Below are 57,671 nucleotides of genomic sequence, written 5' to 3'. Positions count from 1 at the left end.
ATGCGATCGGCAATATGCTGCAGTAATTCACAATTTTCTTTGCTAAATACACTGGCTGAAGTATGTGCCAGGAACAGTATGCCTGGCGTACGATTGCCGAAGGTCATTGGGAGTATCACTGCGGCTTCCAGGCCCCGTTCCGCGATTTTCTCCAGCAAAGCGTCCCGTTGCCACAGGGCCGGATCTTCAGCAAGATGAAGTAAGCGATGCTGGTTCTCACGCAGCGTTTGCATGAGAATCTCGCTGCTGCCAGGCAGATGATATTGCGTGTACTCAGGCTCCGAATCTGAAAAGTGGGTGCACCACACATGGAACTTATCCGCCTGTCGGCTATCACGCAAAACCAGACTCACGGATGTTGTGCCAAAGAAATGATGAATTTCGTTGCCGATGTCGGCGACAAGTTCTTCCAGATCGAGATGGGACAGAACAGAATTGGTGATATCGACCAGCACCCGGTGATGATCGCGCTCTTTCGCCACTGCCTGTAGCGTTACCCGCTGTTTGGTTTGTTCAATCATCGCGGCGAGAACGGGCGTGATGATGCGCGTTAGCCAGTTGAACAGCATGATATCCTGGGGTGAGAACGGGTCGCCAGTGATACAAATGAAACGCAGTTCTATCATCAGGGCATTGTCAGGCTGCACCACATGTCGCGAACAGTCTGCGTAGTCACCTTGCCAGGCTTCTGTTGCCGTCTCGTCGCTTCCGTCATCAAAGCAACGATACCAAATCTCGCTGCCAATAATGTGGAGCTCAATAAGCTGTACAGTACGAAAAGAGGGCGGGAGCGGAATGAAAGCGCGCAACAGAGACGCCTTATCATTCTGCTGAGTCAAAAACTGTAACAGTGCATTGATGAGATTATCTTGCGGTATCTCTTCAGGCGGGGCAGGAGTTGCCTCGTCAAACATAGTCATCAAGAGTCCTTTTTAATGAAGGGACATTCCACGTAACGATGGCGCGTTAGATTGATTATCCTGGCCTTATAATACTATAGCCTATCCCTTCATTTTGTAATGTTATCCTTCTCACGAGATCTTTTTTGCCATCAGATAAATGGCGGGTTCGCGAACAATATCATCCAACAAATGAATAAACTGGATACTCAGCGATTTCCAGGGGGCCGCGCCATCGTCAGCCAGCGTCGCGAAGGCGTGAGTCAGCATGGCGGTGTGCGACGCATCAATCACAATTTCCCCAAAGGTTAAGACGCCAGCCATTTTTCGCCGCGCCTGCTCGTCACTTAACAAGTCAATCCATTCACGGTATTCCTGCAGAGGGCAACGCAGCGCCACATTGAGACAATCAATCACGCCGACATGATGGCCAATCGCCAGTGAGTAATACATAACCTGACGACTTTTCTCTGGCATGGAGACACTGCTGTCGATAAACTTTTTCCGCAGCGTCCAGAAGACGATCTCACCGCTGTTTTCCGTCATATCCCCCCCGAACCGTCAGTAATAATTGATGGACAATATCATTCAGTCGCGGATCGTTCGCTTCCCGGAGCCAGTGTTCAACCTGCTTTCCGGTGGGATCGCGGGTAAGTACCGTGAAAAGCCGATCGCATATTTCCCGTCCCTGACGGTATCCCGCAAGACGTCTGGCTTCGCGTTCTACGGCAACACGCTGTGCGGGAGGAATGTGCGGCCACAGGAGTTGAGGGGATTCGGCGGCGGCCTCCAGATAATCGACCGCATGGATCTTTTGCTGAAGCAGGCCAAGCGCGACCGCAAAACCATGAATCGTGGCGGCAGGCGTCGGAGGGCAGCCCGGAATCCACACATCGATAGGCACGATTGTGTCGCTGCCTCCCCACACGCAATAAAGATCGTGGAAAATACCGCCACCGACGCCGCAGGCACCGTAGGAGAGGCATATCTTATGGTCCGGCGCCGAATGATACGCCCGCAGCGCAGGCATGCGCATGGCGCGCGTTACCGCGCCGGTAAACAGCAGAATATCGGCATGGCGCGGCGACGCGACGACTTTGATCCCAAAGCGTTCGGCATCAAACAGCGGCGTAATGGCTGAGAAAATTTCAATTTCACAGCCGTTGCAACCGCCGCAATCCACCCGATAAACATACGCTGAGCGGCGAATGTCCTGCAGAAGCAGCTGTTTCATTTTCTGCGCCTGGTCATCCAGGGGGATGGGCTGGCTGACATGATGGCGATGCGTTTCAAACGAGGTCGTCATAGTTTTTCCTTAATCGCAAAGGAAATATTTTCACTGCCGCCATGAAATAACGCGGCATGGCGTCGGCATTCCGGGCAAATGCATGCCTGTTGACGCAGCGTTTCCAGAAGGTCCGGGGTATGTTGCTGTTGCGCCAGTAGCTCTACCGCCATCTCAATAGATTTTTCCGCCGCGAAGGGCCGCTGGCAGCGCGTACATTTCTGCAAACGGAAGGTGGCGCGCGTATAGAGATCCGTCTTATTGGTGACGGCGAGCTCAAAGTTTTCCGACAGACGTATTGCCCGGGTAGGGCACACTTCTTCACAGCGCCCACAATAAATGCACCGCCCCAGATAGAGTTGCCAGGTCCGGGTGTTATTTTTATCGTCCGTTTCCATTGTCAGAGCATTGGCCGGACAGGCGGAGGTGCAGGCCGCACAAGCAATACACTGGCGCGGATCCAGCTCAGGCTTTCCGCGAAAACCAGGGCAGACTTCCAGTGGGGCAAAAGGGTATTTCACCGTCGGTTCGCCGGCCCGCATGATTGTTTTCAGTAATTTCAGCATTTTTCTGTCCTTACTTTAGCGGTGAGCGATTTCGCTCCAGGCCATAACGTTCGATCTCTTTATATGGCACGGTCCTGGACTGACGTTTACGAACGTCGACCAGCGTCACACGGTCAGTGCATGAATAGCAGGGATCGAGGCTACCTATAATCAACGGCGCGTCAGAAACCGTGTTTCCGCGTAACATGTAGCGCAGTACCGGCCAGTTGGCATAGGTGGCGGCGCGGCATCGCCAGCGAAACAGTTTCTGATTATCGCCGAGCATACTCCAGTGAACGTCTTCGCCACGCGGCGCTTCAACGTAGCCAAGCGCGAAGGCGTGCGGACGATAGCTGAAGCCTTCTGTGAGCAACGGCGTGTTGGGCAAGTTGTCGAGGGCGAATTCGATCATCGCCATCGAATCAAAGGTCTCTTTGACCCTGACCATCACTCTGGAGAAAACATCGCCGCCAGCGAAGGTGAACAGCGTTTTTGGCAGGTTGCCGTAATCGGCGTAGGGGTGATCGAATCGCAGATCGCGGGAGAAGCCACTGCCGCGAATCAACGGCCCCACGGGGCTGAAATCACGGGCGATCTGCCGGTCAAGGATACCAACCCCCTGCGTGCGCTGCTCAATATTTGGCGTGTCTAATAGCATTTCAACCAGCTCAGTGACTTCCGCGCGCATCTCTCTGACCAGTTGCAGCGTTTTCAGGCGCTGTTCTTTCAGAATATCCCGGCGAATTCCGCCAATCAGGTTAAGTCCGTAGGTTTTGCGTGAACCGGTTAACAGTTCCGCTATGGTCATTGATTTCTCTCGTACGCGGAAAAACTGCATAAAGCCGGTATCAAAGCCGACGAAATGGCAGGAAAGACCAAGATTGAGCAGATGACTATGCAGTCGCTCCACCTCCAGCAGGACGGAGCGAATGGTGTGTGCCCGCTGCGGAACCTCAATACCCAGCGCATTTTCCACAGATGTGGCGTAGGCCACGCTATGCGCAAAGCCACAAATGCCGCATACGCGATCCGACAAAAAGGTTACTTCGTTGTAACCCATGCGCGTTTCAGCAAGTTTCTCCATACCACGATGGACATAGAACAGGCGATAGTCCGCATCGACAATCTGCTCACCATCAACGAACAGCCGAAAATGGCCCGGTTCGTCAGACGTGATATGCAGCGGACCGATGGGAACAATCCGTGCGTCATTGTCGCCATCGTTAATGAAAGAATATGTTTCCGTATCAGTGGTCGGTTCCGGCCGCAGACGATAATCCATCGCATCTTTACGTAGCGGATGCATATCGTCTGGCCAGTCATCCGGTAACACCAGACGGCGTTGATCCGGCAGGCCGACAGGAATCAGACCGTACATGTCGCGAATTTCCCGCTCCCCCCAAACGGCGGCCGGGACGCGCGGTGTGACGGAGGGGAACTCCCGGCTATCGGCATCAACCAGTGCTTTAACCACAATCCAGCACTTTTCTTTTCCTTCAATTGAGAGCGCATAGTACACCGCGTAATGTCCGTTCAGGCTACGCTCGTCGTTGCCAAACAGAACAGGCAACCAACCTTCATGCTGGTAATAGAGATAATGCACCACATCCGGCAGCAGGTTAGTCTTCACGGTAATCGTAACCTGCGTTGGCGTCTGTCGCTCTTCCTCCAGTATGGCGCCGGGAAACTGTGCTTTTACCGCGGCCAGACAGGTTTCGCCGCAGTTTGAAGATAAATTAACGCTGTCCAAATAGTTCACTTTTATTCTCCGGTACTGAGGCGGTCGTGGGATTCATAAAATCTTGCCAGCCGTTTATTTGCACAGGCTGTTCATGCGAGCCTGAAAGGACAATGGCCGAGGCATTTTCCAGAATCTGGCTTACGGGGTGTGGAATATGCGTCCCCATGACCAGCATCATGACCAGCAGAATGGCCATCGGGGCAGTGGTCAGCCAGCCCAGTTCGCCGCGGCTCACGGCTTCCGGCGGGTGGGCAAACAGCACCCGCGCCACCATGCGCACCAGCCCTGCCAGTACCAGCGTCAGCAGCAGCAACAGCAAAATGGTGATGGCGATATGATCGCGGGCGAGGCCCGCCGCGACGGTCATGAATTCACTGAGGAAAATGTTGAACGGCGGCATTCCTCCCAGCGCCAGCGCGCCGCCGCCAAGTAACACGGCGCTAAAGGGCATGATCTTCAGCATACCGCAGACGACATCCAGATTGCGGGTGCCGTACTTCAGCAGTACGTTCCCCGAACCGCAGAACAGAAGGGTTTTCGCCAGACTGTGGTTGAGGGTATGGAGCAGGGCCGCCAGAATGCCCAGCGGACCGCCAATCCCCAGCGCGACGGCAATCAGCCCCATATTTTCCACGCTGGAATAGGCCAGCAGACGTTTCATATCCTGCTGCACGAGGATAAAAAATGCTGCCACGGCGACCGAAAGCAGACCAAATATCAGCAGTAGCTTGCTGGGGAAATCGCTGCCGATGGCATGGCAGATAATGATGTAGTAGCGAATCAGCACCAGTAATGCGCAGTTCAGCAACACCGCTGAGAGCAAGGCGCTGACCGGACTCGGCGCTTCGCTATGGGCATCCGGCAGCCAGGCGTGCATCGGGAACAGCCCGGTTTTGGTACCGAAACCAATCAGAATAAATACAAAAGCCAGCAGCATCAGCGTTGGATTCAGCCGCGTCGCCTCTTTAAGGACTTCCGTCCAGAAAATCGCCTGATTAGGGTCGGGCATAAAACTGGCGGCGTTGGCGTAGACCAGCACCGTGCCAAACAGGCCGAAGGCGACGCCGACCGTACAGATGATAATGTACTTCCATGCCGCTTCGAGCGAGGAACGTTGCCCATAGATACCCACCAGAAACGCCGAACTTAGCGTCGTGGCTTCGATCGCCGCCCACATGACAATCAGATTGTTACTGGTGACCACCAGCAGCATGGTAAATAAAAAGAGATGGAAGAATCCGTAGTAGTCGCAGAGCGTGACCGGTGAGATCTCACCATGCGCGACTTCGTGGCGCATATAGCCAATCGAATAAATACCGGTGAGAAAGCCGATCGCGCCGAGAATCGCCAGAAACAATCCGCTCAGGCTATCAATATGCAGCCACTGGTGTGCGGCGAATATTTCGCCTTCACGTAAAGCTTCATTTACCGTCCATAGCGCCAGAATCAGCAGCAGTGTTATGCCCGCCGCATGCAGGATGGTGACTGTCCCGACAGCGGCATTTCCCATTATCCGGCAGGCAAAGCACAATAACGAGAAAACCAGTGGTACCAGCAACAGTAAGGTGAAGATGACAGAATGACTCATTTCATTATCCCTTAAGCGCAGTCAGGTTGTTCACGTCCAGCGTGCCGTGAACACGCCCTATCTTTCTGGCCAGCAGAACCATCACAATGACGGCGAAAATCGCGTCGGTGGCTATCCCGATCTCCACCAGTTCCGGCGCGCGCCAGGCGAGCAGCGCCAGTACCAGATGGGAACCGTTCTCCATCAGACAGTAGCCAAAGATTTGCCGCAGAATATTGCGCTGGCTGACGATGCACAGAAGGCCTAACAGGAAGTGGCCTAACGCCACCGCCAGCGCGGGTTTGAGATCAACCGCCATCGGTAAATTCACCGGCTGAACGACGAAAGCGCATAGCAGAACGATGAGCGCTGCCAGCAACGCCATAATGGCGGGGCCGAACAATGCAGGTTGCGTATTAATCGTGGTCAATTTGCGCATGGCGAATCCCATAATTAATGGCACCATGACCACTTTGGTGATAAACGCGCCAATGGACCACATGAGTAATTGTTCAGCCGCAAAGACTCTGGATAACGTGACGAAGATAGATACCAGCACCAATGACTGGATGGCATAAAAAACACATGAAAGGCGGTGGCTTTTTACACTGATGACCAACAGCGATGTCAGCATCATCAAGCCCGCCAGATTATTAACAATCATTGTTCCGCTCATCCTTCACCTCCTTACTGAAGCCAGGCTGCGGCGATGACGCTGGATGCAAGCGACATCACAATCAGTACGACCAACACCACGCGCATAGAAAGCGGCAGCGGCGACGCGTGGGCAACCTCGTCGCTCGGCTTGCCTGGCACTACGCGCCCAAACCAGTAAATAAACCAGCCAAAGCTGGCGACAGATTCAATCAAAACCAGAATCATGGCGGGCAACAGTAGCCAGTACTGGTTTGAAAGGGTGAAGCCCGCGGCAAACAGCGGGTATTTACTGAAGAATCCATTGAACGGGGGCACGCCGGTAATCGCCAGCGCAGCGACGCAGAAACCCACGCCAGCCAGCGGCAACGTATGCAAAACGCCGCGTAGACGAGGCAGGAGACGTGTCCCGCAGCTATAGCTGAGGGAACCCGCCACCAGGAAGAACAGACTCTTAGCGAAAGCGTGGTTGACGATATAGGCAACCCCGCCTTCAAATGCGAGACGCGATCCAAAGGTTGCCAGTGAGAGTGCGAGGAAAATATACGCCAGCTGGGTAATTGTCGACCAGGCCAGCAAACGCTTCATGTCTTTCTGGGGGAGATACATCAGGAAACCATAAATAAGGGTTACCAGCGCCATCACCGCGCCGATCCCGCCAATGAGATGCGGGATATTCCCGCCCTCAAGAATGGCTCGCGCGAAGATATAGACCCCGACTTTAACCATCGATGCTGCATGGAGATAGGCGCTGACCGGTGTCGGCGCTTCCATCGCGTCGGGTAACCAGGCCTGCAACGGCAACTGGGCCGATTTCCCCCACGCGGCGAAAAGAATGCCGCCGTATACCAGATAACGGGCATTTCCCTGCAGCTCACTCAATGCGCTTAACGAGAAGGTGCCGGTTTGCAGGAACAGCGTGGCGGCAGCAAGATAGAGCCCAAGAGAGGCGATATGGGTAAGCAGAAGCGCCTTCAGTGCCGAACGTTGCGCTTTCTCGCTCTGATAGTAGCCAATCAACGCCCAGGAGCAGCCGCCGGTGATTTCGAAGAATATCAGCTGACCGAGAATCGTTGACGAGAGTACCAGCCCGGACATAGCGCCGATAAAAATCAGCAGAAACGCATAGTACCGGTTGCCGCCGTCATGCGGATGCTCGCGGTTCTTTTCCGTTAAATAGCCGGTGGAATAGAGGGCGACCAGCAGCCCCAGAAACACGACAACAAACAGGATCAGCGTGCTGAGCCTGTCGATGGTAAGGCCAAAAAGCACGACATCGCCAATACTGGCGAGGGAAATGGTGACAGCCGCTTTCCCTGCCAGATAAAAAACCGCTTCAAGCCACAACATGCTAAGGGTCGCCAGCAAGGCGAACAGCGTGCCCAGTTTCGCGGCCTGGCGCTGGGGCGAGAGCGAAACGACGAGTGCGCCGACGAAAGGCAGCAACAGTGTCGTCAGAGCAAGAGTTTCCATAATATGACGATGCTCCTTACAGACCGGTTAACCAAAAGACATACGACAGTGCGGCAAGGCCGAAGCCGAGCCAGGTCACATGATGCGTCAGTAAAAATCGTCCCCGCGCTAACGAGTTTTCTACGATGGATGCAATCACAAAAATCAGCAGTAGCTTGATGAGCGTGACGACCAGGGAGAGCAGCAGAGAACCGAAAGAGAGGGTTTCAGCGCTGCCAAATGGCAGAAACAGGGTGATAAATAGCGATGCCATCACCACTTGTTTGAGGCCCACTCCCCACTTCACTAACGCTAGTCCGGCACCGGAGTACTCTGTCAGCGGCCCTTCCTGTAGTTCTTGCTCGGCTTCGGCCACGTCAAAGGGAATTTTCCCCATTTCGATAAAACAGGCGAACGCGCAGGACAGTAACGCCAGCATCGTCGCGACAGGCGAAAGCCAGCCTGACGCCAGCGTGGTGCTGATGGCGGCGATATGGGTTGACCCTGCGATTAACGCGACGACCAGTAAAGCGAGGATTAGCATCGGCTCCACCAGAATGCCCAGCGTCAGTTCACGACTGGCGCCGATCCCGGAGAACGGGCTACCGGTGTCCAGGCCGGAAAGAGCAAAGAAGAAGCGGAACAAGGCAAACAAATAGATCAGCGTGATGATGTCACCGCCGCCAGCAAGAGGCGACGCCTGGACAAACAGCGGCAGCGCCATCGTGACAACCAGCATGCTGCTCAACAGCACCCAGGGCATCAGGCGGAACATCAGACCCGAAGAGGCCGGAGCCACCTCCTGGCGTTTTAATAGTTTGTTGAGGTCCCGGTAGTCCTGCCAGATGCCCGGTCCACGACGAGAATGCATTCTGGCGCGGATTTGCCGTGAAATGCCCGTGAATAATGGCGTGATCAACAGCAATATAAGCGCCTGTAACAGGGCAAAAATCACCAGATATCCGTCGGAGAGTTGATGTGTCATAGCGGTTTCCTCAGACGGCAATAGCCAACAGTAGAACAATCAGCGTGGCGACAACGTACAGGCAATAAAGGCGAAAATCGCCGCTTTGCAAGTGCTGTACGCGTTGCGCCAGCCTGTGTGTCGTCTGTACGATCGGGCGAATGATGTATTCATCCCAGAACGGTTCGGTGTGTTGCGCCACATGGGTCATGTGTGCCAGCCCCCCGGCAAGTGAGGCGCTGGGGTCGAGTTGTTTACGCATTCGGTAAAGCGCGGAGAACATGACGCGCAACGGCTGGGTAAAACTGCCAGCGGAAGGCGCCATCAGACTCTCCCAGCCGTACCCGCAGGCCCAGGCCTCGCCGGTGCGGCGGAAGGCGCCACGGCGTGGACGGTTTACCAGCCAGAACAGGCCCGGCAAAATGGGCAGGGCGATAAGCAACAGGAAGATTGCCGAGGGCGTCAGCAGGGTTTGATGCATTTCACCTGGAATGAGCGCTACGCCCTGGGTCGCCGGTATGGCCGAAACGGTGGTAAAGGTAAGCACGACAGACATGATTTGCGGCGCGACCCAACAGGCGAAAACACCGGTTAATACACATAGCGCAGCGAGTATCAACATGGCTACGGTCATCTGCCAGGGGGCTTCCTGCGCCTTTTCTGCTGCTTCACTTCGCGGCGCGCCGCAGAAACTGATACCGTACACTTTGACAAAACACATTGCCGCCAGCGCCCCGGTGATTGCCAGCATCACAATGGCGACAGGGCCAGCGAGACGCAGCACGATGTCGTCAATGCGGGTCATCGCGAAGAGTGACTGATAGGTGTACCACTCGCTGATAAATCCGTTGAGTGGCGGCATGGCTGAAATCGCCAGGCAGCCAACAAGAAACGCGCCTGCGGTCCACGGCATTCGCTTCGCCAGCGCACCCATTTTTTCCATATCGCGGGTGTGCAGACGCCAGATAATTGAACCGGCGCCAAGGAAGAGCAGACCTTTGAACAGGGCGTGATTAAGCAGATGAAAGAGGGCGCCCAGCAGGCCAACCGCCGCCAGCACGGGATAGTGCAGCGATAGTCCAATCATCCCGACGCCAACGCCGAGCAGGATGATGCCGATATTTTCGACGGTATGCCATGCCAGCAGGCGTTTGATATCGTGCTCCGCCAGGGCGTATAACACGCCCAGTACCGAGGATACGGCACCGAATGCCAGAACGACAATGCCCCACCAGAGCGCGATGCCGCTATGTCCCAGCAGATCGATACCGACTTTCAGCATACCGAAAATGCCGATTTTCACCATCACGCCGGACATCAGGGCCGAGGCGTGCGACGGTGCCGCGGGGTGGGCGCGCGGTAGCCAACTGTGCAGCGGCAACATCCCGGCTTTGGCGCCAAAGCCGAAAAATGCTAACAAGAAGATGGCGGATGCCACGCCAGGTGAAAGCGAAGTTTGGCGGAAGCTGGCAAAATCGAGGCTGTCGGTCTCCCGCCAGAACAGGAAAAAGGCGATCATAATGAGCACAGATCCCGCATGGGCGATAAAGAAGTAGAGCATCCCCGCCCGGATAGATTCTTCATCTTGCTCAGCAATGACCAGAAACCAGGAGGCCAGCGACATCATTTCAAACAGCACGATGAACCAGAACGCGTTGTCCATCACCAGTAATCCGACCATTGATGCGATAAAGAGATTCATAAAAAAGCCCATTACCGCCGCACCTTTGCCGATGTATTCGCGCATATAAGCCAGCGAATAGAGCGCGCAGACCGTAACCAACAGTGAAATGACCAGCACCATAAAGGCAGAAAGCGTGTCCATGCGCACGCTGAGTTCAGCGAAGGGGAAGGGGGTTACAGCGTGCCAGGTTAGCGTTGTGCCGGATTTGAGCTGCGTGACGGCGCCAGCAATGCCGGCAATGCCGCCGAGCATGGCGCAAATGCCAGCCATATTAATGGCGCTTTTATCCCGTCCACAGAGCAACAGTGACGCTACCCCGCCAACGAGATACAGCGTCAGTGACCACATCAATAATTGCAGAGCATCCATTACAATTTTTCCGAAGTAAAGGAAAGAGAAGCCACACCGCCGTCGTTCAAATACTCTGCGGTAAGACGCTGCTTCTGTTTCACCTGCTGTTTTAAGAGATCGTCGGTAACCAGGTGCAGGGCATGAGTAACGCACGCACGCACGCAGGCTGGCCCTTCCGGAAGGAAATAACAGAGATCGCATTTCACTGCGATGGCCTGTACCCCCGCCTCCCAACGTAAAAAAGGATGCAGAGACGGCGTGCTTTCCGGTGTGTCGCTAAGCTCTCCTTGCGCCAGATGCGCAAACTGTTCTGGCGCGTTTACTGGTCGGCTTCCGGAAGGAACAATCGCGCCAAAAGGACATACCAGACCGCAAAGTTTGCAACCGATACAGAGTGTTTCGTTCAGTTGAATCGCATCGTTCTGAAGGGAGATGGCGTTAACCGGACAAACCTGCTTACAGGGGGCATCCTCACAGTGACGACAGAGGATGGGCGCGGTTTGTGTTGTCGTCTTTACCATCGCCAGTCTTGGATGTCGTTGTAGACCTTGTGTTTTATGCACCTCGGAACATGCGGCAAGACAGGTGTTACATCCTATGCACCACTGAGGATCGGCAACCACAAAGCGGTTCATGTCGGCTCCTTAACGAAGAAACAAAAAGTTCAGCTTTGTAATGCACAAACAATGCCATTATTTAAATTTAATAAAATCAAATGGTTGTGTTTTTATTCTCAAAAGGGAGAGGCAAAAGTGATGGTCATTAACGTTCGGGCGGAGGGACATTCGGCATTTTTGTCGAGGTAGTTGGAGGCGTAAATTTGCTGAAATTTTTAGCCTGTTTTTATGGCCTTCAGCGTCTGGGGGTTATAGCGTGTTAGCGGGTTTAGCACAGGGAGGTGGGCCTATCGTTGCCGCGGGCGGCTCGTGTACTGTGGCAGGTAAAAATCTTTACATCGCTGATAGCAAAAAAGCGCCTTTAGGGCGCTTTTTTACACTGGTGGGTCGTGCAGGATGACTCGCTTTGCTCGCCCTTCGGGCCGTCGCCGCGGGCGGCTCCGTTGTCTTCACTTCGTTCGACCCGAACCTGCTGCAGGTTCGAATCTTATCTATCACAGATAGCAAAAAAGCGCCTTTAGGGCGCTTTTTTACACTGGTGGGTCGTGCAGGATGACTCGCTTTGCTCGCCCTTCGGGCCGTCGCCGCGGGCGGCTCCGTTGTCTTCACTTCGTTCGACCCGAACCTGCTGCAGGTTCGAATCTTATCTATCACAGATAGTAAAAAAGCGCCTTTAGGGCGCTTTTTTACACTGGTGGGTCGTGCAGGATTCGAACCTGCGACCAATTGATTAAAAGTCAACTGCTCTACCAACTGAGCTAACGACCCGAAGTGGTGGGTGATGACGGGATCGAACCGCCGACCCCCTCCTTGTAAGGGAGGTGCTCTCCCAGCTGAGCTAATCACCCACTTCAGTACTTCATTTTGCAAGAAATTTCGCTGGCGAGAAAGTGGTGGGTGATGACGGGATCGAACCGCCGACCCCCTCCTTGTAAGGGAGGTGCTCTCCCAGCTGAGCTAATCACCCACTTCTCAATTTCTTGCTTTAATCCTCATTTTTCACGTTATTACATCGGCTTTCTTTATTTACTCCAATCGCTTACTTTATGTAAGTTCAACAGAGTTATTCAGTTGCCGCTTGACCACAACGCAAAATATAGTGGATTACACGGCGGAGACTACGTGAAGTAGTTGGTGGGTGATGACGGGTTCGAACCGCCGACCCCCTCCTTGTAAGGGAGGTGCTCTCCCAGCTGAGCTAATCACCCCCGCTGTGTGGAGTCGCATTATAGGGAGAGTTGAAAATGAGTCAACGCCTTTTCTAAATAATTTTTTTGTTCGTCGTAAAATTAAACAAAACGATTGCCATGCCATCTATGGCGCATGATTTATAAACAAAAAGATAAAGCGTGACGTTGAAATGGTAACAACATTGAGGAATCAGCCCACGGTGTTAGAATATTCGTCCATAAAATCTAACGAACACTGCCGCGTGTCGGCATCTTTATCAAACGTAAGGCCAATTCATGAAAATCAAAACTCGTTTCGCGCCTAGTCCGACAGGCTATCTACATGTTGGCGGTGCGCGTACTGCTCTCTATTCCTGGCTTTTTGCACGTCACCACGGCGGTGAGTTTGTGCTGCGTATTGAAGACACCGATCTTGAGCGCTCAACGCCAGAAGCCATTGAAGCCATTATGGATGGTATGAACTGGCTGAACCTGGAATGGGATGAAGGTCCGTATTTTCAGACCAAACGTTTTGATCGCTACAATGCCGTGATTGATGAAATGCTGGAGGCGGGCACTGCCTATAAATGCTATTGCTCCAAAGCGCGTCTGGACGCGCTGCGTGAAGAGCAAATGGCAAAAGGCGAAAAACCGCGTTATGACGGTCGTTGTCGCCATGGTCACGAACATCATGCTGATGACGAGCCTTATGTTGTGCGTTTTGCCAATCCAGAAGAAGGCTCCGTTATTTTTGACGATCAGATCCGTGGCCCTATCGAATTCAGTAATCAGGAACTGGACGATTTGATCATCCGTCGTACCGATGGTTCCCCGACCTACAACTTCTGTGTGGTGGTTGATGACTGGGATATGGCGATTACCCACGTGATTCGCGGCGAAGATCATATCAATAATACTCCGCGTCAGATCAATATCCTGAAAGCATTGAACGCGCCGGTGCCGGTTTATGCTCACGTCTCTATGATCAACGGCGATGACGGTAAAAAACTCTCCAAGCGCCACGGCGCGGTGAGCGTAATGCAGTATCGTGATGATGGCTATTTGCCGGAAGCGCTGTTGAATTATCTGGTGCGTCTGGGATGGTCCAGCGGCGACCAGGAGATTTTTTCGCGTGAAGAGATGATCAAACTGTTTAGTCTGAGCGCAGTGAGTAAATCGGCGAGCGCGTTCAATACTGAAAAACTGCAGTGGCTGAACCATCACTATATTAATTCGCTGGCGCCGGAATATGTGGCGACGCATCTGCAATGGCACATTGAGCAGGAAAATATCGATACCCGTAACGGTCCGCAGCTGGCTGAGCTGGTGACATTGCTGGGCGAGCGCTGCAAGACGCTGAAAGAGATGGCGGCAAGCTGCCGTTATTTCTACGAAGACTTTGCTGAATTTGATGCCGATGCGGCGAAAAAACATCTGCGACCGGTTGCTCGTCAGCCGCTGGAAGTGGTGCGCGATAAGCTCGTCGCCATCAGTGACTGGACGGCAGAGAATGTTCACCATGCGATCCAGGCGACGGCGGATGAACTGGACGTCGGTATGGGGAAAGTCGGTATGCCGTTGCGCGTAGCCGTCACGGGAGCGGGCCAGTCTCCGGCACTTGATGTAACCGTCCACGCGATCGGTAAATCGCGTAGCATAGAGCGTATTAATAAAGCGCTGGCCTTTATTGCCGGGCGTGAAAGCCAGCAGTCCTGATTCAGATAAGAGATACAGTAAAGCGGCGGAGTTATTCCCGCCGCTTTTTTAGCTATTATTTCTCCCCAGTAATACCAAGCCGGGATAAAAATCCGCTGATCCCCTCGCGCACCAGAAGATCGCGCAACTGTAACTGTTCTGACCGGGACATAAGGTGCAGCGTTTCGACGATTTGACGTCTGACCGCGTCTGCATCATTAACAAAGTAGTTAACGGGCGCTTCTGCAAGCTGGTTGTCAATGGTCAATCCCCGGAATTCCTTACTATTTGCCAGATAATCAATTACCGCCTGATCGATAACAATCAGACGAGCGCGCCCGCCTTTAATGCCTGGTATGGTTTCTGTTCGCCATTTTTGCTCTCTGGCCCAGCGGTTGATTGTTTGTCGGGTAAGTTTAAGGCCTTTAGCGAGCTCCGCTGCCGTCATTTTGTCTTTGAGTTTCATCATGATGTGACTTACTGGTCGCGAATACCCAGCCGATTGAGCAACCCGCTGATCCCTTCACGAAGCAGCAGCGACATCAACTGTTTTTGCTCTCCCGGCGTCATCTCTTTACTCAGGGTAAGCAGCAGCGATTCCAGATTGTTATCGGCGGGAGAATAGGGGACTGGATTCTCAGCCACGCGTTGTGCGCTGCGAATAAACTCGCGAACTTGTTCATTGACATGTACGAGACGCGCCTTTCCGCCCTGCACGCCAGGGCGCGGAGATGTTTGCCACCCCTCTTTGCGGACCCATTTGTTAATTGTTTGCCGACTGAAACCAGTCAGATGCGCTATTTCTTCAGGTGTCATTCGTTCCTTGAGCATACTATTTCCTGAGTAAATATATGGGAATTAGTTGTACATGTTATAGCATCCTTTTAGAGGAAAGGGTGACATGTTTGGCTTTTGGCTGCGATAATGCTCGCAATGTCAGCCGTTTGTCTGCTTTTTCAGCGATCAAAGGGTCGAGGTTGATTTTGCCGTTGACACCTGGCGAAGGAATTCATATTATGCCGCCCGTCAACACGACACGCTTTACGTTACGGGGCTATAGCTCAGCTGGGAGAGCGCTTGCATGGCATGCAAGAGGTCAGCGGTTCGATCCCGCTTAGCTCCACCAAAACCTGCACCCATCAGGTTTGGTTCGTAAAGAGTTTCTTCGGGGCTATAGCTCAGCTGGGAGAGCGCTTGCATGGCATGCAAGAGGTCAGCGGTTCGATCCCGCTTAGCTCCACCAAATTTCAATTCTCCCGTGGTTTCCGCAAAATATTCCATAATAAATGAATACGCTAAGCTTAGCGCTTCATCGTTAACGCGCTTGCAACTTGACCTGGATGCGTCCCCCAATGATGACTCCTTTGCTAGTCGCTGCGTGATGCATCACCTCCATGAAATGCGCTCTTAAGAGGCGTCGTCCGTGCATTCAGATCTGCTCCGACAGTTTTGTCGCTCACCACGGTTACTGACTCATACCCGCTCCAGGGAAGGCATTCAGTGGACCCCCAATGCATCTCGAATGATTTTTTGTCCATAACAGGCATATCCCTTAGCGAAAGGTAATTTCAGATTTTTTCTCGATTTAATATCTTGCCTGCCATTATTAAGCAGCATAATATTTGTTCATATAGATGTTATGCTGAGCGAGTTAATAACAACAATAATGATTAACTATTCTGCTGTTAAAATTAAAAGAACTCTGCTGGCGTTATTGATCTGTTTTATTACTATCCCTCTTTCCAGATTTATTTCCCCACAAATTTTCCTTGGTGAGAATCAACTCTATCTGGTGTGGTTACCGTTGAGCGCCATGTATTCACTCCTTTTTATATTTGGTCGGTATGCTGTTGTACCATTGATTATCACATTTGCAATCGATAATACCCTGATTGTCGGTCTGGCGTTACCGCAGGCGATGATTTTGTTGTTTTGCCAGCTCATCCCGGTTCTTGTTTCCTGCGCGATTATTCGCTTTCAGTCTGGAAGACGCTGGCGCAGCGGCCTGAGGGGGAAGCATTGGGGCATACGGATTTTTTGGGCCGGTTTCTTCGCCCCGCTGTTGTTGAAAGGTAGCATGTATGTGGTGGGGCAATTTTTCTCGTTTCCAGTGGCAATGTCTGGTTATTTCGGCCATATATCGATAATCTACACAATTATCGATATACAAAGTCTGATTAGTGCAGGATTAATTTTTACGGCGCTGTTCTATTATCCATTGCGGATGATTATCAGTCCGCGATATGCACGTGTATTTTGGCGCAATCATTGCCAGCCGCGTCTGGCGTATGGGCATAGAATATTTACGTTGTACTGGTTTATTGCCCTGACTACCATATTATTTGTGCTTTGTACGCCTTATATTTCTGATTTGATTGGAGGTTATTTAGTTCCTCTTATTTTTATTTTGTACTTCGTAGGTATTGGGCGTCTGGGACAGACGCTGATTCGCATTTTATGGTCCATATCAGCATTTTTACTCGTTGTTTATCATCCGAATTTTTTACATGGGGTAAGCATTGAGTATTCACTAGCATTTGTTCTTTCCGTGTTAATTTCGTTTACTGTCTGTTTGTTTTATATGGCAGATATCTATGCACGTAGCGAGAGGATGAGGATTAGATGGCGTGAGCAGGCTGGGGAAACCTCACGCGTAGGGGCATTGAATATGGGGCAGGGACAAATTCCCGAGCGCTCAAGCGAACAGCTTCATCTGCTCAGACAGGTTGAACACGCCATTAATAAAGGCTCGTTGCTGCTATATGCTCAGCCTATTCAGAATGCAACTGGAGAAGGTTATTACGAGATACTCTGTCGGATGCGCTGCGGTAACGCCATCATCATGCCGCAGCAGTTTATTCCACTGGTTAGCCGGTTCAACCTGAGCCAGCGTTTTGATATGCAGGTGCTGGAAGCGTTATGCCGCGTCCTGCATCACTATCCGGGTAAGCATTTTTCGGTCAACCTGCTGCCTCACACATTGATGCAACAAGATAGCGCGGCGCAAATTATCATGCTGTTTAAACGTTACAACCTGGCGCCGGGGACGATAACCATTGAGGTGACCGAAGAGCAGGTATTTTCTGATATTGAAATCAGTATGTATAACATCCAACAGTTACGAAATTTCGGCTGCAGTATCGCTATTGATGACTTTGGCACCGGCTACGCCAACTATGAGCGCCTGAAAAATTTACAGGCTGATATTGTAAAAATAGACGGTTGCTTTGTGCGTGATATCGCAACCGATCCGCTAGATGTCATTATGGTTAAATCCATTATTGAAATGGCGAAGGCTAAAAATATGAAGGTGGTTGCGGAGTATGTCGAAACCCAGGAGCAGAGAACCCGGCTTTTGCAATTAGGCGTCGATTATTTACAGGGATATCTGATTGGTAAACCGCAACCCTTGAGTGAATTGCGGGTATGAAAAAGCCGGGGCTTGCCCGGCTTCGCAATACAGGTTGCTAATTACAGCACCAGGGCGGCGATAGACGCCGAGAGCACGCTCACCAGCGTCGAACCATAGACCAGTTTCAGGCCGAAACGGGAAACCACGTTACCTTGTTCCTCGTTCAATCCTTTAATTGCCCCCGCGATAATGCCGATAGAGGAGAAGTTGGCGAAGGAGACCAGGAAGATAGAAAGGATGCCTTCCGCACGTGGAGAGAGCGTAGCGGCAATTTTCTGCAGATCCATCATCGCGACGAATTCGTTAGAAACCAGTTTGGTTGCCATAATACTCCCTACCTGCAGCGCTTCGCCCGCAGGTACGCCCATTACCCATGCGATCGGATAGAAGATGTAGCCAAGGATCCCCTGGAAGGAGATACTGTAGCCGAACCAGCCGGTAACGGTGGCGAACAGGGCGTTCAGCGCAGCAATCAGCGCGATGAAACCGATCAACATTGCAGCGACGATAATCGCCACTTTAAAACCCGCCAGGATGTACTCGCCCAGCATTTCGAAGAAACTTTGTCCTTCATGGAGATTGGACATCTGCAGGTTTTCTTCACTTTCGTCCACGCGATACGGGTTAATGAGCGACAGAACGATGAAAGTACTGAACATGTTGAGCACCAGCGCCGCCACAACGTATTTCGGCTGCAGCATGGTCATGTACGCGCCCACGATAGACATAGAGACGGTCGACATCGCTGTCGCTGCCATTGTGTACATGCGGTTGCGGGACATTTTCCCAAGAATATCTTTATAGGCGATGAAGTTTTCCGACTGGCCCAGAATCAGCGAGCTGACCGCATTGAAGGATTCCAGTTTACCCATGCCGTTGATTTTGGACAGTACGGTGCCAATTGCGCGAATGATAATCGGCAGGACACGAATATGTTGCAAAATACCGATCAGCGCGGAGATGAAAACGATGGGGCACAACACTTTCAGGAAGAAGAAAGCCAGGCCTTTATCGTTCATGCTGCCGAAGACGAAGTTTGTCCCTTCGTTGGCAAAACCGAGGAGTTTTTCAAACATCCCGGCGAAGCCTTGTACAAAACCCAGACCAATATCAGAGTTCAGGAAGAACCAGGCCAGTAACACTTCAATGACCAGCAGTTGAATGACGTAACGTACACGAATCTGATTACGGTTGTGGCTGACCAACAGGGCCAGAATGGCAACCACTACGATCGCGAGAATAAAATGCAGGACGCGGTCCATATTTGCTCCAAACATGAGGCAGGTTAAATTTCTGTGCACATTTTATGTAACAGTTTAAAAGAAAACGAGATGCAGAGCACATTATTGCAAGGATATGTGAAGAAGGGAAAGAATAGTGATCGATCATTGATTTTTGTTATGTTGCGTAAAGGTTTTAAAAGTTGCACCGATGTACTATTCTGATGACGGTGAGATAAAGCAACGTTTATCAACCTCAGTTTTCCGTTATTGGCCCGCTATTGCTCCCCCCTATCACAGTAATCATTATCACCTTTACAAATGAACTTGATAATCATTCGCACTTTGATAGCATGAAACATAGCAAAGGCTATATTTTCAGAGGCAGAAAATGACAAGCAGTCGCGTTGAGAATAGCAGTGGTCGCGCAGCGCGCAAGATTAAGCTCGCCCTGATGGGGCCTGCGTTCATTGCTGCCATTGGCTATATCGATCCGGGTAATTTCGCCACCAATATCCAGGCCGGGGCCAGCTTTGGTTATCAACTTCTGTGGGTTGTGGTCTGGGCGAATCTGATGGCGATGCTGATTCAGGTCATGTCGGCAAAGCTGGGTATTGCCACCGGTAAAAATCTGGCGGAGCAAATTCGTGATCACTATCCGCGTCCGGTGGTGTGGTTTTACTGGGTGCAGGCGGAAATCATCGCCATGGCCACCGACCTTGCTGAGTTTGTCGGTGCGGCCATTGGATTTAAGATGGTGTTCGGCGTGTCATTACTTCAGGGTGCCGTATTGACAGGGATTGCGACCTTCCTGATTCTGATGTTACAGCGTCGTGGTCAAAAACCGCTGGAAAAAGCGATCGGTGGACTGCTGCTGTTTGTCGCCGCGGCATATGTGGTCGAACTCATCTTCTCTCAACCGGCGATGGCGCCGCTGGCGAAGGGGATGCTTATTCCGTCGCTGCCGACCCAGGAAGCGGTTTTTCTTGCCGCCGGGGTGTTGGGGGCGACGATCATGCCGCATGTTATCTACCTGCATTCTTCGCTAACTCAGGATTTGCGCGGCGGGACGCGTAAAGAACGCTACAACGCCACGCGCTGGGATGTGGCGGTTGCCATGACTATCGCTGGTTTTGTTAACCTGGCGATGATGGCGACCGCTGCCGCGGCCTTTCATTTCAGCGGCCACAGCGGTATTGCCGACCTCGATCAGGCTTACCTGACTCTGGAACCTTTGTTGAGTCAGGCGGCGGCGACCATCTTTGGCCTTAGTCTGATGGCCGCCGGTTTGTCGTCCACTGTGGTGGGGACGCTGGCGGGGCAGGTGGTCATGCAAGGTTTTATCCGCTTCCATATACCACTCTGGTTTCGCCGGACGGTGACGATGCTGCCGTCATTTATTGTCATCCTGATGGGACTGGATCCGACACGCATTCTGGTTATGAGCCAGGTATTACTGAGTTTCGGTATCGCTCTGGCGCTGGTGCCGCTGCTTATCTTCACCAGCAATTCGCAACTGATGGGCGACTTAGTTAATGCCCGTTGGCTGAAACTGCTGGGATGGACGATCGTCGCGATCGTGGTGGTGCTCAACGGTTGGCTGATTGTCGGCACGATATCTGGTTAGTCTTGACATCCTCCCCGCCCTAAAGGGCGAGGATTCCTACAGCGTTCAGACCGTAGCCTGACTCGCCTCGGTGGGTTCCTGCTTCAACGGGCGGTCTGACTGCACCCTCCCTCCACAGGCAAGCACGGCATGTCCAGCCGCTAAGATGTTACGTGCCCCATTGATATCGGCATTTTCGATATATCCGCATTCAAGGCACTCAAATTTACTTTGTAACTGGCGATTTTCTTTCGCTGTATGACCACAGCAGGCACACCGCTGACTGGTATATGCCGGAGGGACTGCCAACACCTGACCGCCGCGCCAAAGCTGCTTGTATTCAAGTTGACGGCGCATTTCGTACCAGCCCTGATCCAGTATCGAACGGTTCAAACCTGATTTGGCTTTGACGTTTCGCCCGTGCTGTTCTGACGTACCTTTTGCCGATTTCGACATGTTACTGACCTTCAAGTCCTCAATGACGATCATTGCGTGATTTTTGCTGATTTCAGTGGTGACTTTGTGAAGGTAGTTCCGCCGGATATTGGCAATGTGCGAATGAAGACGCTGGATTTTTCGCTTCTGTTTCTGCCAGTTTGCGCTGAACTTTTCTTTGCGGCTTAATTGTCGCTGGAGCATTGCCAGCTTACGCTGGCTTGCTTTAAAGCTGTTGACGGGCTGATATACCGTGCCATCTGAAAGTGTGGCGAGTTTTGTGACTCCGGCATCCAGTCCGACCATTGACTCTGCGTTGTGAACCGGATCAGCCACTTCGTATTCTGTCTGGATACTGACGTACCATTTGCCGCATGACTGGCTGACCGTGACGTTTTTCACTTCACCAATGACTTCACGGCTGTTGCGATAGCGTATCCACCCTAACTTTGGCAACGATATTCGATTGTTGGGCTGATCGAGCTTCACGCCCTGCGGGTAGCGGAATGCGTCATTTTGACCCCGTTTTTTGAAGCGGGGGAAAGCAGCCCGTTTCTGAAAGAAATTTTTGTAGGCTCGCTCAAGGTCTTTCAGTGATTGCTGTAACGGCTGTGATGGGGCTTTTTTCAGCCATTGTGTCTCTGTGTCAGATTTCCACTCAATGAGCCATGAAGCCATCTTTGTATAGGGAATGTATTTGTTCCCTGCTTCGTGATTCTCATTCTGAAGTGCTAACGCCCGATTGAAAACAAAACGACAAGCCCCAGCGAAGCGCAACATATCACGCTCCTGCTGACCATTTGGTCTTAACTGGAATTTAAAAGCTTGTAGGCGTTTCATTTCACCTATTATACTTTGGTCTATGAAAAATGAAACCGATATTCGCCGTGGCAGACATTGTGTATTCCTGATGCATGTTCATTTGGTCTTTGTCACAAAATACAGGCGAAAAATATTTGATCAGGATGCGATTGAAAAACTGCGTAGCTACTTTGCCAGCGTCTGTGCTGATTTTGATGTTGAGTTGGTTGAGATGGACGGAGAATGCGATCACGTGCATTTACTGATCAACTACCCGCCAAAGATCGCAGTATCAAATCTGGTTAACAGCCTCAAAGGAGTTTCGAGTCGATTGCTTCGACGGGATCGTCCTGACATTGCGCAGCGTTATTACTACAAAGGGGTTCTTTGGACACCAAGTTATTTCGCAGGGAGTTGTGGTGGTGCACCAATATCCATTATTCGCCAGTACATTGAGCAACAGGAAACACCTGGCTAGTTTAAAAACCACGCCTTATATCCCCGCCCTGAAGGATGGGGTTTTACGGCGCTACAGATAAAATATAGAGTGGGGAACCATCTGGCTCCCCTCTGAGTGCTGACATACCTCAGACGTAAGAAAGATGGCAGAGGATGCCTTTGCGATTAAGGATGCCAGCGATCCCCTGGCCCATCTTCCCAGCCGCCGCGTCGGTTATGGCGATCGTTCCAGCCTTCACGATATCCACGCTCGTAAGCCGCGCGTTTATCCCAGCCACGATGCCAGCCATTGTCGTGGCGATACCAGCGGTTATTGCGCCATTCATAGTGTCTGCGCCAGTAATCTCGGTCACGCCAGCCGTGGCCGTCCCAGTAATGGCCATAATTGTCGCGATCGCCGATTTGCAATTTTATTGATGGCAACAGGGTGATTTCCCCGGCATTTACAACCCATGGGGCTGAAGCCAGTAGCACCGTAGCCAGAATCAGTGACCTGAACATACTCTTCTCCTTCACGATCGGGGCCATTATTGGCCTTTGCCCGGATATTACGGGGCGGTAAAGCTCCGTCGCATCGGGGGACTCTTAAATCGTTAGTGGGAGCACGTTTTGTTAAGTTAACGTATAGATGGCGACAACGTTCGCCTGCTTTTTGCCCGTTTCGTTCTGGAGATCCGCAGCCCTGGTATCGCGCTGAAATCTGCTATCGTAAACAGCGAAATCATCGTGTTTAGTTATTGCGCCGTCTGGCGAGCATCAGCGGTTTTCCGGCCAGTAGCAGCCAGGCCGGAAGCATAACGATACACAGCAACGGGAGTAGGGTGGCATCCGGCACCACGACGGCGGCCATAAACAAGCTCAACCAGCCATCACGCGTCACCACCAGCATCAGCCCGAGAATCGCGCAGGAGACGGTGATTGCGGCCGGGACCGCATTCACATGCGTATGCAGCATCAGGCCGAGTGCGACGCCGACGAACACCGCCGGGAATATTCGACCGCCCCGAAAGCCGCTGGCGGCAGCCACCACCAGCGCCGCCAGCTTGACCAGAGCAATAAGCAGTAAATCGTTGGCGGTTAATGTCTGGTTAAAAACCAACTGGTGCATTTCATCCAGGCCTGTAAACAGTGTGACAGGTCCGCCAATGACGCCAAGTACCCCCAATAAAAAGCCGCCGATACCCTGGGCCAGTATCGGATTTTTCAGGGTTTGCATTAGCGCGTGTAAACGCGGCAAGCACCAGACGCCGACCATACCGACGGCAATCGCAATAAGCGTAACGACGGCGCCGCTAAAAATGTCTACGAGGTGCAGCCGAGAGTAAGCGGGAATGGGCAGTGAAAAGCGGGGGTGAAAAAATAACATTGTGGTTAAAGAACCCGCTGATGCGGCGAGCAGCGGGGCAAATAACCTGTCCCATAATGGCACATCGTTGTCGCTATTCAGCGTTTGCGCAAAGATGAGCGCTGCGGCCACCGGGACGCCAAACAGCGCGCCGATCGTGCCGGATGCCGCGAGGATCGTCCAGTCCAGCGTGCTGACGCGCGGGAATAAGCGGCTACCCGTCGCGACCACCAGCGCGATATTGAGCACCATAATCGGATGTTCGGGTCCGAGGCTAACGCCACCGGCAAGGCCTAATACCAGCGCAGCGAGTACGCCCGGCAGCGCGCTGGTGCTGACGGGGGCGCCAATTAATGACTCTGTTGCCGGGTCTGGCCCCGCGTGACCGGGGCTAAAACGGACCAACAGGCCGACGGCGATGCCGGTAGCGGTGAGGAGGGCTATCGTCCAGAATGGGCTACTGGCAGGGATACCTAAGCTTCCGGGCAGGCTGAACCACAGAATATTCTGTAATACCGACGCCATTTTCATCACCGCAATCAATACCAGACCGCAAGCGATACCAATAATGATTGCAGGTATCGATAGCAATAGCATCGTTCGGGCACGTGGATGCAACATGAAACGTATCCTTTTGAGTTGGCTTTGACACTGCGAGGGCATCGACACCAATAAGGCTGAAACGATAAAGTAAAGACAGAGCCTGGTGATTGTGCAGAGAGCACCCTGCACAATATTTCACAAATTACAGTTCAACTGTGACTCATGTCGCTAAACCAGGGGCACTTATGCGTTGGTCATTGTTGTTAAGACGTCATAAATTTACAGTGTGCCAAAATAATTATTTTGACTTTAGCGGAGCCGTAACGGAATGACAAAATTTGCTTTAGTAGGCGATGTTGGCGGAACCAATGCCCGTCTGGCATTGTGTGATATCGCGAGCGGGGAGATCTCCGGCGCCAGGACTTATTCCGGGCTCGATTATCCAGATCTTGAAGCCGTTATTCGGGTCTATCTGGCAGAGCATGATGTCAAGGTGGAGGACGGCTGCATCGCTATCGCCTGCCCGATCACCGGGGATTGGGTGGCGATGACTAACCACAGCTGGGCCTTTTCCATCGCGGAGATGAAAAAGCGCCTGGGGTTCTCGCATCTGGAAATCATTAACGATTTCACCGCGGTGTCGATGGCGATTCCGATGCTGAAAGCGGAACATCTGATTCAGTTTGGCGGTACGGCGCCGGTGGAAGGTAAACCTATTGCTGTCTATGGTGCGGGCACCGGGCTGGGCGTAGCCCATCTGGTGCATGTGGATAAGCGCTGGGTGAGCCTGCCGGGTGAGGGCGGCCATGTTGATTTCGCGCCGAATAGCGAAGAAGAGGACATTATTCTGCAGCAGTTGCGTAAAGAGCTGGGGCACGTTTCTGCTGAACGTGTGCTATCCGGCCCGGGGCTGGTGAATCTCTATCATGCGATTGTTAAATCCGATGGGCGTCTGCCGGAAAATCTGCAGCCTAAGGATGTGACCGAGCGCGCACTGGCTGATAGCTGTATTGATTGTCGTCGCGCACTGTCATTGTTTTGCGTCATTATGGGCCGCTTCGGCGGTAATCTGGCGCTGAATCTTGGCACGTTTGGCGGCGTGTATATCGCTGGCGGTATCGTGCCGCGCTTCCTCGACTTCTTTAAAGCATCCGGTTTCCGTGGCGGGTTTGAGGATAAGGGCCGTTTTAAAGATTTCGTGCAGGATATCCCGGTGTATTTGATTGTGCACGATAACCCCGGGCTGCTGGGCTCCGGCGCCCACTTGCGTCAGACGTTGGGCCTGGTGCTCTGACGCCGGCTTTGATGCGGGGTTATTTCGCTACAAATGCATGAGCTGGCGAAACTCTTTCACTTTGCTGCGGCTGACCGGAACCTGAAACTCGAGATCCCGAAGCCGCAGAATATAGGTGTTATTAAACCAGGGTTCAATTTCACGAATTTTATCCAGGTTGACGCAATACGAGCGATGGCAGCGGAAGAAGTGCGCGGGCGGGAGTTTGCTGCAAAACTCTGTAATATTCATCGGCATGACGAACGATTCCCGCCGGGTATAGACGAAGGTCATCTTTTCATGCGCTTCCGCGTAGTAAATATCGTGGATGCTGGTGACGATAATTCGTTCATCTTTAATTAAATTGATGGTGTCGTTTTCCCGCGTCGGGTTGGCGACCATCCCGCTACCGACGCTGGTCTGCTGTTGCTGCTGCCAGGCGTTAGTCAGCTTTTTCAGCATATTGATGATGCGCGACTCTTCGTAAGGCTTAAGGATGTAATCGAATGCCTCCAGTTCAAAGGCCTCCACCGCATGCTCTTTCCATGCGGTGATAAAGACGATAAAGGGTTTATGCGCGAACTGGCTGATATTTTGCGCCAGCAGAACGCCATCCAGGGAGGGGATATTGATGTCGAGAAAAATAGCATCGACCTTGTTGTGCTGTAAAAACTTTAGCACATCCAGCCCATCATCAAAGGTGCCGACAATTTCCATTTGACTATGGGTGTTAATCAACCAGGTCAACTCTTGTTGCGCGAGAATCTCATCTTCAACAATAATGACTTTCATTTTATCTCCGCTCATGACTACCGGGATTCCGTCGCCGCCAAAGGCGCATGTTGGTTTGGCACATAGAAAGCAATCTCGGTACCTGGCGTCAGACGTCGGATATGCAGGCCTTCGCCGTACAGTAGTTTGACCCGGTGATGAACATTCAGTAAACCAATTTTGTTACCTGGCATTTCATCGGCCCCCACTCTTGCCACTACTGCCGGATCAATACCATTTCCTGTATCACGAACGCTAATTCGCACCCGATTTCCGCACTCATTAATACCGATGGTGACCACGCCTTTACCTTTGCAGGGTTGGATCCCATGGACAATCGCATTCTCCACCAGTGGCTGGATAAGCAGGCTGGGGATCATACAGTTGACGTCATCATCAATATCATAAATCACCGTCAGCTTATCGCCGAAACGAGCCTGCTCGATGGCGATGTAGTCCTTGATCTGATACAGCTCTCTCTTGATATCTATCTGCTCATCATCTTTTAACTCAATGTTATAGCGTAAATAGCGCGACAAATTAAAAATCAACTGACGCGCGGTGTCGGGATTCAGACGAATCGACGACGAAATCGCGTTCAGGGCGTTAAATAAAAAGTGGGGATTGATTTTGCTTTGCAGCGCGCGCAATTCAGCTTTGTTAGCCATTTCACGAAGTTGTTCGGCACGGGAAACTTCCAGTTGAGTAGAGATAATTTGCGACAGGCCAACCGCCATTTCCTGCAGCGAAGAGGTAATGCGGTGCGCGTGGCAGTAATAGATTTTTAGCGTACCGGTGACGACGCCCTTCTCCCACAGCGGGATGACCAGCATGGAGTGTATTTCCGGCGTTCTGTGGGCTTCATCATTGTTTTTAATAATGATTTTTCCATAGCGAATCGCCTGTTGCGTCGTCGGGCTAATAAAGTCATCGTTATCGCGGTAGTTAATTTCCCCTACGCCAACATAGGCCATAACATGCTGGGTATTGGTCATTGCCACGGCATCGGCATTGATATCACGGCGGATGATGTCGCATACCTGACGCAAGGATTCGCTATTCACGTGGCGAAACAGCGGCAGCGTTTTGTTGGCGATATCAAGCGCCAGTTTTGCCTGACGCGCCGCGCTGGCCTCTTTTTCACCCTCAACGCTCTGTACCAGCAGAATGATAAAGCCGATACAAACGCTGCCGAGGATCATCGGGATACCAATTTTCGACACAATGTCGATCCCCAGCGAGAGCGAAGGCGCCCACAGCACCACCAGGATCATGGTCAACGTCTCGCACAGCATCCCGGCGAGGATCCCGGCTTTCCAGTGTTGCGCTTTAGGGACTTTACGACTGATAAACCCGGAGAGCAGGCCCGCGACAATACTGGTAATAAAGCAGGGTACGGCGGTGACGCCATCGATATCAATGAGATAGCGATGCACGCCGGCAATCATACCCACAATTGCCCCGACCCAGGGGCCGAAAAGGATCCCGCTGGACATCACGGCAATCACTCGCACATTGACCAGCGATCCTTCCACCGGTACGCCAGACCATGTGCTGAACAGCGCGAACAGGGAGAAGATAGCGGTTACTGCCAACAGCTCTTTCGGCGTATGCGCGGATTTATGCAGCAATTCACGAAAAAGGCGCAGTCGAATAAGAAAAAAGAGGCAAATCAGCATGAGTGCTGCGCGGTCATAAACCGCCAGCAGCATGTTAAATATTTCGTGCATGGGTACGCCGCGTTAATCGCAAGAAAGGGCTATGATAGAAAACCTCGCGGCAGAAGGCCAGCCGCAGGTATGAATAGGGAAATACCCTATAAATAAAAGGGGATTAGCGGCAACAAACTGAGATTCAACAGCGTTTGCTGATGACAGGGCGTTTAAGTAAAGTAAAAGATATCAATGTGTTAATTTTTTTTATTGCACACAGGTATCCTGAGATACGTTCTGCCGTATTTAGCCGATTTAATTCCTGTTTTGCCACCGGCAATTATTTTTTATCTCTCCTCTCGACAGCATGAATTTTTTCGGGTTATTTTCTAAACATGCCGCAAGCGCGGCAGCGTCGCTCGGACGGTCCGGGCGCTAACGTTAATCCGAGGAATCTATGGCTGAATTCAGTCCTGAACGCCGTTTCACGCGTATCGATCGTCTCCCCCCGTATGTTTTTAATATCACTGCTGAACTGAAAATGGCTGCGCGTCGCCGTGGCGAAGACATTATCGATTTCAGCATGGGTAACCCTGATGGCGCGACGCCGCCGCATATCGTTGAGAAACTTTGTACTGTTGCCCAGCGGCCCGACACCCACGGTTACTCCACTTCCCGTGGTATCCCGCGCCTGCGCCGTGCGATTTCACGCTGGTATCAGGAGCGTTATAACGTTGATATCGATCCGGAATCGGAAGCGATTGTGACTATTGGTTCGAAAGAGGGGCTGGCGCATCTGATGCTGGCTACCCTGGATCATGGCGATACCGTCCTGGTGCCCAATCCGAGCTATCCGATTCATATTTACGGTGCGGTCATTGCCGGAGCCCAGGTGCGTTCGGTACCGCTGGTTGAGGGCGTGGATTTCTTCAACGAGCTTGAGCGGGCCATTCGTGAAAGTTACCCGAAACCGAAAATGATGATCCTCGGTTTTCCGTCCAACCCCACGTCCCAGTGCGTTGAGCTGGCGTTTTTCGAGAAGGTTGTCGCCCTGGCGAAGCGTTATGACGTGCTGGTGGTGCACGATCTGGCCTATGCCGACATTGTTTACGATGGCTGGAAAGCGCCGTCGATTATGCAGGTCCCTGGCGCGCGCGATGTTGCCGTCGAATTCTTTACGCTTTCGAAAAGCTACAATATGGCAGGCTGGCGCATTGGCTTTATGGTCGGCAACAAAACCCTGGTTAACGCGCTGGCGCGTATAAAAAGCTATCACGATTACGGCACTTTCACGCCTCTGCAGGTGGCGGCAATTGCTGCGCTGGAAGGCGATCAGCAGTGCGTTCGCGATATTGCGGAGCAGTATAAACGCCGCCGCGATGTACTGGTTAAAGGACTACATGAAGCGGGCTGGATGGTGGAGTGTCCGAAGGCTTCGATGTACGTCTGGGCTAAGATCCCGGAGCCATATGCGGCGATGGGGTCACTGGAGTTTGCGAAAAAGCTGCTGCAGGACGCCAAAGTCTGCGTTTCACCGGGTATTGGCTTTGGCGATTATGGCGATACCCATGTGCGCTTTGCTTTAATTGAAAACCGCGATCGTATCCGCCAGGCCGTACGCGGCATTAAATCAATGTTCCGCGCCGATGGGCTTCTTCCCGCGTCGAAATTGACGACTGAAAGCCATGAATAGAAAAACGGGAGCCTGCTGGCTCCCGTTTTTTTACACCGTTATGCTTAGATCATCAGGGCGAACGTACCGGCCCAAACGATGACCATAAAAGAAATGCCCATTAAAAAGTATTTCACGACTCATCACTCCGCGCGCTCAACGAGACGCCTTAAATGAATTTAATTTTCATTACTTACCCAACCAACGCTAACAGCAATGCAACATTTTACTGTCGGCGGTCGTTGCAAATTTTGTGTTCTGACTGGTCCAGATGGCGCTAATGTACGCCTAAAAAATGAGGGAGACAAGGGCCATTTTTTTATTAATTTTTAGTTACTTATAAGTGTCGTGATTCGGCGACACATTAATTTCATTTGGTATTAAATTCAATTCTGGCGACGCTGTTCGACACGAATTCCATGTCATATATAGTCATTTGATTTTGGACTTTTTTCTGCCAAAAAGAGAGCAGTGAAAAACGGACCCTGCGACAGGGAAGGGGCCTGAAGCGAGTTGGTAAATTTGGATATGGCCGCTCTTGCGGACAGCACGCCTGTATTCGGCGGATGTACCTGATGTTTACCGACATCACTCCGCGTGAGTGATGACCGGCAATGTCGTTTGCCGGGGAATTTCGCCGTAACTAAGCACAAACATTGTCACTTTGCTCCGCTGTCGCTACCATACCCGGGTGAAACAAGGAATTGCGCCAATGATCGATAAATATTCAACCGTACCCGTCTATTTGCAGCTTGAACAATATCTTATCGGCCAGATTACTTCCGGTTCGCTGAAACCCGGCGACGCAATTCCCTCAGAAAGTGAACTTTGCCAGCAGTTTGCGATATCCCGAATGACCGCGCGAAAAGCAGTGGATTACCTGGTACGTCAGGGCAAAGTGGAGCGTCGTCGGGGTCAGGGAACCTTTGTCGTGCAGACGGGTAAAAATGTGCGCATTTCTCTGCCACTCGACAGGCATCTCTCTTCCAGCGAAGCAACGTTGGGTCTGGATGAACCGGTAGTAAACCGCCTGATTTACCTCGATCGCCAGCCCGCCTCGCGGGATATTGCGGATAAACTGCGTCTTGCTCCTGACAGCGACGTGTGGTTTATGCAACGTCTGCGCCTGCTGGGAGAGATTCCATTTGTCTTCGAGCAATCGTGGATGATTACCGAACCCTTCGACGATTTAAGCGCAGAAGATCTGAATAGCTCTAAATATGCCTATATCAGCCGGAAGGGGTTTACCGTTGCGCGCTCGGAAAAAGAGATCCATGCGGAACTCCCTTCTCAGCAGGTGCGCGACATGCTGGGGATTAAACGCGATGAACCGGTTCTCCATTCCACCTCGCTGGCGTTCCTTCATGACGACATTCCGTTCGAGATCTCTGAAATTTACTATAACCAGCAACACTACCGTTTTACCCTGACCGCCGTACGTCCGTAATCGGATAAAAAGGTTTAACTTTGTGATCCTTGCCGCGTTTTGACTTTAGTGGGCTAGACAACTATACATTATATCTCGCTATACTCAGTCTCATGTTCAGTCAGTGCCCTAAAGGAAAATAACAATGAGTCGACCGGGTGAGTTTCTACAGGATCTGGGAAAGGCATTAATGATGCCGATTTCCGTGATTGCTGCCGCTGGGATATTTCTCGGCCTGGCAGCGGCATTACAAAATCCGAGCATCGTGGGGGAAGGTATTATTCATGCTGACGTGATGCAGCAGATTATCGGTTTCATCCGTAAAGTTGCCGGGGCATTATTTGGTAATCTGCCGTTACTTTTTGCGATTGCTGCCGCTATTGGCCTGGCGCGGGATGAAAAACCGACGGCCGCATTTGCTGCCGTCATTGGATTTATTACTTTTCACATCGGTGTGAATTACAGCCTGTTGGCGCAAGGTCTTACCCCACAAACAACGTCTGTCGCTGCCTTCATGGAAAAGGGATATAGCCAGACGCAGGCGGTAATGTATTCTGCTGAATTCGCCAATACGTTAGGTATTTTTTCTTATCAGATGAGTGTGCTGGGGGGCGTTATTGCCGGCCTGGTCACCGTTATTCTGCACAATCGCTTTTATACGATTAAACTCCCGGCGGCCATCGCCTATTTTGGTGGCCGCCGTTTTGTTCCTATTATTACTATTATCGTGCTGCCAGTTATTGGTGTGTTAATGTCGTTGGTCTGGCCGATCATTGCTAACGCAATTATCCATCTGGGACAGTTTATTGGTGAATCTGGCCCTTTTGGCACATTTGTTTATGCCTTTACCGAGCGTATTCTGATCCCAACAGGTTTGCACCATATCCTCAACGAGACGGTTCGTTTCACTCCGATAGGTGGCGTGGTGCATGTCAATAATGAAAGCGTGATTGGCGCACTCTCTATCTTCAATTATGCACTGGCCCATCCTGGTGCGCTATCCGATGATATTGTGCGTGAGGCGACTCGCTTTCTGGCGCAAGGGAAAATTCCGGTGATGATGTTTGGTCTCCCTGGGGCGGCACTGGCGATTTATCGCTGTGCGCGACCAGAGCACAAACAACGGGTTAAAGCGTTAATGATGGCGGGGGCGCTGGCCTCTTTCACTACCGGGATCACCGAACCCCTGGAATTCAGCTTTATTTTTGTCTCGCCGCTGCTGTTCTTATTTCATGCCGTGATGACGGGGCTCTCTTTTGCCTGCGCTCAGCTTTTTCAGGTGATGATTGGCAATATACAGGGCGGTTTTATTGATTTTATGGTTTTTGGCGTGTTGGGCGGCGCGAAAACACTCTGGTGGTTTGATTTGTTACTGGGATGTATTTGGGCTCCGGTCTATTACTTCGTCTTCAAATGGATCATTGTGCGCACCAATGCCAGAACGCCGGGGCGCGAAGAGGATGAGGCGGTCAACCATTATCGCGTGGAGTCTACGCAGGATAATCTGGTTACGGCAAAAATTATCGCCGGTCTGGGAGGGCGAGAAAATATCCAGAATGTCGACTGCTGCTTCACGCGTTTGCGCGTAAAAATTAAAGATATGCAGAAAATTGACGAAGACATTTTAAAACAAAGCGGCGCCAATGGTTTTATTCGTGCAACCGACACTGATATTCAGGTTATTTACGGTCCGCAGGTGGAAGGGATCGCCAGTGCGGTGAAGCAAAATTTACTTGTTCAACAGACGCAATAAGAGAACGAATGATATGAAAACTGCATTTAATATTGTATTGGTTGGGGGAGGGTCTACATGGACGCCGGGTTTATTAAAGGCGTTATGTAAACTGAAAATGCGTCTGCCGTTAAAGAAACTGGTGATGTTCGATGTGAATGAAGAACGCCAGAAGGTGATTGGCGAATATGCCAGGGTGTTGTTTCGTGAAGAGTACCCGGAGCTGGAGTTTATGTATACCGGGGATGAAAATGTGGCGTTCAGCGATATGGATTTTATCTTTTGCCAGATGCGCACTGGCGGGTATGCCATGCGTGAGAAAGACGAAAAAATTCCGCTGAGCCTGGGTGTGATTGGCCAGGAGACCTGTGGTGCGGGTGGGTTTGCTTATGGTATGCGCTCTATTCGCGACATGATTGCGCTGGTGGAAAAGGTTCGCTCCCGTTCACCGAATGCCTGGATCCTGAACTACACCAACCCGGCGGCAATTGTAGCTGATGCGCTCAACAAACGTTTCCCGGATGATGACCGTATTCTGAATATTTGCGACCAGCCCGTTAACCTGCTTCGTTCATACGGTCGCCTGTTAGGGCGTGATCCGGGGACTTTTGACCCGGTCTATTTCGGTCTTAATCATTTCGGCTGGTTTACCCACCTGTACGACGAAAATGGCTACGATCTGGTTCCTGAGTTGAAGGCCTATATCGCGAAGAATGGTTTTATACCGGCTGATGCTGAGCAACGTGACCAGTCGTGGCTGGATACTTACGCGCTGGTGGCGGATATGCTGCGCGATTTCCCGGATTATCTGCCCAACACCTATCTGCAATACTATCTCTATCCGGAGTATAAATTCTCCAGACTCGATCCGAACTTCACCCGTGCCAATGAAGTGATCAATGGTCGGGAAAAAAGAGTCTTTGAAGAGTGTCGCACGGCGGTCGCGGAAGGGACAACACGAAATGTGCATGTTGTGCATAATGACGCGCATGGCGACATGATCGTTGAGCTGGCGGAAGCTATCGCGTTTAACCTGAAAAAGAAATTCATCGTTATGGTGCCGAACAACGGCCTGGTCGAGAACCTGGATGACGATGTCATGGTTGAGCTAACGGCTGAAGTCGGCTGCAACGGTCCTCGTCCGTATGGCGTGGGGAAAATCCCGACGTTCTACAAAGGGATGATCGAACAGCAATTTGCTTATGAACGCCTGACGGTGGAAGCCTGGTTTGAAGGATCCTATGCCAAAGCTCTCCAGGCGCTGACGTTAAACCGGACGATTATTGATGCTAAAAAAGCGCGTAAAGTACTCGATGCATTAATTGAGGCTAACAGAGAGTATTGGCCGGAATTAAAATAAGCGAACTGGGCCTGCGGACTTCTGTGCTTATTGCTAAGAGCCTATCCCATTAGGGCTATTTTGCTTGTCATTTTGAACCTGGGCAGTGCTCAGAATCCTCACGTACTACGTGTACGCTCCGGTTCTTCCGCGCTGGCCGTATTCAAACTGGCTGCGCCAATAACGCCTGGTGGGATAGGCTCTAAAGAGGGGGAAACACGTTTTCCCCATCCTGATGAGTATCAGCCGAAATCAATCAGCTGGATTTCCTTGTTTATTTATTGACAATCCCCGGTCTATTTTCTTGTAACTGAGTTTTGTCAGTTATCTGGGGCGTTCAGCTTCAGGATAACGGAAAAATGAGTGAAGGCACATGGCCCGGAGAATAAAATGTAACGTTTCGTGCGTCATCAATTAAAGAAAAATATTGAAACTACAGCTTATAGTATATTTCATACTGATGAACTATGGCAGTCAGCGCCAGGGAAGACGCTACTTCGGGAATCAGGTTTTTAATCCATTTTACGTCTGAGAAAACGTGTTTCTGTCGGTAAATCATTAACGTCATTATTGGGGCGTTTATCTGGTGTGGTTAATTCTTTTTTGAGATGCTCAATGAATGTCATTGTTAATGGATTAATATATCTTGTTCTCTTTCTGATTGCATATAAATAATGAGAAAGTCCTGCGTGATACTCTGGCAGTATATGAACCAGTGCGCCTTTTTTAATATATAAAGAAGCCAGGTAATCTGGAATGCATGAAACACCATTATGATTTAGTAATATACTTAATAACGTCAGGCTGGAATTAGAGGTTATAACCGAATCAACGGGAACCATGATCTCTCCGTTGCTACCTGAAAATACCCAGTTATCATGGTAGGACATAACCAGATTGGTGATGCAGCGATGTTGGGTCAAATCATTGGGCGTTTTTATTGCGGGTTTTCCGGAGAGATATTGAGGGGAGCAACAATATATCCAGTTAATTTCTCCGATATAAGTGTGGCATTCCGTTTCAGTGAGTTTCCGGGTTATCCTCAATACCATATCAAAATTGGTTTCTGATAAATTAATTATATTGTCATTCAAATCAATATGGAATTTCACACGGGGATATTTCATCTGATAAGCTGTAATCAGATCCGGAAGAACTTTTGAACCATAGGCTACCGAGCAGGATAGCTTCAGATGTCCCTCCGGCTCAGAATAACTACGAACTTTTGAAAACATATCTTCGCATTCTTCCAGCAGAGTAATCGCGCGATTAAAAACGGCCTCACCGTGCTCGGTAATAAAGATATTTCTGGTTGTTCTTTGTATTAACTGGGTACCCAGTTGTTCTTCGAGTTTTGACAGACTTTTGCTGACCGCTGAACGAGATAGCCCCAGTTCTCTGGCGGCTTTGGTGAAACTCCTTGTTTCGGCGATCCTCACAAAGACGCTTAACTGACTTAATGTACCTGAGTTTAACACATTGTGATCCTCCTCTTTCCTGTGATTGAGTGTATCAAAAATCATTAATTACGCAATGTTGTTAAATGATTGAGAAATCACAAAACAGAAAGTTATTTTATCCTGGCGATATTATTCTCTTTAATTCACTAATGAGTTGTATGTTATTCAACAATAATATAATTATTCCATTCCGATCACAAAATCCTGTTTTGTTATTAGCACTAAATAATTCGCTGTGGTTATGTAGAAATGTAGATGTTTCTTGTTTAACTAACATAATGGTAACATCATGAATAATAACGCTGATATTTCAGAAGGAATGATTTCACAGAAAATACCTTTTACAACGTATGATGTCGGATGGATTATTCTTTGTATTGGTATGGCCATTGGTGGTGGGATTATTTTTCTGCCTGTACAGATTGGTTTAAAAGGAATTTGGGTCTTTTCCTTATCGGTTCTGATTGCCTATCCTGCACTCTATATGATGCAGTCACTTTACCTTAAAACTTTATCACAAAGCCCGGAATGTAAAGATTACTCTGGTGTTATTACCTATTATTTAGGTAAGAATTGGGGGTTTTTCCTCGGTGTGACGTATTTTATTATGTTGCTTAAAGGGATGTTAACCTATTCACTTGCAGCAACATTTGACAGTGCATCGTATCTCCAGACATTTGGCGTGACCTCGGAGATGCTGTCGGATAAGTGGTGGTATGGGCTGGTGGTCCTGGCCTTACTGGTAAGCATTGCGGCGCAAGGTGAGAAATTACTTTTCAAAGTTTCAGGCCCGATGGTGGTGGTAAAACTGGCGGTGGTTGTGCTGTTAGGTATGGTAATGATTCCGCACTGGGATATGCGCAACATTAGCAATTTGCCGCCTGTTGGAGAACTCCTGACAGGTACTGTTCTGACGCTGCCTTTTACATTGTTCTCTATCCTTTTTGTTCAGATTCTTAGTCCGATGAATGTCGCGTTCAGGAAAGTAGAAGCAGATCCTAAAATTGCCACTCTGCGAGCGTTAAGAGCGAGTCGGATAGCTTATGGAATACTCGTTTGCTCTGTGCTTTTCTTCGCGTTTTCGTTTACCTTTTCCCTGAGCCATGAGCAGGCGGTTGAGGCAGCTCAAAATAATATTTCCGCAATGGCCATTGTTGCAAAAGTTATTCCTGGGGAAATGGTGAGAGTGATGTCTATCCTGCTGAATATTTTCGCTATCGTGACGGCCTTTTTTGGCATTTTCCTCGGTTTTCAGGAGGCGATGAAAGGAATAGTGGTCAATGTACTGTCCCGGTTTATCGATGAAAAGGCAATTAATGAAACTGCTGTGAGTATCGGCGTTTCAGTCTTTATTGTTCTTCTGCTATGGGCATGGGTACTCACACACTTTCCTGTTCTGCTGTTACAACAGATAGGGGCGCCGGTTTATGGAATTGTTTCGTGTATTATTCCATGCTATCTGGTGTTTAAAGTCCCACAGCTTAAAAAATATTATTCCTGGCGGGTCCTGTTTATCTCAGGAACGGGACTGTTGCTCTGCCTGTCACCTTTTTTCAAATTATTTGAGTAGAAGGCTATCTGATGAAACACAATGCAGAACTGAAAAAATTCAAGATGAGTACACAACTAGCAATGTTGGGACGAAACCCTGATGAACAGAACGGATTTGTCAATGCGCCTGTATATCGCGGGTCGACAGTGGTCTACAAAAGCTGTGATGATATCCGACATAAAAGAGCCCGCTTTTCTTACGGCACATCCGGTACGCCCACGATTGAAAATTTAGAAATGGCCTGGTCCTCGCTTTGTGATTCAGCCGGGACGGTTCTTTCTCCATCCGGTCTTGGCGCACTGGCGCTGGCGCTATTCTCTGTCACCAGTGCGGGCGATCATATTCTGGTGACGGATTCCGTGTACCGACCAACCCGCAATTTCTGTAACACGCTGCTGTCGAAATATGGCGTTTCCGTAACGTACTACGATCCCCTGATCGGAACGGATATCGAAGCGCTCATCCAGGAAAATACCCGCGTAATCCTGCTTGAATGTCCGGGGTCGCAAAGTTTTGAGGTGCAGGACATCGGGGCGATTGTCGCGGTGGCTAAACGACACAATATCAGCACGATAATTGATAATACCTGGGCCACGCCTCTGTTTTTCAACGCGCATGCGCATGGCATTGATTTGTCCGTCGAGGCCGGCACGAAATATCTCAGCGGTCATTCCGATTTGCTGATGGGGTTAGTGTCTGCTAATGATTCTCACTGGCCGGCATTACGTAAAACGTATGATGCGATGGCGATGCTGCCAGGTGCTGAAGACTGTTTTCTGGCGTTACGTGGGTTGCGAACTATGCATCTGAGGGTAAAAGAGGCGGAAGCTCGTGGTCTGGAAATGGCTGACTGGTTAAAGCGTCAACCAGAAGTCAGCAGGGTGCTGCATCCGGCGTTTGAAGACTGCCCGGGCCATGAAAACTGGAAAAAGTATTTTACCGGTTCAACAGGCCTATTCTCCATTGTACTTAATGCCCGCTTCAACCAGGATAATGTTGATGACATGCTTGATAACATGCGCATTTTTTGTATGGGGTTTTCCTGGGGCGGATTTGAAAGTCTCATCATTCCTTTTAATTGTGCGGAATACCGAACGGCAACGGCATGGAAACCGGAGGGGATGACGCTACGACTGCAGATTGGTCTGGAAGATATGGACGACCTGAAATATGACTTAAAAGAAGGTCTGAAGCGTTTGTCTAACCGGTAATTTATTCCCCTCACTGTCTCTGCGCGAGAGCGTCTCGCCGATACAGTGGGGGGAATTGTCGCAAGCATTCTCCTCCGCAGGCAATCAGAGCGCGTTTCTGGCGCCTGGCCCCCATTTTTTCTCTTCCTCCCTGATGATTACCTAACGACCTTCAGCGCCTGGGCATTGAGCGGTACAGGTCATCTGTCGCAGCCGAATCTGCCAATAGCCCGTTCATCTCCACTCCCCGCAGGCCTGATGGTATGCGCGTAGCGCTTATTCTCCGGTATATCCCTCTTCTTAAGGAGGTTATTGCGTCGCGTATCGCTTTTGCGCCCTCCCGGGGGCATCGGGCATGGCGGTGAAGAAAAGTTGATGCAGTGCACCGGGCTGGCCGGGTTACGCTCAGCATGTCGGTCGAACGGAAGGATAATTATGGGAAGAATGACAAGTTTGATAAGTTTGTCGTATTAGACAAGTTTGACAAGTTATTGCACGGTGAAGTGCGCGCAATCGACATCCCTGTTATCCGGCCTGGCGTTTTTGAGGGTCGGAAATACTGTTAGTCCGGAGTGTAAGATGAACCTTTCACCAGCAAGAGAAAAAATGCCTTCTGGCGATCCTGCCGCCCCTGCGGTAGCGATTGCCATGAAAGGCGTAAAAAAGCAGTTTTTAGATCATGACGATAACGCAGTAGACGTTATCAAAGATATTTCCCTCAATATTTATCACCAGGAATTTATCAGCATTGTCGGGCCCAGTGGCTGCGGCAAAACCACGATGTTTAACATTATCGCGGGGCTGTTGCCTCCGACGGCGGGCGACATTCAAGTGTTCGATCCGTACTATGCCATGCCCGGTAAAGGGCGTGTGGGCTACATGCTGCAAAAGGATCTGCTGTTTCCGTGGCGTACTATTCTGGATAACGTTTGTCTCGGTCTGGAAATTAACGAGATGCCGAAGAAGGAGCGGCATGAACGGGCAATGACATACCTGGATAAATACGGGCTGGGTGATTTTGCCCACGCTTATCCCGCCACGCTTTCAGGGGGAATGCGGCAACGCGCAGCACTGATCCGTACCCTGGTCATTGATCCTGACATCATTCTGCTTGATGAGCCGTTCTCTGCGCTGGACTACCAAACCCGGCTGGTACTGGAAGAGGAAATCCTGACGATCCTCAACGAATACAGAAAAACCGTGGTGTTGATCACCCATGATATTGGTGAAGCGATTGCCATGTCCGATCGTATTGCGGTGATGTCTCAGCGACCAACCTGGAACAAAAAAACCTACGATATTGGCCTTGCCAGGCGGCACGGCTCTGCCATGGGCGCCCGTAAAGATCCTCAATTCCAGACCTTCTTCGATGCCATCTGGGCTGATATGGATATCCAACTGGGGGAACATGCATGAGTAAATCCGCCGTTGTTGTTGGTAAAACTGCCTCGGATCGCGCACGCCAGGGACGTCAGCGCACAAAGCGCTGGCTGTCACTATTGCGGGATAATGGTTGCCGGGTATTGCTCCTCGTCGTCATTGTCGCTCTGTGGCAGCTAGGGGTGAATACCGGTGTGGTAAATGCCTTTCTGATGGGATCGCCAGCGGGGATTTGGCAGGAATTTGTACGTCTGGTGGCGAATGGTGAACTGTTACAAAATACCTATGTCACGGTATATGCCACCGTAACGGGATTTGTGCTGGGCAGCTTGCTCGGTTCATTTTCGGGGCTTTTGTTGTGGCATACACCAATGCTGGCACGTATTCTCGATCCTTTTTTCATTGCACTCAACAGCCTGCCGAAGATCGCTTTGGCGCCGATCATCATCATTTGGTTTGGTTCCGGGCTGTTTTCCAAAATTGCGCTGGCCTTTATCGCGACCTATGTCGTGGCATTACTCTCCGCATGGCAAGGCACACACCAAATTGATGATAGCCAGGTAAACCTGATGCGTTCCCTGGGGGCTAACCGTAACCAGATTTTTCGTAAGGTGGTGGTGCCTTCGACCCTGCCGTGGATTATCGCGGCTTTTCGACTAAACATCGGTTTTGCCCTGATTGCCGATATCGGCGGTGAGTTCATCTCCTCCGATTACGGCCTGGGGAAAATGATTTTCGTTGCCGGCAACCTTTTCAATCTCAACGTTGTGTGGGTTGGCGTCTTTGCGTTGCTGATTGTTGCCATTGTGCTCTATCTGGTCGTGGTTCAACTACAACGCTGGTTACTGCCCTGGGAACGTCAGCAAACGCATCGCTAGGGGTACCGTTCCGTAGTTCCTTAACGCCTTAAGAAGGAAAGTAAAATGAATAAAATCGTTGCATGGGTGTGCGCGGCGCTGTTTACCGCTTGTTCTGTCAATGCATCAGCGGCTGATGCGAAGCCCGATCGCGTACTGGTGACCGAAGCATTTCACTCTTTACTGTATCTGCCGGTTTATGTTGCCAGACACCAGGGATTTTTCGAAAAAAACCAGATAGACGTCACGTCGATTCGCTCAGCGGGGTCAGGACCAACGGCGCTGGCGGCGGTGCTGTCTGGTGAAGCGCAATTTTCCGTACATGGCCCGGAGCATGTCGGATTCGCTCAACAAAAAGGGGGCAAGGCCAAAGCCGTCAGCGCGGTGGCTAACAGTGCGCCAGTATGGATTGTGGCTAAACCAGATTTTAAATTCTCTTCACCGGCGGATTTAAAAGGCAAACGGGTGGTCGTTGGCCTGGCGCCAGGGACGTCGAATACGCTGCTGTTACGCTTGCTAGGTCAGAACGGATTGAATCCGAAGACGGATGTGGAAATTAACGAAGTACAAAATGGTTCGGAACTGGGACCGTTGTTAGCGGGCCGCGCGGATGCTGCCGTGGTGTATGAACCTCAGGCGGATCAGGGGGTAGGGCAAGGGTTGAAAGTGATTTATGATTTTACGCGTGACTACCCGGAGTATGCGTTCTCCACCATTAATACCTCGGAGAAAATGATTGCCGATAATCCGCAACTGGTTGCGCGCTTTGTTAAAGCTATCAATGAATCGTTGGCGTTTATCCATCAGCATCCCGATGTTGCCAAACAGGTGGCACGCGAGGAATTTGCCGGACTGAACGGCAGCGTGGTGGATGCGGCGGTACAGCGGATGATCGACAGCAACGTCTATCCCGCCAACGCGGTCATTTCTCCTGAAGCATTTACAACCGCGATTAATATTCAGAAGTTTGTCGGCAATATCACGCAGGATATGCCTTATACGCAAATCGTTGACGGTCAGTTTGCTGCCAGACCATAACAGGGACATGAGTGGATGAAGAAAGTGTTGGATACCTCGCCCTTTGCCACGATTGCCGCTACCCGGCGGCAGCTGGCGGCGCGCAAGATTTCTCCGAGCGAGCTGTTAAGCCATTTTCTGGCGCGTATCGAGCAGCGTGACGGCGAGGTCAACGCGTGGCGTTACCTTGATACAGCGGGGGCGCGTCAGCGCGCCCTTGACCTGGACCAGCAGATGGACGCCATTGCCTGCAAGCCTGCGCTGTTTGGTATTCCTTATGGCGCGAAGGACATTTTTCATACCCGCGGTTTGCCGACCGAAGGGGGATCAAAGGTACTGAAAGGTCATATCTCCAGGGAAAACGCAAGCGTGATCGACAGGCTTGAGAGTCAGGGCGCTTTGTTGCTGGGGAAACTGACGACCACCGAATTTGCTAATCTGGGCACGCCGCCGAAGACGGGCAATGCCTGGAACCCGGCGCATACGCCCGGCGGATCAAGTAGCGGATCGGCTGCCGCCGTCGGCGCACGAATGGCGCTGATGGCATTGGGTACACAAACTGCCGGATCGCTGTCTCGTCCGGCGGCATTCAATGGTGTGACGGTACTGAAAGCGACCTATGGGCGTATCAGCAAGGCGGGAGTGATCCCCGCCAGTTGGTCGCTGGATCACGTTGGCGCTTTTACTCATACGGTTGAGGATACGGTACTGGTGTTTAATGCGCTTTCCGGCCCGGATGGTCGTGATGACACTACGCATTCCTTGCCCTATACGCCGCTGCAGCTGCGTGAAAATCACGATTACAGCGTGGGGATCGTGGAGCATCCCTATTATGCTGATGTGGATGATGAAATTGGCGCCGCTTGTCTGCAGGCAATGGATGATCTCGCCGGGCGAGGTGTTAAGCTCAAACGTATTGCGCTTCCGCAAAGCTTCGATGCAGCTTGCCGCGCCCACCATATTGTGATGCAGGCGGAGTGCGCAGCGTATCATCAGGACACCTTCTTACAGAAGCCGATGTTGTTTGGTGCGTATTTGCAGGAATTCCTGCAACAGGGGCTCGCGATCTCCGCGCAGGAATACTTGCAGGCGCAGCAGGTGAGAAGGCGTTATCGCCATGAGCTGGCGGCGTTGTTCGATGACGTGGATATCTTGATGACGCCAGCAACGCCGACATTGGCCCCCTATGGCCTGGCGGCCACCGGGTCTCCTGCTTACAATATGCCGTTTACCAACGCGGGCGTACCGACGTTGGCGCTGCCGGTGGGCATTTCCTCAACGGGAATGCCAATGGGCATACAGTGGGTTTCCCGTCACGGTAATGAGCAGGCGCTGGTGGATTTAGGCATGCTGTATCAACAGATCACAGACTGGCATGCCTGTCTGCCGCCACTCTGTCAGGTATAATGGTTGATAACTGCGTGGCGCCTCCGTCAGAAAAGCGTCACGCGATGAGACCACAGGACGCACCGGTCTGGTATACAGCTACTTTTCCGGTCAATGGGATAGATATGTCATGTACGATAAATTATTGACGGTTTCTGATGCGGCGAAAATGCTGGGGATCTCTGCCAGCACGTTGCGTCGACTGGAAGAAAACGGGGAGGTCAAAACCTATGGGCTGAAGGTCGTTTATACCCCAGGCGGTCAGCGTCGTTACCTTGCGGACGAGATTCAGCGGGTTTTCACGCAGACGGGTTTTGCCCACAAGATAGGCTTTGGTAGCAAGGCGGCGATTTTGGTGCGGGATGTTACCTACGCCTACATGGATTCCGGTTCGACGCTGGCGATTGATACCCCGTTTGATAAACAAGGCTTGCATCGGTTGTTGACGCTTGCGGCGCAGCGTGGGCTACCAACGATATTTACTCGCACAATTTATCGTCCTGAACATGCATTTTCCTGGCTGTGGGGGAAAAAATACCCGTTTATTACCAGGCTGACAGAAGATGCCTACCTCAACCAGATCGATGAGGCGCTGGCGGATGCGCCCTTTTCGCGCAACCATACAACGTGTTATGTCTCTGACTTTTATGGTAATAATCTGGAGGCGTGGCTAAAACAGCAGGGCATCGATACCATAATTCTGGGGGGCGTTACCGCCAGCGGCAGTATTCGCGCTACCGCCATTGAGGCGTTTCAGATGGGGTTCCATGTGATGGTGCCCCGCGAAGTGATTGGCGATCGCAGCCAGTCATTGCTTGATTTCACCTTGCTGGATCTTAATGCCCGCTATGCTGATGTATTAAGTCTTGAAGAGGTGTCCGGGTGGCTGACGACTTTACCATTCGCGCCGGGTGAATCAACAATGCGTCATTGCCAGCCCGATGAGTTGAGTGAATGATGCATGTCATTAATTCTCTGATTGTGTTGTGATTTCTCCTCGACATTCAGTATCAGTGGCCATATTTATCCGGGGTGCTGTCTATGATTGCTCATCAGACCGGTTATGTCGCGCAAGTGTGAGTCGTCTCGTTTTTCCCTGTCGGCGTACCGGTTGCGGTGACCGTCACCTTAATGAAGGCAGGCGCTGTGGCTGAATAAAAGTCTTCTGTTTCACCTTTCATGTTGGCATAAGCATTGAACGGTTACCAGGCGCGTGACGCGCCTGTACGAGTGGAATTGGCACACAAAGGGCAAATATCAAGCTTCATTATTCAGGCGCTGCATCGCTAACGCCCGCCAGGGGGCGGCAAGAAACGGCATTGCCGACAGCGCCAGTAACTCTTCATCGCTGCCCTGGTTATCAAACACCATACGCTGTACCCGACTGAGCGGCCAGCCGTCGGCGAGGCGATCGATAAGAATAAAGGTATCATCGCAACGGGCTTCCCCCGGCGTCACAACCCGATAGAACCAACCGTTGCGCGACTGTCGATGCATGATCGTCGGTGCATTCGGATCCTGCAGCCGCCCGGCCATAGTCTGGCAGGCGACTCTGCCCCAGGAGACCTGGATTTCTGCGCTACCGAGGCGAAAAACATCTCCCGGGCAGACATCATTTTCCGTCATTCCGCGAGTGGAAAAGTTCTCGCCGAAGATCCCGGTGTAGAGCGCCTGGCCACCCAGCGCCGGGTAACGTTCGCGCCAGAAATCGTAATGTTCCAGCGCGTAATGCATCAGCGCGCAGTCCGGATCTGAAAAATGTTCCTGGATACCGTTCTCTGCTTCCAGTCCGTGCTTGCTGAGGTGTACCCGACCGCGCAGCACTATTTTGCGCTGCGAACCATCAGCCTGGCGCTGATTGCCCAGAATAGCCTGTAGCCTGACCGAAAAATCTGTATTCATGATTGACTCCCGGGGGTTCCGCTGCGCGGAACCGCGTTTAAAATTTATATTCCACACCGGCCCAGACGTTGCGCCCCTCTTCAATAAATCCTTCGCTGTAGTAATAGCGGGTATCGAAGAGGTTGTTGACTGAAGCGTTGATGCTAAAGCCGCGGCCAATAGCGTAATCCGCGCGCAGGTGAGTGATGGCGAAACCTGCTGCCCGCTGGGAACCATCGCTGTTGCTGTAGCTGGACGATCGCGCCTCTTCCGACAGCGTTACGCGTAGCGATTCCGTTGGCTTCAGCGTCAGCCAGGCGGTTAAGGTTTGATTTGGCAGATCGGTGACTTTTCCCGCCGCCTGACGTTTGGCGTCGGCATGAATCAGGCTGTAACTCAGTCCGACATCCAGCATCGCCAGCGGCGAGCCTTTAATACCCGCATCGATTCCGCGGTAGTCAACGCGGCCGCTGTTCTGGTTCTGCACCGTGTCATCGTCAATATTGATCGCCAGAATCGCATCGCTGACCCGGTTGTACCAGGTGCTTATTTCGTAGGACCAGCGATCGTTAAAATGGCCGTTCCAGGTGAGGTCTACGCCGCGAGCGCGTTCCGGTTTCAAGTGCGGGTTGACCAACGCGATCTGGTCTTTTGCCGGTTTCGAGGTGGTGTAGCGCTCCTTGAGCGTCGGGAAACGGGTACGATCGTACCAGGACAACGCGAGGGTATCCTGCCTGGCGAAATGGTAGCGGGCCATGGTTTCCCAGTTAAATGCGTTTTGCCTGTTGCTGTCATAATGGGTGACGCTGCCGTTATTTTCGTGCTTCTTACCCTCAAGACTATTACGCCAGTCGTAGCTGACGCCGACAACGATATCGAGGTCATCGGCGGCGGCCCATTGATATTCGCCAGCAACCGACCAGGTACGATCCTGATAGCGATCGTAAGGGCCATTTAGTGCGCTCTTTTCGCGATGCACGTCATCTTTCCAGTTTACCGCCAGCGAGAGCTGGTCACTATCGAGAAGGTCGGCAGACAGCTGTAAGCCCGCGCCGGTACTGTAGTCGTCGTAGCGGCTGTAGTTGCCCTTTTTATTTTTAAGATCCGCAAGGCTGTTGTACATCAGTAGCGTATTTTTGAAGGTATCGTGGTACAGGCGACTTTTCAGGGTAAAGGCGTCGGTAAGATGAGTCGTGCCCTGATAGTAGTAGCTTTCCTTATCGTATTTCGGCCACTGCCAGTAGCGCGATTTCTGGCTGCTGGTTCCGGCATACGGTGGGTTCTGCTTTTCACCGTCCTGTTTAATATAAGTGAACGCGTATTCATCACTGGCACGCGGCGTGAAGCCAAGCTTGATGATGCCGCGCTTGTCATCGCTGGCGGAATTGACCATTTTGCCATTTTCACCGGCGATGGCATTGCGGACGCCATGCGGCAGGCCGAGGAAATCCTGCTTGAGACGACTGCCGCTAAGCTGGATATAGCCAAGGTCGTTGCTGGCTGCGAGCGAAGCGTGAGTATCGAAGGCATTGTCTTTGCTGCGGCTCCAGCCCTGGCGATAGCCGACGCTGGCCTCGAAAGGTTTAGCGGGGCGCGGGGTGGTAATATTTATTGCGCCGCCCATTTGATTCGGCCCTTGCAACAAAGAAGAGTAACCCTTAGAGACCTCGACCGATGCGATGTCGGAAGTGAGGAAACGCCCGAGATCGAGATTGCCGTCGTAAGGGACATAAATTGGTACACCGTCAAAAAATACCGGTACCTGACGACCGTCAAAACCGCGAACTTTCACCTGCAGTTCGTTACGGCTACCCGCTTTTTGTAATACCACGCCGGGTACGACTGAGAGCGCATGCGCGACATCGTTCTTATCCAGCGACTGTATGGTCTCTTGCCCGAGAATCGTGGTCGTAGCCGCCGGGGCCGGGCTCGACCACACGGTCATTGACTCCTCCGCGGCTGCTGAACATGCAGCCTGACTGATGCCTAAACCCAGAGCGGTATAAATAATATTGTTCCTGACGTTCATTTTTATCATTCCATTTTGGCTTATTTATTTTTATTGCGAACTTTCCACCTGCATACTGACCTGAATGTCGGCTGGCTGTGCGAACCACGGCGCCGAAGTGATGAACAGTTCGATTCCACAATCGAGATAATGGGGAAGCGTGCTTAAGGTAATGCCGCCGGTGAGCGCCAGCGTGCAGTGCGGCGCGAGGCGTGCCGCCTGTTGCGCGATGTCGCTGGCCTGTTGCGGCGTAAACTTATCCAGTTGCAACACATCCGGCGCGGCGTTCAGCGCGGCGATCGCCTCATCGACGTTATCAGCTTCGACGGCGATCTTTTTTTCCGGCGAACTTTGCCGCAACTGCTGGATAGCTGAATGCCAGTCGTTTCCGTTGCTGAGGAAGCGGCGATGGTTGGCGAAAAGCAGTAGCGTTTCCGCGCAGCCCGCGCGATGAATCAGCCCGCCAGCGGCGACGATCGCCTGCGTTCCTAATAGTCGCGTGCCGGGAATGGCTTTACGGGTGCAGGCAATATGACCATTGGGCAGACGCTGATGAAGCATGTCCAGCATCTGCGCCATATAAGCCGAAACGCCGCAGCTCCATTCGAGCACATTTTGTACCGCTTTCCATCCCTGATGCAGCGCGTCGGCGCTGCCATTGGCGCACAGTAAAATATCGCCTGCGGCCACCCGGGTGCCATCACGCTGCGTTTGCGAAACCGTTAAACCCAGACTGCGTAGCATCTGGGTTGCCGGGGCGATGCCGCTTATGCAGCCGCCCTGTCGATGGCGAAATACCATGACGCCTGGCCGTTCGCTAATGGCCAGCGCGCGGGTCGTCAAATCGCCGCCGCCGATATCTTCCATCAGCCAGCTATCGGTAAGAGCCTGGGGAAAATAGATCATGATGCGCTCCTGCATTGCCAGGAGATCAGCGCCCAGTCGCGGGTCGGCGGCGCGATCTGCTGTGGATCCTGCTGGCGATACCAGTGCTGAAGGCGATCGCGTTCGTCATCGTCAAGCGTGCCAAGGGTCCACTTCACGTTCTCTTCGAAACGTTCGAAAGTGCTATTGTCCTGTTGACAATTAGGGCCGCGAATAAAATCGACGCGCGCATGGATACCCATCTGATACAGCACATTCAGCGCGTAGATATAGTTCGGCAGCTCAACCACATCGCGTCCCAGCGCGCGCTGGATAGCGGGCGACATAAACCAGGGACTGACCAGATGCGTCGTATAAACGCGAAGCCTGGCCTGGCGATTAAGTTTATCCATGGCGGCGTGCATATCGCTGACCAGCGTGGAGCGCGAAGCCACGGCGATATCACAACGTGGAAGGTCGTCCCATGACGCTTCCCACGCCCGGCGGTGCCACTGGGCGTTGTTGATGTTCTGAAGTGCGGCGCGGCGCTGAGCCACCTCCAGCATACCCTGACTGTAATCCACACCGTGCACTTGGGTCAGTTGATCGGCCAGCGCCAGTGCGACGGTGCCTGGGCCGCAACCCATATCAAACAGGCTATCGGCGCCGGTTAAATCGATTTTCTCCAGCAACTGCAGCAGGTAACTATCGGTGGGGCGGGCGCAGTCCGTGGCCATTTTTTCCGCGCGGGCGTCCCAGTGCGCGGGGGATTTTTCGGTTCGCCCGGCAAGCTTAAGCTGCTGGCGGTAGAGTTCGGCAAAATCAATATCGTCAATGAGCATAATTATCCTTGAAAATAAGAGTGACCCAGGTGGTGGTGGATCTGCGCGGGTGTCACGCCGTATAGCTCAGCGAGCGCGCTGGCGCGCAGTTGTTCTTGTGGTGCGCCGCTGCTGACGCGACCGTCTGCTTCAACCCGAATGACCTGATCGGCGACAACCCGCGCGTGCAGGGGGTGGTGCGTTGCCATCAGCAGCGTAACCCCGTGTTGCCTTAGCTGACGCAGGACGTCAAGGAGCCGGATTTGGTGACCAAAGTCGAGGCTTGACGCGGGCTCGTCCAGCAAAAGCAGCCGCGGTTGCTGGACCAGGGCGCGGGCGATTAACGTCAACTGACGCTCGCCGCCGCTAAGCGTTGACCAACTGCGTCCGGCGAGATGGGCAATCCCAAGTGATGAAAGCTGGGTCAGGGCGATCTCGCGATCGCGGGGAGTGGGTTGGGTGAAGGTATTCAGGTGCGGGCTGCGGCCCATCAGCACCATATCAATGACGTTGAAAGCAAATGCGCCCTCGTGGGCCTGCGGAACCCAGGCCATCGCGCATGCGCGTTCGCGCGGCGACATCTGCCTGATGGCGATACCGTCAAGTGTTATTTCACCGCCGCAAAGCGCAAGCAGGCCGAGAATACTGCGCATCAGCGTCGTTTTACCGCCGCCGTTCGCCCCCAGGAGACAGCAAATTGTCCCGGCGGACAGGGTGAATGAGACATCGCTCAATACCGTGCGCCGGGCATAGCCAACGCTGGCGTGATCGACTACGAGTAGCGTCATAGCGGGCTCCGGTGTAGCAGCAGCGCCAGGAAGAACGGCGCGCCGATAAATGAAGTGAGGATACCGAGCGGGATCTCAGTGGTACTCACGCTGCGGGCAAGGGTGTCGGTTAACAGGAGTAAAATCGTTCCCAGCGCCATCGCCACCGGCAGCAGGCGCTGATGATTACTTCCGGTGAGCAGCCTGCCAATATGTGGAACGATAAGGCCGACCCAGCCGATGATGCCCGCAATCGCGACCGCGCTGGCGGTGACGAGCGTGGCGCATAACACAATAATCAGCCGCAGGCGTGCGATATTCATCCCCAGCGCGCGGGCTTCATCGTCGGAAAGGGTCAGCATATTGAGCCGCCAGCGTAGCAGCCATAAAGGCAGACAGCCAATAACCATCAGCGGGGCGGCGAAAGTCAGATCGCCGAGGGTGATATCCGACAGCCCACCAAGCAGCCAGAAGGTGATCGACGGGAGCTGGGTATAGGGATCGGCGATAATTTTAATAAGCGATATTCCGGCGCCACAGAGAGTGCCTAAAGCGATCCCCACCAGGACCAGCGTCAGCACCGGTTCGTGGCGGGTGGCGGTGCGGGCAATAAGGATCACGCCGCCGACAACCGCCAGGCCGCCAAAGAATGCGCAGAGCTGGATAAACCACGCCGGGCCGCCCCACCAGATAGCGAAGCAGGCGCCGAGCCCTGCGCCCGCGGCGACGCCGAGAATATCCGGTGAGACCAGCGGGTTACGAAATATTCCCTGATAGGCGGTTCCGGCGGCGGAAAGCGAGGCGCCGATTATCAACGCGGCGGCAATTCTTGGTACGCGAATTTGCCAGAATACGATGCTGTCGCGTGCGTTGGCGTGAGAAGAAGAGAAAAGCAGTTCGCAAAGGCGCGCAGGTGTGAGATCCCAGGGGCCGGTTAAGAATGCGATGCCCAGAGTGACCAGCGCGGCGGCCACTAACGTGAAGCTCAGGCTAATGGGTTTCATCTTGGATTCATCAGCTCCGTGTAGCGTTGAGGAGAGAGCGCCGCATGCCAGAACAACTCGCTATAGCGGGTAAGATCGGTTTGCAGGGTGGCTTGTATTTTCGGATCCAGCCAGGCGTGCAGGCGACGCAGACCAGCCAGACGATTCACGCCAGGCGGCGCATCCAGCCAGCCGAAGGGTAGCCCGTCCAGTAGCAAGACATTGCCTTTTGCCACGGCATCAATGCCCCGCCAGATCGGATCCTGGGTAATATGCCGCCAGGTCGCCGCCTCCTGGGTCAGGATAATGTCCGGCTGCCACTGCAGCAGATTTTCCAGCGATACCTGACTTAGTCCGGTGCGTCCAGCGGCGCGGGCGACGTTAACCAATCCAAGCAGTTCCGCCGCCTCGGTATGCAGCGACCCTGCGAGGCCGGTTTCCAGCCCCTTTGCGCCGCGGGCGGCGTAGAAACGGGTTGCGGCGCGGGATGAATGTGAAAAGGCGAGGGCCTCATTAATAAAGCGTTGCGCCAGCGTCGCCTGCCGCTGAGTTCGCGCCTCCTGGCCGACGATCTCGCCGAGGGTTAACAGTTGCTGTGCCGATGTCGCCAGCGTGCCGCTGATGATGACCCAGGGAATGCCGCTGCGGGCGCCGATCCGTCGGGCTTGCGATATCCAGGTCTCATCGGCGTTGCCGCAGTCGACAATCAGATCGGGCGCAAGCGCGACCAGCGCCTCCAGCGACAGGGTGCTGGCGCGCCCGGCGAGACGGCCCAGTTTGCGCAGACGGGCAATCTCTGGCGGTAACGGAGACTGAGGAAAGCGCGAAAAATCAAATGAGGAGAATCCCAGCAGCTTTTCCGGCGCGACGGCAAGCAGCAGCATATCCGCCGGCGCACCGGCGCTGACGATACGCTGGATAGCTGCAGGCGCGGGGAGATTTCCCAGTCGAAAATCCAGGTTCGGGGCGGCCCAGCCTTTCATGTTTGGCAAATAGAGCGCCAGGCCCAGCGCCTGCAAGAAGGTACGGCGGGAAAATGGCATATGTTTCTGTCCGGAAACAAAGAGATTAAAAAATCGCTATATCTTTTCATATATAACGATAGCACTATTGCGTGAGATCAAAAATCACGGGGATTGGCTGGCGCTTATCCTATGAGGGAGACATGAGATGGGTAAACGATATGAAACTCGCTTGCTATCGTGACTTCATGAAAGAACACGGGGAAATTAGCGAGGAGCGTATGTGAACGCTGTTTATTGTCCTCGCAAGGGCGAGGTCCGGGGAGGGGGGAGTGACTGTCAACGCGCATACAACTTGAAGTCTGGTCGGTGTATTCAGTTATGCGTCATTCAATCGTGTCTTAATCCAGTCAGCATAAGTAATGGTGTAATAAATAGCATGAGCAAACGGAAAAATATGCGGGACGATACTGTTTATTACACTGGATAAGCCTTCTAATTATTGGCCCGTTTTTTCCTGCCGCACTGGGTGACGGTTAATGAGTTTCGGCATGCGGGTATATTATGGAAACCTTGCAGCGCCGGGAATTCTGCGAACGACTACAGAGAATAGTGAACGGTGGAAAGTGTCCCCTGCAGGAATCGAACCTGCAACTAGCCCTTAGGAGGGGCTCGTTATATCCATTTAACTAAGGGGACGAAGCGGCCGGGATTATAGCGTCTTTTCCCTTGCAGGTTAAGCAGGTCTGCACTGACTGCTTAAACTGTCACCACTTTTTTGTTTTTGCCTGAGCTTTTTTCTCATGGCTCATATCGTTACGGATCTGCGCATGACTCAGTAAGGCGAAAATAAAGGTCCCGCCGCAGATATTTCCCGCAAGCGTTGGCAGAGCGAAAGGCCAGATAAATTCCTGCCAGGGTATCGCCCCAGTGAATACCAGGTAAAATATTTCGACGCTGCCGACCACAATATGCGCAGTGTCTGCAAGTGCGATAAGCCAGGTCATCAAAATAATGACGACAATTTTTGCTGACCCCGCAGCAGGGAACATCCACACCATAGTGGCAACCAGCCAGCCGGCAATAATCGCGCTGGCGAACATCTCGAAGGGGGAATTATGCATCACCTTCAGGCTGATATCGCTGAAGGCTTCACGTGTAGGTTGATCGAAAACAGGCATGACATTGAATGCCCACGCCGCAATCGCGGTGCCGATTAAGTTACCGATGAGCACAATGCCCCACAAACGTAACAAGAGGCCGATATTGCCGAACGTTGGATTCTGCATAACAGGCAGGACGGCGGTGACGGTGTTCTCGGTAAATAACTGCTGGCGAGCAAGGATAACGATGACAAAACCAAAGCAATAACCGAAATTTTCCAGCAAAAAACCGCCGGGAAGTTCGCCAGAGTGCACATGAAAGATGCCTTTGGCGAGAAGTGAGGCGCCCATTGAAAGTCCGGCGGCAATGGCTGACCATAATAGCGCCATCGCATCACGCTCAAGCTCTTTTTCGCCTTCCTGGCGAATGACTTCATGCGTGGCCATCGCTCGCGAAGGCAGATGCTCTTCATCAACCTCGATCTCCTCTCCTTTTTGTTTTTCAACGCTTTCAACTTCCCGTTCTTTACTGTCATGGCGAGTCCGCGATGTCATCATTATTCCTCTGCGACTTGTCTTTATTATAATCGTAGAGCGATTTCCGCAATTCGGCGCTGAATAACCGCCTAAATTCTTCTCAATGACAAGATTAGCAATACGGAGATTGCAAAATGTGTATAGAATCTGGGGGCAACAATGATGCCAAAGAAGGCTATGCTGAAAGCAGGCACATGCTTATGGGCGATATCTTGATGGCGGCTGCTGTCCCCGGATACCCCCAGCGATAGCTTAAATTAACAGGGAGACACCTATGAATTTTCGCCTGTCGGCGCTTGCGCTTGGCGCTACATTGCTGGTGGGATGCGCCAGTTCTGGTTCTGGCGATCTACCGCAGGGGCGTTCAGATCCCCTTGAAGGTTTTAACCGCACCATGTTCAACTTCAACTACAATGTTGTTGATCCCTATGTGCTTCGGCCCGTCGCCGTGGCGTGGCGTGACTATGTTCCGCAGCCGGCGCGTAACGGCCTGAGTAACTTTACCAGCAACCTTGAAGAACCGGCGATAATGGTGAACTTCTTCCTGAAGGGAGATCCCTATAACGGGATGGTGCACTTCACGCGTTTCTTCCTGAACACGCTTCTTGGAATGGGCGGCCTGGCTGATGTGGCTGGGATGGCAAACCCGAAACTGCGGCGCACTGAACCGAGCCGTTTCGGCAGTACACTGGGTCACTATGGCGTTGGTTACGGTCCATATATGCAATTGCCATTCTATGGCAGTTTTACTCTTCGTGATGAAGGGGGCGATATGGCCGATGATTTCTACCCGGTCCTTTCCTGGCTGACGTGGCCGATGTCTATTGGTAAATGGATGGTTGAGGGGATTGAAACGCGCGCGCAGTTGCTGGATTCCGACGGATTGCTTCGTCAGTCTTCCGATCCGTATGTCATGATGCGTGAAGCTTACTTCCAGCGTCACGACTTTATTGCCAACGGCGGCAAACTGACGCCGAATGAAAACCCGAACGCGCAGGCGATTCAGGGCGATCTTAAAGACATTGATTCTCAGTAAGCAATCCCGTTGCCGAAAGTAAAAGGGTGCGCATCATGCGCACCCTTTTTGTCCCGTCAGATGATCAGAAGCGGTAGTTGAAGTTCATACCGTACAGCCAGGCTTTACCTTCAGATTTGAAGTGATACGGGCCTTCATCAAATTCGACATGCTGGCCGTGCATATAAGAAACGCCGACATCGACCGACGCATCTTTATTAAAGGCATAGGTCGTACCTGCGCTTAGCCACAGACGATCCTGGTCCGGAATGGAGATGGAGCGGTTAGATGCCGGTACCGGGCTATCATCAAATGCGATACCGGTACGGAAGGTCCAGCTATCGTTATAGTAATAGGTCGTCCCCAGAGCGATACGATAGGAGTCTCTAAAGCCTTCGTCTTTATAGAACAACGTTTCTCCACCGCTGGTTTTGGTTGCTTTTAGCTCCTGAAACTGGCTCCAGCTGGTATACGCCAGACTGTAGTGAATGGCCCACTTTGGCGCGACGCGGTTATAGCCGGAGAGTTCCCACATTTCAGGCAGGTTCAACGTCAGAGACCCGCCAATAGTGGAACCGTTGGTGCCGTAGGGCAAACCCAGCCCCAGGGCGGAATTGATGGCGTTAAGGGATGACGGCAGGCTGCTCTTATAATCCCCGTCAAAATCAATTTTGACTTCAGAACGATAAGTTAAGCCGTAGCGGTTATTTTTATCGACCTCATATAAAATCCCTGCATTCCAGCCAAAGCCCCATTCATCGCCCTTCAGATAAGCGATTTGAGTGTCGCGGCTGATACCGCCCGCTTGCTGGCCAATTGCTTGCGCCTGGGTCGGAGACAGTACGCCTGATTGCACCATCTCTGGCAACTGGGCGCCGATAATATCCGGTAAATCCCCGGCATAGCGCTCTAATTTTGCCCGGGCGTACACCGCGTTGAGGCCCAGACCAAAACTCCAGTGATTGTTAAGGCGATAAGCGCCGCTCAGATTGAGGTTAAGTGTTTCAAGGTCGGTAGTCCCGCCCATTGATCCTGCGGCGAAATCATTGTTGAACTCGGTGGATAAACCGTAGTTAGATGTGAGTGATGCCCCCCAGCCAAACTGTTCATTTATTGGCGCGACAAAGTGCAGATTGGGCACCCATGCGGTCGGCGCGATATTCTTCTGGCTGGCGTCATTACCGATCGCTGAACTGCCGCTAACGTTGACATCGGGATCGACAAAAATCGCGCCAGCGGAAAATGTCGGCCGGTCGAACATCATGATTAACGCCGGGTTACGACTGACGTTTCCCGCATCATCGGCTATTGCGCCTTCGCCTGAATAGGCGCGACCAAGGCCTGACGAAGAGAATTCATTTAACTGAAAGCCCGCTGACCAGGCCTGGGTGGAAACAATTGCTACAGCCACTGCAAGGGCAGATTGGGTAACGCGGGTTTTCTGGCTCATGCCCATAACCTCATAGAGTCATTTTTATTAAATCAATGTTACATGTGGTAACAGAGGCGCGAAGTGTAGAGTCTGCTTTACGACAGAGAAATCAGACCAGTTGGCTGAGTATAGGTCCGACCAGATGAGATGTTGCAAGTTTGTTTATAAGTTTTTTCAATTGTTATATTGGAAACGAGATCTGTCTGGCAAATTTGCCGGTAAAGCGCATACCAAAAGTAGGGTATTTTTGTTTTGGATCATTTTTAAGTGTGATTTCTGTCACTTATCCCATTTGTCGCTATTAACGACTGGAGGAGGGCATACACCGGGCGTAAAATAAACACAGTCATTGTCTGGCACCTTGAGTGCATATACAGAGGAAATCTACGATGAGTAAATGCAGTGCTGATGAAACCCCGGTTTGCTGCTGTATGGATGTTGGCACCATTATGGACAACACCGATTGCACCGCTTCCTGGAGCCGCGTGTTCGCTAACCGTGCCGAAGCAGAAGAAACTCTCGCGACATTGAGTGCCAGAGCGCGTAGTGTGGAATCCGAGCCGTGCAAAATCACCCCGACCTTCACTGAGGTGGATGGTGGTGTGAAACTGGATATCGACTTTGTATTCTGCTGCGAAGCCGAAACCCTGATTTTCCAGCTCGGCCTGCGTTAATCTGCCCCCGCACGCCCCTCGTCACCGGGGCGTTATTTTTCCTGCTCAATGTGTTTTAGCTCCCACTTTTTCCCCTCCCCGATTGGCTTAATGTAAAATATTGGTTAAAACTGTTATCAGGTCAGACCACTTTGTCTTATTGGTTAACAGGGGCATGTTATGAGTCAGGTATTACCGCTGGTCACCCGTCAGGGCGATCGTATTGCTATTATCAGCGGCTTACGTACCCCGTTTGCCCGACAGGCAACGGCATTCCACGGTATTCCTGCCGTTGATTTAGGCAAGCTGGTGGTTGGCGAAATGCTCGCTCGCAGCAATATTCCCGCGGAAATAATAGAACAACTGGTCTTTGGCCAGGTGGTACAGATGCCGGAAGCGCCGAATATCGCCCGGGAAATTGTGCTGGGAACCGGCATGAGCGTACATACTGATGCCTACAGCGTCAGTCGTGCCTGTGCGACCAGTTTCCAGGCCGTGGCCAACGTTGCGGAAAGCCTGATGGCGGGAACTATCCGCGCCGGTATCGCTGGCGGGGCCGACTCCTCTTCCGTGTTGCCGATTGGCGTCAGCAAAAAACTTGCCCGAACTCTGGTTGATGCGAACAAAGCCCGTACCCTGAGCCAGCGTCTGAAGCTCTTTTCCCGTCTGCGCTTTCGCGATCTTCTTCCCGTGCCGCCAGCGGTTGCTGAGTATTCTACCGGGCTGCGGATGGGGGATACCGCCGAGCAGATGGCGAAAACCTGGGGAATTACGCGTGAACAGCAGGACCAGCTGGCGCTTCGTTCGCACCAGTTGGCAGCCAGAGCGTGGGAAGAGGGTAAACTATCAGCAGAAGTTATGACTGCGTATACCCCCCCGTTCCGGGAACCGCTGGAACAGGACAACAATATTCGTAAGAATTCAACACTGTCTGATTACCAAAAATTACGTCCGGCCTTTGACCGCAAACACGGAACGGTGACCGCCGCTAACAGTACGCCATTAACCGACGGGGCGGCGGCGGTGCTTCTGATGACCGAGTCCCGGGCTAAAGAGCTGAGCCTTATTCCGTTGGGCTATTTGCGCAGTTACGCTTTCACCGCCATCGATGTCCGCCAGGATATGCTGCTGGGGCCTGCGTGGGCGACGCCGCTGGCGCTGGAAAGAGCGGGACTCACGCTGGCTGATTTAACGCTGATTGATATGCACGAAGCCTTCGCCGCGCAAACGCTGGCCAATTTACACTGTATGGCCAGCGAACGCTTTGCCCGCGAAGTGCTTGGCCGTTCACAGGCGACGGGAGACGTGGATGAGCGCAAATTTAACGTCCTTGGCGGGTCGATTGCTTACGGTCATCCGTTTGCCGCCACCGGCGCGCGGATGATAACCCAAACCCTGCATGAACTGCGGCGTCGCGGAGGCGGGTTTGGTCTGGTCACTGCCTGCGCGGCGGGCGGACTCGGTTCAGCCATGATTCTGGAGGCCGAATAATGG

General features: G+C 52.1%; 50 protein-coding genes, 7 tRNA genes and 2 other RNA genes (2 of these 59 cut by a window edge). 22 read left to right on the top strand and 37 right to left on the bottom strand.

The features are described 5' to 3' along the window. The 17 genes from FN037_RS12450 to FN037_RS12370 form a co-directional block, all read right to left on the bottom strand. A protein-coding gene (locus FN037_RS12450; RefSeq protein ID WP_138361119.1) for a sigma-54-dependent Fis family transcriptional regulator crosses the window boundary here: on the bottom strand, positions 1-920 show its start. 1,093 nt of this gene lie to the left of the window's left edge; 920 of the gene's 2,013 nt are visible here — the first part of the coding sequence; its start codon is at positions 918-920; the stop codon falls past the left edge of the window. Between the two features lie 111 nt (positions 921-1,031). After that, complete coding sequence (locus FN037_RS12445; protein ID WP_142502358.1) at positions 1,032-1,445, bottom strand: formate hydrogenlyase maturation HycH family protein; 414 nt, start codon at positions 1,443-1,445, stop codon at positions 1,032-1,034. After that, positions 1,426-2,205 (bottom strand): NADH-quinone oxidoreductase subunit B family protein, encoded by a 780-nt coding sequence (locus tag FN037_RS12440; protein ID WP_142502357.1) that lies wholly within the window; start codon positions 2,203-2,205, stop codon positions 1,426-1,428. The genes FN037_RS12445 and FN037_RS12440 overlap by 20 nt, the downstream gene beginning before the upstream one ends. Continuing rightward, positions 2,202-2,750 (bottom strand): hydrogenase 4 subunit H, encoded by a 549-nt coding sequence (hyfH, locus tag FN037_RS12435; protein ID WP_138361122.1) that lies wholly within the window; start codon positions 2,748-2,750, stop codon positions 2,202-2,204. Before hyfH ends, FN037_RS12440 begins: the two co-directional genes overlap by 4 nt. Positions 2,751-2,760: 10 nt before the next feature. Further along, complete coding sequence (locus tag FN037_RS12430) at positions 2,761-4,479, bottom strand: NADH-quinone oxidoreductase subunit C (protein WP_171034872.1); 1,719 nt, start codon at positions 4,477-4,479, stop codon at positions 2,761-2,763. Continuing rightward, on the bottom strand, positions 4,466-6,058 hold the full coding sequence (gene hyfF / locus FN037_RS12425; RefSeq protein WP_138361124.1) for a hydrogenase 4 subunit F: 1,593 nt from the start codon (positions 6,056-6,058) through the stop codon (positions 4,466-4,468). Before hyfF ends, FN037_RS12430 begins: the two co-directional genes overlap by 14 nt. 4 nt (positions 6,059-6,062) lie before the next feature. After that, positions 6,063-6,713, bottom strand: coding sequence for a hydrogenase 4 membrane subunit (gene hyfE / locus FN037_RS12420; RefSeq protein ID WP_138361125.1), 651 nt, complete (start codon positions 6,711-6,713; stop codon positions 6,063-6,065). A gap of 11 nt (positions 6,714-6,724) precedes the next feature. Continuing rightward, positions 6,725-8,164, bottom strand: coding sequence for a hydrogenase 4 subunit D (locus tag FN037_RS12415; RefSeq protein ID WP_138361126.1), 1,440 nt, complete (start codon positions 8,162-8,164; stop codon positions 6,725-6,727). Positions 8,165-8,180: 16 nt separating this feature from the next. After that, positions 8,181-9,128 carry a respiratory chain complex I subunit 1 family protein gene (locus tag FN037_RS12410; protein ID WP_142502356.1) on the bottom strand — a complete coding sequence of 316 codons (948 nt, stop codon included), beginning with the start codon at positions 9,126-9,128 and terminating at the stop codon, positions 8,181-8,183. 10 nt (positions 9,129-9,138) lie between these two features. Beyond that, positions 9,139-11,160, bottom strand: a complete 2,022-nt coding sequence (hyfB, locus tag FN037_RS12405) for a hydrogenase 4 subunit B (protein WP_142502355.1) — start codon at positions 11,158-11,160, stop codon at positions 9,139-9,141. Next, entirely contained in the window at positions 11,160-11,777 is a 618-nt protein-coding gene (locus FN037_RS12400; protein ID WP_138361129.1) for a 4Fe-4S dicluster domain-containing protein, read from the bottom strand. Before FN037_RS12400 ends, hyfB begins: the two co-directional genes overlap by 1 nt. 362 nt (positions 11,778-12,139) lie before the next feature. Next, positions 12,140-12,271, bottom strand: a non-coding RNA gene (locus FN037_RS12395) — RtT sRNA. A gap of 24 nt (positions 12,272-12,295) precedes the next feature. After that, positions 12,296-12,427: non-coding RNA, RtT sRNA (locus FN037_RS12390), on the bottom strand. Between the two features lie 24 nt (positions 12,428-12,451). Next, a tRNA-Lys gene (locus FN037_RS12385) sits at positions 12,452-12,527 on the bottom strand. 4 nt (positions 12,528-12,531) lie between these two features. Then, positions 12,532-12,607, bottom strand: a tRNA-Val gene (locus FN037_RS12380). A gap of 43 nt (positions 12,608-12,650) precedes the next feature. Further along, positions 12,651-12,726 (bottom strand) — tRNA-Val (locus FN037_RS12375). A gap of 165 nt (positions 12,727-12,891) precedes the next feature. Next, a tRNA-Val gene (locus tag FN037_RS12370) sits at positions 12,892-12,967 on the bottom strand. Between the two features lie 258 nt (positions 12,968-13,225). Between FN037_RS12370 and gltX the strand changes: the two genes are divergently transcribed. Next, positions 13,226-14,644 (top strand): glutamate--tRNA ligase, encoded by a 1,419-nt coding sequence (gene gltX / locus FN037_RS12365; protein ID WP_138361457.1) that lies wholly within the window; start codon positions 13,226-13,228, stop codon positions 14,642-14,644. 55 nt (positions 14,645-14,699) lie between these two features. Here the strand turns inward: gltX and FN037_RS12360 are convergent, their stop codons facing one another. Both FN037_RS12360 and FN037_RS12355 read right to left on the bottom strand, forming a co-directional pair. Next, positions 14,700-15,092, bottom strand: a complete 393-nt coding sequence (locus tag FN037_RS12360; RefSeq protein ID WP_142502354.1) for a YfeC-like transcriptional regulator — start codon at positions 15,090-15,092, stop codon at positions 14,700-14,702. Between the two features lie 8 nt (positions 15,093-15,100). Next, complete coding sequence (locus tag FN037_RS12355) at positions 15,101-15,454, bottom strand: YfeC-like transcriptional regulator (protein ID WP_138361455.1); 354 nt, start codon at positions 15,452-15,454, stop codon at positions 15,101-15,103. Between the two features lie 219 nt (positions 15,455-15,673). Between FN037_RS12355 and FN037_RS12350 the strand changes: the two genes are divergently transcribed. The 3 genes from FN037_RS12350 (at position 15,674) to FN037_RS12340 (ending at position 18,053) form a co-directional block, all read left to right on the top strand. Beyond that, positions 15,674-15,749: transfer RNA gene (locus FN037_RS12350), tRNA-Ala, on the top strand. A gap of 41 nt (positions 15,750-15,790) precedes the next feature. Continuing rightward, a tRNA-Ala gene (locus FN037_RS12345) sits at positions 15,791-15,866 on the top strand. A gap of 423 nt (positions 15,867-16,289) precedes the next feature. Then, entirely contained in the window at positions 16,290-18,053 is a 1,764-nt protein-coding gene (locus tag FN037_RS12340) for an EAL domain-containing protein (protein WP_142502353.1), read from the top strand. A gap of 41 nt (positions 18,054-18,094) precedes the next feature. On the opposite strand, the gene FN037_RS12335 is transcribed toward FN037_RS12340, so the two are convergent. Next, a complete protein-coding gene (locus tag FN037_RS12335; RefSeq protein ID WP_138361453.1) occupies positions 18,095-19,297 on the bottom strand; it encodes a NupC/NupG family nucleoside CNT transporter in 1,203 nt (400 codons plus the stop codon). 349 nt (positions 19,298-19,646) lie between these two features. Between FN037_RS12335 and FN037_RS12330 the strand changes: the two genes are divergently transcribed. Next, on the top strand, positions 19,647-20,882 hold the full coding sequence (locus FN037_RS12330; protein WP_138361452.1) for an Nramp family divalent metal transporter: 1,236 nt from the start codon (positions 19,647-19,649) through the stop codon (positions 20,880-20,882). 45 nt (positions 20,883-20,927) lie between these two features. Here FN037_RS12330 and FN037_RS12325 read toward each other — a convergent pair whose 3' ends face one another. Next, positions 20,928-22,136: an RNA-guided endonuclease TnpB family protein gene (locus FN037_RS12325; RefSeq protein WP_142502352.1), complete on the bottom strand. Its 1,209-nt coding sequence runs from the start codon at positions 22,134-22,136 to the stop codon at positions 20,928-20,930. Positions 22,137-22,158: 22 nt separating this feature from the next. Between FN037_RS12325 and tnpA the strand changes: the two genes are divergently transcribed. After that, positions 22,159-22,575, top strand: a complete 417-nt coding sequence (gene tnpA, locus FN037_RS12320; protein WP_138361450.1) for an IS200/IS605 family transposase — start codon at positions 22,159-22,161, stop codon at positions 22,573-22,575. Positions 22,576-22,721: 146 nt separating this feature from the next. Here the strand turns inward: tnpA and FN037_RS12315 are convergent, their stop codons facing one another. Together FN037_RS12315 and FN037_RS12310 are read right to left on the bottom strand one after the other, a co-directional pair. After that, positions 22,722-23,057, bottom strand: coding sequence for a DUF2502 domain-containing protein (locus FN037_RS12315; protein ID WP_142502351.1), 336 nt, complete (start codon positions 23,055-23,057; stop codon positions 22,722-22,724). A gap of 229 nt (positions 23,058-23,286) precedes the next feature. Next, the gene (locus tag FN037_RS12310) at positions 23,287-24,522 is read right to left on the bottom strand and encodes an ion channel protein (protein WP_142502350.1); all 1,236 of its coding nucleotides are present in this window, start codon (positions 24,520-24,522) and stop codon (positions 23,287-23,289) included. Between the two features lie 250 nt (positions 24,523-24,772). On the opposite strand from FN037_RS12310, the gene glk reads away from it, so the two are divergent. Beyond that, the gene (glk, locus tag FN037_RS12305; protein ID WP_138361446.1) at positions 24,773-25,738 is read left to right on the top strand and encodes a glucokinase; all 966 of its coding nucleotides are present in this window, start codon (positions 24,773-24,775) and stop codon (positions 25,736-25,738) included. 27 nt (positions 25,739-25,765) lie between these two features. Here glk and FN037_RS12300 read toward each other — a convergent pair whose 3' ends face one another. Together FN037_RS12300 and FN037_RS12295 are read right to left on the bottom strand one after the other, a co-directional pair. After that, the gene (locus FN037_RS12300) at positions 25,766-26,509 is read right to left on the bottom strand and encodes a LytTR family DNA-binding domain-containing protein (RefSeq protein WP_138361445.1); all 744 of its coding nucleotides are present in this window, start codon (positions 26,507-26,509) and stop codon (positions 25,766-25,768) included. Positions 26,510-26,526: 17 nt separating this feature from the next. Continuing rightward, positions 26,527-28,200, bottom strand: a complete 1,674-nt coding sequence (locus tag FN037_RS12295; RefSeq protein ID WP_171034887.1) for a sensor histidine kinase — start codon at positions 28,198-28,200, stop codon at positions 26,527-26,529. Positions 28,201-28,597: 397 nt separating this feature from the next. Between FN037_RS12295 and alaC the strand changes: the two genes are divergently transcribed. Then, positions 28,598-29,833 carry an alanine transaminase gene (alaC, locus tag FN037_RS12290; RefSeq protein WP_138361443.1) on the top strand — a complete coding sequence of 412 codons (1,236 nt, stop codon included), beginning with the start codon at positions 28,598-28,600 and terminating at the stop codon, positions 29,831-29,833. A gap of 44 nt (positions 29,834-29,877) precedes the next feature. Here alaC and ypdK read toward each other — a convergent pair whose 3' ends face one another. Next, positions 29,878-29,949 carry a membrane protein YpdK gene (gene ypdK, locus FN037_RS12285; protein WP_077777854.1) on the bottom strand — a complete coding sequence of 24 codons (72 nt, stop codon included), beginning with the start codon at positions 29,947-29,949 and terminating at the stop codon, positions 29,878-29,880. A gap of 575 nt (positions 29,950-30,524) precedes the next feature. On the opposite strand from ypdK, the gene FN037_RS12280 reads away from it, so the two are divergent. The 3 genes from FN037_RS12280 to FN037_RS12270 all read left to right on the top strand — a co-directional run bounded on the left by FN037_RS12280 (position 30,525) and on the right by FN037_RS12270 (position 34,330). After that, positions 30,525-31,259 (top strand): GntR family transcriptional regulator, encoded by a 735-nt coding sequence (locus FN037_RS12280; RefSeq protein WP_138361442.1) that lies wholly within the window; start codon positions 30,525-30,527, stop codon positions 31,257-31,259. Between the two features lie 124 nt (positions 31,260-31,383). Continuing rightward, positions 31,384-32,991: a PTS transporter subunit EIIC gene (locus FN037_RS12275; protein ID WP_142502349.1), complete on the top strand. Its 1,608-nt coding sequence runs from the start codon at positions 31,384-31,386 to the stop codon at positions 32,989-32,991. Positions 32,992-33,004: 13 nt separating this feature from the next. Further along, positions 33,005-34,330, top strand: coding sequence for a 6-phospho-alpha-glucosidase (locus FN037_RS12270; RefSeq protein ID WP_138361440.1), 1,326 nt, complete (start codon positions 33,005-33,007; stop codon positions 34,328-34,330). Positions 34,331-34,821: 491 nt separating this feature from the next. On the opposite strand, the gene FN037_RS12265 is transcribed toward FN037_RS12270, so the two are convergent. After that, positions 34,822-35,787 carry a LysR family transcriptional regulator gene (locus FN037_RS12265; RefSeq protein ID WP_142502348.1) on the bottom strand — a complete coding sequence of 322 codons (966 nt, stop codon included), beginning with the start codon at positions 35,785-35,787 and terminating at the stop codon, positions 34,822-34,824. Between the two features lie 271 nt (positions 35,788-36,058). Between FN037_RS12265 and FN037_RS12260 the strand changes: the two genes are divergently transcribed. The 7 genes from FN037_RS12260 to FN037_RS12230 all read left to right on the top strand — a co-directional run bounded on the left by FN037_RS12260 (position 36,059) and on the right by FN037_RS12230 (position 44,109). Then, a complete protein-coding gene (locus FN037_RS12260) occupies positions 36,059-37,339 on the top strand; it encodes an amino acid permease (protein ID WP_138361438.1) in 1,281 nt (426 codons plus the stop codon). An 11-nt stretch (positions 37,340-37,350) separates the two neighbouring features. Then, positions 37,351-38,532, top strand: a complete 1,182-nt coding sequence (gene metC / locus FN037_RS12255; RefSeq protein WP_138361437.1) for a cystathionine beta-lyase — start codon at positions 37,351-37,353, stop codon at positions 38,530-38,532. Positions 38,533-39,090: 558 nt separating this feature from the next. Continuing rightward, the gene (locus FN037_RS12250; protein WP_138361436.1) at positions 39,091-39,927 is read left to right on the top strand and encodes an ABC transporter ATP-binding protein; all 837 of its coding nucleotides are present in this window, start codon (positions 39,091-39,093) and stop codon (positions 39,925-39,927) included. Next, positions 39,924-40,769: an ABC transporter permease gene (locus FN037_RS12245; RefSeq protein WP_142502347.1), complete on the top strand. Its 846-nt coding sequence runs from the start codon at positions 39,924-39,926 to the stop codon at positions 40,767-40,769. The genes FN037_RS12250 and FN037_RS12245 overlap by 4 nt, the downstream gene beginning before the upstream one ends. Positions 40,770-40,814: 45 nt before the next feature. Then, complete coding sequence (locus FN037_RS12240; RefSeq protein WP_138361434.1) at positions 40,815-41,786, top strand: ABC transporter substrate-binding protein; 972 nt, start codon at positions 40,815-40,817, stop codon at positions 41,784-41,786. Between the two features lie 15 nt (positions 41,787-41,801). Beyond that, positions 41,802-43,172, top strand: a complete 1,371-nt coding sequence (locus FN037_RS12235; protein ID WP_142502346.1) for an amidase — start codon at positions 41,802-41,804, stop codon at positions 43,170-43,172. A gap of 109 nt (positions 43,173-43,281) precedes the next feature. Continuing rightward, a complete protein-coding gene (locus FN037_RS12230) occupies positions 43,282-44,109 on the top strand; it encodes an isochorismatase family protein (protein ID WP_138361432.1) in 828 nt (275 codons plus the stop codon). 299 nt (positions 44,110-44,408) lie between these two features. Here FN037_RS12230 and FN037_RS12225 read toward each other — a convergent pair whose 3' ends face one another. The 9 genes from FN037_RS12225 to FN037_RS12185 form a co-directional block, all read right to left on the bottom strand. Continuing rightward, entirely contained in the window at positions 44,409-45,053 is a 645-nt protein-coding gene (locus FN037_RS12225) for an MOSC domain-containing protein (protein WP_138361431.1), read from the bottom strand. Positions 45,054-45,090: 37 nt separating this feature from the next. Continuing rightward, positions 45,091-47,061: a TonB-dependent receptor plug domain-containing protein gene (locus FN037_RS12220; protein ID WP_142502345.1), complete on the bottom strand. Its 1,971-nt coding sequence runs from the start codon at positions 47,059-47,061 to the stop codon at positions 45,091-45,093. Between the two features lie 30 nt (positions 47,062-47,091). Next, positions 47,092-47,946 carry a ModD protein gene (gene modD, locus FN037_RS12215; RefSeq protein ID WP_138361429.1) on the bottom strand — a complete coding sequence of 285 codons (855 nt, stop codon included), beginning with the start codon at positions 47,944-47,946 and terminating at the stop codon, positions 47,092-47,094. Continuing rightward, a complete protein-coding gene (locus FN037_RS12210; protein WP_142502344.1) occupies positions 47,943-48,746 on the bottom strand; it encodes a class I SAM-dependent methyltransferase in 804 nt (267 codons plus the stop codon). The genes modD and FN037_RS12210 overlap by 4 nt, the downstream gene beginning before the upstream one ends. A gap of 2 nt (positions 48,747-48,748) precedes the next feature. Then, positions 48,749-49,513 carry an ABC transporter ATP-binding protein gene (locus FN037_RS12205; RefSeq protein WP_142502343.1) on the bottom strand — a complete coding sequence of 255 codons (765 nt, stop codon included), beginning with the start codon at positions 49,511-49,513 and terminating at the stop codon, positions 48,749-48,751. Next, positions 49,510-50,496: a FecCD family ABC transporter permease gene (locus FN037_RS12200; RefSeq protein ID WP_138361426.1), complete on the bottom strand. Its 987-nt coding sequence runs from the start codon at positions 50,494-50,496 to the stop codon at positions 49,510-49,512. The genes FN037_RS12205 and FN037_RS12200 overlap by 4 nt, the downstream gene beginning before the upstream one ends. Continuing rightward, entirely contained in the window at positions 50,493-51,518 is a 1,026-nt protein-coding gene (locus FN037_RS12195) for an ABC transporter substrate-binding protein (RefSeq protein WP_142502342.1), read from the bottom strand. The genes FN037_RS12200 and FN037_RS12195 overlap by 4 nt, the downstream gene beginning before the upstream one ends. 546 nt (positions 51,519-52,064) lie before the next feature. After that, positions 52,065-52,136, bottom strand: a tRNA-Arg gene (locus tag FN037_RS12190). A 68-nt stretch (positions 52,137-52,204) separates the two neighbouring features. Continuing rightward, on the bottom strand, positions 52,205-53,095 hold the full coding sequence (locus FN037_RS12185; protein WP_142502433.1) for a formate/nitrite transporter family protein: 891 nt from the start codon (positions 53,093-53,095) through the stop codon (positions 52,205-52,207). 256 nt (positions 53,096-53,351) lie between these two features. Here FN037_RS12185 and mlaA point away from each other — a divergent pair, with 256 nt between their 5' ends. Beyond that, positions 53,352-54,113, top strand: a complete 762-nt coding sequence (gene mlaA, locus FN037_RS12180; RefSeq protein WP_142502341.1) for a phospholipid-binding lipoprotein MlaA — start codon at positions 53,352-53,354, stop codon at positions 54,111-54,113. Between the two features lie 64 nt (positions 54,114-54,177). On the opposite strand, the gene fadL is transcribed toward mlaA, so the two are convergent. Beyond that, the gene (fadL, locus tag FN037_RS12175) at positions 54,178-55,542 is read right to left on the bottom strand and encodes a long-chain fatty acid transporter FadL (RefSeq protein ID WP_185929256.1); all 1,365 of its coding nucleotides are present in this window, start codon (positions 55,540-55,542) and stop codon (positions 54,178-54,180) included. Between the two features lie 371 nt (positions 55,543-55,913). Here fadL and FN037_RS12170 point away from each other — a divergent pair, with 371 nt between their 5' ends. The 3 genes from FN037_RS12170 to fadJ form a co-directional block, all read left to right on the top strand. Beyond that, a complete protein-coding gene (locus FN037_RS12170; protein ID WP_138361422.1) occupies positions 55,914-56,198 on the top strand; it encodes a YfcZ/YiiS family protein in 285 nt (94 codons plus the stop codon). 159 nt (positions 56,199-56,357) lie between these two features. After that, positions 56,358-57,668: an acetyl-CoA C-acyltransferase FadI gene (gene fadI / locus FN037_RS12165; protein WP_142502339.1), complete on the top strand. Its 1,311-nt coding sequence runs from the start codon at positions 56,358-56,360 to the stop codon at positions 57,666-57,668. Continuing rightward, a protein-coding gene (gene fadJ, locus FN037_RS12160) for a fatty acid oxidation complex subunit alpha FadJ (protein WP_142502338.1) crosses the window boundary here: on the top strand, positions 57,668-57,671 show its beginning. The gene runs 2,183 nt beyond the window's last position; only the first 4 of its 2,187 coding nucleotides appear in the window; it begins with the start codon at positions 57,668-57,670; its stop codon lies off the right edge, out of view. The genes fadI and fadJ overlap by 1 nt, the downstream gene beginning before the upstream one ends.

This window comes from Klebsiella sp. 2680, from assembly GCF_900198535.1.
In the GTDB taxonomy this organism is placed as follows: domain Bacteria; phylum Pseudomonadota; class Gammaproteobacteria; order Enterobacterales; family Enterobacteriaceae; genus Klebsiella; species Klebsiella indica.
Note: the sequence above shows the minus strand (reverse complement) of the source record. Positions and strands in the feature narration are given on the sequence as shown.

Excerpts from the sequence above, each read along its gene's own strand:
- FN037_RS12170 (WP_138361422.1), top strand. The coding sequence starts at position 55,914 with ATGAGTAAATGCAGTGCTGATGAAACCCCGGTTTGCTGCTGTATGGAT.
- FN037_RS12310 (WP_142502350.1), bottom strand. The coding sequence starts at position 24,522 with ATGTTGCATCCACGTGCCCGAACGATGCTATTGCTATCGATACCTGCA.
- FN037_RS12335 (WP_138361453.1), bottom strand. The coding sequence starts at position 19,297 with ATGGACCGCGTCCTGCATTTTATTCTCGCGATCGTAGTGGTTGCCATT.
- FN037_RS12300 (WP_138361445.1), bottom strand. The coding sequence starts at position 26,509 with ATGAAAGTCATTATTGTTGAAGATGAGATTCTCGCGCAACAAGAGTTG.
- FN037_RS12225 (WP_138361431.1), bottom strand. The coding sequence starts at position 45,053 with ATGAATACAGATTTTTCGGTCAGGCTACAGGCTATTCTGGGCAATCAG.
- FN037_RS12260 (WP_138361438.1), top strand. The coding sequence starts at position 36,059 with ATGAATAATAACGCTGATATTTCAGAAGGAATGATTTCACAGAAAATA.
- FN037_RS12195 (WP_142502342.1), bottom strand. The coding sequence starts at position 51,518 with ATGCCATTTTCCCGCCGTACCTTCTTGCAGGCGCTGGGCCTGGCGCTC.
- FN037_RS12440 (WP_142502357.1), bottom strand. The coding sequence starts at position 2,205 with ATGACGACCTCGTTTGAAACGCATCGCCATCATGTCAGCCAGCCCATC.
- FN037_RS12330 (WP_138361452.1), top strand. The coding sequence starts at position 19,647 with ATGACAAGCAGTCGCGTTGAGAATAGCAGTGGTCGCGCAGCGCGCAAG.
- FN037_RS12240 (WP_138361434.1), top strand. The coding sequence starts at position 40,815 with ATGAATAAAATCGTTGCATGGGTGTGCGCGGCGCTGTTTACCGCTTGT.
- fadL (WP_185929256.1), bottom strand. The coding sequence starts at position 55,542 with ATGAGCCAGAAAACCCGCGTTACCCAATCTGCCCTTGCAGTGGCTGTA.
- FN037_RS12185 (WP_142502433.1), bottom strand. The coding sequence starts at position 53,095 with ATGACATCGCGGACTCGCCATGACAGTAAAGAACGGGAAGTTGAAAGC.
- FN037_RS12280 (WP_138361442.1), top strand. The coding sequence starts at position 30,525 with ATGATCGATAAATATTCAACCGTACCCGTCTATTTGCAGCTTGAACAA.
- FN037_RS12340 (WP_142502353.1), top strand. The coding sequence starts at position 16,290 with ATGATTAACTATTCTGCTGTTAAAATTAAAAGAACTCTGCTGGCGTTA.
- hyfF (WP_138361124.1), bottom strand. The coding sequence starts at position 6,058 with ATGAGTCATTCTGTCATCTTCACCTTACTGTTGCTGGTACCACTGGTT.
- FN037_RS12400 (WP_138361129.1), bottom strand. The coding sequence starts at position 11,777 with ATGAACCGCTTTGTGGTTGCCGATCCTCAGTGGTGCATAGGATGTAAC.
- FN037_RS12210 (WP_142502344.1), bottom strand. The coding sequence starts at position 48,746 with ATGCTCATTGACGATATTGATTTTGCCGAACTCTACCGCCAGCAGCTT.
- FN037_RS12200 (WP_138361426.1), bottom strand. The coding sequence starts at position 50,496 with ATGAAACCCATTAGCCTGAGCTTCACGTTAGTGGCCGCCGCGCTGGTC.
- hyfB (WP_142502355.1), bottom strand. The coding sequence starts at position 11,160 with ATGGATGCTCTGCAATTATTGATGTGGTCACTGACGCTGTATCTCGTT.
- FN037_RS12205 (WP_142502343.1), bottom strand. The coding sequence starts at position 49,513 with ATGACGCTACTCGTAGTCGATCACGCCAGCGTTGGCTATGCCCGGCGC.
- FN037_RS12245 (WP_142502347.1), top strand. The coding sequence starts at position 39,924 with ATGAGTAAATCCGCCGTTGTTGTTGGTAAAACTGCCTCGGATCGCGCA.
- FN037_RS12315 (WP_142502351.1), bottom strand. The coding sequence starts at position 23,057 with ATGTTCAGGTCACTGATTCTGGCTACGGTGCTACTGGCTTCAGCCCCA.
- FN037_RS12415 (WP_138361126.1), bottom strand. The coding sequence starts at position 8,164 with ATGGAAACTCTTGCTCTGACGACACTGTTGCTGCCTTTCGTCGGCGCA.
- modD (WP_138361429.1), bottom strand. The coding sequence starts at position 47,946 with ATGATCTATTTTCCCCAGGCTCTTACCGATAGCTGGCTGATGGAAGAT.
- tnpA (WP_138361450.1), top strand. The coding sequence starts at position 22,159 with ATGAAAAATGAAACCGATATTCGCCGTGGCAGACATTGTGTATTCCTG.
- metC (WP_138361437.1), top strand. The coding sequence starts at position 37,351 with ATGAAACACAATGCAGAACTGAAAAAATTCAAGATGAGTACACAACTA.
- mlaA (WP_142502341.1), top strand. The coding sequence starts at position 53,352 with ATGAATTTTCGCCTGTCGGCGCTTGCGCTTGGCGCTACATTGCTGGTG.
- FN037_RS12360 (WP_142502354.1), bottom strand. The coding sequence starts at position 15,092 with ATGATGAAACTCAAAGACAAAATGACGGCAGCGGAGCTCGCTAAAGGC.
- FN037_RS12250 (WP_138361436.1), top strand. The coding sequence starts at position 39,091 with ATGAACCTTTCACCAGCAAGAGAAAAAATGCCTTCTGGCGATCCTGCC.
- FN037_RS12325 (WP_142502352.1), bottom strand. The coding sequence starts at position 22,136 with ATGAAACGCCTACAAGCTTTTAAATTCCAGTTAAGACCAAATGGTCAG.
- FN037_RS12230 (WP_138361432.1), top strand. The coding sequence starts at position 43,282 with ATGTACGATAAATTATTGACGGTTTCTGATGCGGCGAAAATGCTGGGG.
- FN037_RS12270 (WP_138361440.1), top strand. The coding sequence starts at position 33,005 with ATGAAAACTGCATTTAATATTGTATTGGTTGGGGGAGGGTCTACATGG.
- gltX (WP_138361457.1), top strand. The coding sequence starts at position 13,226 with ATGAAAATCAAAACTCGTTTCGCGCCTAGTCCGACAGGCTATCTACAT.
- alaC (WP_138361443.1), top strand. The coding sequence starts at position 28,598 with ATGGCTGAATTCAGTCCTGAACGCCGTTTCACGCGTATCGATCGTCTC.
- FN037_RS12235 (WP_142502346.1), top strand. The coding sequence starts at position 41,802 with ATGAAGAAAGTGTTGGATACCTCGCCCTTTGCCACGATTGCCGCTACC.
- FN037_RS12295 (WP_171034887.1), bottom strand. The coding sequence starts at position 28,200 with ATGCTGCTGGCGGTTTATGACCGCGCAGCACTCATGCTGATTTGCCTC.
- FN037_RS12275 (WP_142502349.1), top strand. The coding sequence starts at position 31,384 with ATGAGTCGACCGGGTGAGTTTCTACAGGATCTGGGAAAGGCATTAATG.
- FN037_RS12410 (WP_142502356.1), bottom strand. The coding sequence starts at position 9,128 with ATGACACATCAACTCTCCGACGGATATCTGGTGATTTTTGCCCTGTTA.
- FN037_RS12220 (WP_142502345.1), bottom strand. The coding sequence starts at position 47,061 with ATGAACGTCAGGAACAATATTATTTATACCGCTCTGGGTTTAGGCATC.
- FN037_RS12445 (WP_142502358.1), bottom strand. The coding sequence starts at position 1,445 with ATGACGGAAAACAGCGGTGAGATCGTCTTCTGGACGCTGCGGAAAAAG.
- hyfE (WP_138361125.1), bottom strand. The coding sequence starts at position 6,713 with ATGAGCGGAACAATGATTGTTAATAATCTGGCGGGCTTGATGATGCTG.
- FN037_RS12355 (WP_138361455.1), bottom strand. The coding sequence starts at position 15,454 with ATGCTCAAGGAACGAATGACACCTGAAGAAATAGCGCATCTGACTGGT.
- fadI (WP_142502339.1), top strand. The coding sequence starts at position 56,358 with ATGAGTCAGGTATTACCGCTGGTCACCCGTCAGGGCGATCGTATTGCT.
- hyfH (WP_138361122.1), bottom strand. The coding sequence starts at position 2,750 with ATGCTGAAATTACTGAAAACAATCATGCGGGCCGGCGAACCGACGGTG.
- glk (WP_138361446.1), top strand. The coding sequence starts at position 24,773 with ATGACAAAATTTGCTTTAGTAGGCGATGTTGGCGGAACCAATGCCCGT.